The organism is Mobiluncus mulieris ATCC 35243 (assembly GCF_000160615.1).
GTDB classification, from domain to species: domain Bacteria; phylum Actinomycetota; class Actinomycetes; order Actinomycetales; family Actinomycetaceae; genus Mobiluncus; species Mobiluncus mulieris.
The window spans coordinates 1,009,572-1,066,654 of record NZ_GG668518.1; the positions used below are offsets into that span (position 1 = coordinate 1,009,572).

The 57,083-nt window shown below is 54.0% G+C and carries 52 protein-coding genes and 3 pseudogenes (1 of these 55 only partly in view); 23 read left to right on the plus strand and 32 right to left on the minus strand.

What is annotated here, in order from left to right; translation table 11 throughout:
• Positions 1 to 555 precede the first annotated feature (555 nt).
• The gene (locus HMPREF0577_RS04260; protein ID WP_004012460.1) at positions 556 to 774 is read left to right on the plus strand and encodes a hypothetical protein; all 219 of its coding nucleotides are present in this window, start codon (positions 556 to 558) and stop codon (positions 772 to 774) included.
• A complete protein-coding gene (locus tag HMPREF0577_RS04265; protein ID WP_004012461.1) occupies positions 774 to 1,736 on the plus strand; it encodes a hypothetical protein in 963 nt (320 codons plus the stop codon). Before HMPREF0577_RS04260 ends, HMPREF0577_RS04265 begins: the two co-directional genes overlap by 1 nt.
• 219 nt (positions 1,737 to 1,955) lie before the next feature.
• Here HMPREF0577_RS04265 and HMPREF0577_RS04270 read toward each other — a convergent pair whose 3' ends face one another.
• Positions 1,956 to 3,206 (minus strand): class I SAM-dependent RNA methyltransferase, encoded by a 1,251-nt coding sequence (locus HMPREF0577_RS04270; protein WP_004012462.1) that lies wholly within the window; start codon positions 3,204 to 3,206, stop codon positions 1,956 to 1,958.
• Entirely contained in the window at positions 3,203 to 5,041 is a 1,839-nt protein-coding gene (locus HMPREF0577_RS04275) for an APC family permease (RefSeq protein ID WP_004012463.1), read from the minus strand. Before HMPREF0577_RS04275 ends, HMPREF0577_RS04270 begins: the two co-directional genes overlap by 4 nt.
• Positions 5,042 to 5,139: 98 nt before the next feature.
• On the opposite strand from HMPREF0577_RS04275, the gene HMPREF0577_RS04280 reads away from it, so the two are divergent.
• Both HMPREF0577_RS04280 and HMPREF0577_RS10860 read left to right on the plus strand, forming a co-directional pair.
• A complete protein-coding gene (locus HMPREF0577_RS04280; RefSeq protein WP_004014951.1) occupies positions 5,140 to 5,802 on the plus strand; it encodes a potassium channel family protein in 663 nt (220 codons plus the stop codon).
• A gap of 2 nt (positions 5,803 to 5,804) precedes the next feature.
• On the plus strand, positions 5,805 to 6,614 hold the full coding sequence (locus HMPREF0577_RS10860; RefSeq protein ID WP_004012465.1) for a potassium channel family protein: 810 nt from the start codon (positions 5,805 to 5,807) through the stop codon (positions 6,612 to 6,614).
• Between the two features lie 12 nt (positions 6,615 to 6,626).
• On the opposite strand, the pseudogene HMPREF0577_RS04285 reads toward HMPREF0577_RS10860, so the two are convergent.
• From HMPREF0577_RS04285 to HMPREF0577_RS04300, 4 genes and pseudogenes are all read right to left on the minus strand, one after another.
• Positions 6,627 to 7,238 (minus strand): annotated as a pseudogene (locus tag HMPREF0577_RS04285) (DUF3159 domain-containing protein); the annotation flags it as partial.
• The gene (locus HMPREF0577_RS04290; RefSeq protein WP_004012467.1) at positions 7,235 to 7,489 is read right to left on the minus strand and encodes a single stranded DNA-binding domain-containing protein; all 255 of its coding nucleotides are present in this window, start codon (positions 7,487 to 7,489) and stop codon (positions 7,235 to 7,237) included. The gene HMPREF0577_RS04290 and the pseudogene HMPREF0577_RS04285, both read right to left, overlap by 4 nt.
• Positions 7,490 to 7,511: 22 nt before the next feature.
• The gene (locus HMPREF0577_RS04295; RefSeq protein ID WP_004012468.1) at positions 7,512 to 8,270 is read right to left on the minus strand and encodes a DUF3710 domain-containing protein; all 759 of its coding nucleotides are present in this window, start codon (positions 8,268 to 8,270) and stop codon (positions 7,512 to 7,514) included.
• Positions 8,271 to 8,326: 56 nt separating this feature from the next.
• Positions 8,327 to 8,626 (minus strand): DUF4193 domain-containing protein, encoded by a 300-nt coding sequence (locus HMPREF0577_RS04300; RefSeq protein ID WP_004012469.1) that lies wholly within the window; start codon positions 8,624 to 8,626, stop codon positions 8,327 to 8,329.
• 97 nt (positions 8,627 to 8,723) lie between these two features.
• Between HMPREF0577_RS04300 and sepH the strand changes: the two genes are divergently transcribed.
• Positions 8,724 to 9,974, plus strand: coding sequence for a septation protein SepH (sepH, locus tag HMPREF0577_RS04305; RefSeq protein WP_004012470.1), 1,251 nt, complete (start codon positions 8,724 to 8,726; stop codon positions 9,972 to 9,974).
• Between the two features lie 99 nt (positions 9,975 to 10,073).
• On the opposite strand, the gene HMPREF0577_RS04310 is transcribed toward sepH, so the two are convergent.
• A complete protein-coding gene (locus tag HMPREF0577_RS04310) occupies positions 10,074 to 11,318 on the minus strand; it encodes an alkaline phosphatase family protein (protein ID WP_004012471.1) in 1,245 nt (414 codons plus the stop codon).
• 18 nt (positions 11,319 to 11,336) lie between these two features.
• On the opposite strand from HMPREF0577_RS04310, the gene HMPREF0577_RS04315 reads away from it, so the two are divergent.
• The gene (locus tag HMPREF0577_RS04315) at positions 11,337 to 13,880 is read left to right on the plus strand and encodes a DNA gyrase/topoisomerase IV subunit A (protein ID WP_004012472.1); all 2,544 of its coding nucleotides are present in this window, start codon (positions 11,337 to 11,339) and stop codon (positions 13,878 to 13,880) included.
• Here the strand turns inward: HMPREF0577_RS04315 and HMPREF0577_RS04320 are convergent.
• Together HMPREF0577_RS04320 and HMPREF0577_RS04325 are read right to left on the minus strand one after the other, a co-directional pair.
• Positions 13,851 to 14,837, minus strand: a complete 987-nt coding sequence (locus HMPREF0577_RS04320; RefSeq protein ID WP_004012473.1) for a GNAT family N-acetyltransferase — start codon at positions 14,835 to 14,837, stop codon at positions 13,851 to 13,853. The genes HMPREF0577_RS04315 and HMPREF0577_RS04320 overlap by 30 nt on opposite strands.
• 109 nt (positions 14,838 to 14,946) lie before the next feature.
• Positions 14,947 to 17,067 (minus strand): DNA gyrase/topoisomerase IV subunit B, encoded by a 2,121-nt coding sequence (locus tag HMPREF0577_RS04325; RefSeq protein WP_036342451.1) that lies wholly within the window; start codon positions 17,065 to 17,067, stop codon positions 14,947 to 14,949.
• 401 nt (positions 17,068 to 17,468) lie between these two features.
• Between HMPREF0577_RS04325 and HMPREF0577_RS04330 the strand changes: the two genes are divergently transcribed.
• Positions 17,469 to 17,762, plus strand: a complete 294-nt coding sequence (locus tag HMPREF0577_RS04330; RefSeq protein ID WP_004012476.1) for a hypothetical protein — start codon at positions 17,469 to 17,471, stop codon at positions 17,760 to 17,762.
• Between the two features lie 35 nt (positions 17,763 to 17,797).
• Here HMPREF0577_RS04330 and HMPREF0577_RS04335 read toward each other — a convergent pair whose 3' ends face one another.
• From HMPREF0577_RS04335 to HMPREF0577_RS11550, 3 genes and pseudogenes are all read right to left on the minus strand, one after another.
• A complete protein-coding gene (locus HMPREF0577_RS04335) occupies positions 17,798 to 18,736 on the minus strand; it encodes a hypothetical protein (protein ID WP_004012477.1) in 939 nt (312 codons plus the stop codon).
• Positions 18,737 to 18,765: 29 nt separating this feature from the next.
• Positions 18,766 to 19,344, minus strand: a complete 579-nt coding sequence (locus HMPREF0577_RS04340) for a hypothetical protein (protein WP_004012478.1) — start codon at positions 19,342 to 19,344, stop codon at positions 18,766 to 18,768.
• Between the two features lie 521 nt (positions 19,345 to 19,865).
• Positions 19,866 to 20,180, minus strand: a pseudogene (locus HMPREF0577_RS11550) (prolyl oligopeptidase family serine peptidase); the annotation flags it as partial.
• Positions 20,181 to 20,242: 62 nt separating this feature from the next.
• On the opposite strand from HMPREF0577_RS11550, the gene HMPREF0577_RS11790 reads away from it, so the two are divergent.
• Together HMPREF0577_RS11790 and HMPREF0577_RS11795 are read left to right on the plus strand one after the other, a co-directional pair.
• Positions 20,243 to 20,467 carry a response regulator gene (locus tag HMPREF0577_RS11790; protein ID WP_004012481.1) on the plus strand — a complete coding sequence of 75 codons (225 nt, stop codon included), beginning with the start codon at positions 20,243 to 20,245 and terminating at the stop codon, positions 20,465 to 20,467.
• A complete protein-coding gene (locus HMPREF0577_RS11795; RefSeq protein WP_248613705.1) occupies positions 20,427 to 20,618 on the plus strand; it encodes a response regulator transcription factor in 192 nt (63 codons plus the stop codon). The genes HMPREF0577_RS11790 and HMPREF0577_RS11795 overlap by 41 nt, the downstream gene beginning before the upstream one ends.
• A gap of 118 nt (positions 20,619 to 20,736) precedes the next feature.
• Here HMPREF0577_RS11795 and HMPREF0577_RS04360 read toward each other — a convergent pair whose 3' ends face one another.
• Complete coding sequence (locus HMPREF0577_RS04360; RefSeq protein ID WP_004012482.1) at positions 20,737 to 22,581, minus strand: RNA polymerase sigma factor; 1,845 nt, start codon at positions 22,579 to 22,581, stop codon at positions 20,737 to 20,739.
• A 96-nt stretch (positions 22,582 to 22,677) separates the two neighbouring features.
• Here HMPREF0577_RS04360 and HMPREF0577_RS04365 point away from each other — a divergent pair, with 96 nt between their 5' ends.
• Positions 22,678 to 23,760: a polyprenyl synthetase family protein gene (locus HMPREF0577_RS04365; protein WP_004012483.1), complete on the plus strand. Its 1,083-nt coding sequence runs from the start codon at positions 22,678 to 22,680 to the stop codon at positions 23,758 to 23,760.
• A 31-nt stretch (positions 23,761 to 23,791) separates the two neighbouring features.
• Here the strand turns inward: HMPREF0577_RS04365 and HMPREF0577_RS04370 are convergent, their stop codons facing one another.
• On the minus strand, positions 23,792 to 24,154 hold the full coding sequence (locus tag HMPREF0577_RS04370) for an Rv2175c family DNA-binding protein (protein ID WP_004012484.1): 363 nt from the start codon (positions 24,152 to 24,154) through the stop codon (positions 23,792 to 23,794).
• An 80-nt stretch (positions 24,155 to 24,234) separates the two neighbouring features.
• Here HMPREF0577_RS04370 and pknB point away from each other — a divergent pair, with 80 nt between their 5' ends.
• Positions 24,235 to 26,394: a Stk1 family PASTA domain-containing Ser/Thr kinase gene (gene pknB / locus HMPREF0577_RS04375; protein WP_244854363.1), complete on the plus strand. Its 2,160-nt coding sequence runs from the start codon at positions 24,235 to 24,237 to the stop codon at positions 26,392 to 26,394.
• On the opposite strand, the gene HMPREF0577_RS04380 is transcribed toward pknB, so the two are convergent.
• The 3 genes and pseudogenes from HMPREF0577_RS04380 to HMPREF0577_RS04390 form a co-directional block, all read right to left on the minus strand.
• Positions 26,391 to 27,797, minus strand: a complete 1,407-nt coding sequence (locus HMPREF0577_RS04380) for a class II 3-deoxy-7-phosphoheptulonate synthase (RefSeq protein WP_004012486.1) — start codon at positions 27,795 to 27,797, stop codon at positions 26,391 to 26,393. The two genes, pknB and HMPREF0577_RS04380, sit on opposite strands and share 4 nt — an antisense overlap.
• A gap of 80 nt (positions 27,798 to 27,877) precedes the next feature.
• Positions 27,878 to 29,077, minus strand: a complete 1,200-nt coding sequence (locus HMPREF0577_RS04385; protein WP_036342295.1) for a pyrophosphate--fructose-6-phosphate 1-phosphotransferase — start codon at positions 29,075 to 29,077, stop codon at positions 27,878 to 27,880.
• A gap of 55 nt (positions 29,078 to 29,132) precedes the next feature.
• Positions 29,133 to 29,825 (minus strand): annotated as a pseudogene (locus HMPREF0577_RS04390) (lysophospholipid acyltransferase family protein); the annotation flags it as partial.
• A 49-nt stretch (positions 29,826 to 29,874) separates the two neighbouring features.
• Here HMPREF0577_RS04390 and HMPREF0577_RS04395 point away from each other — a divergent pair.
• Positions 29,875 to 30,207 (plus strand): hypothetical protein, encoded by a 333-nt coding sequence (locus tag HMPREF0577_RS04395; protein ID WP_004012489.1) that lies wholly within the window; start codon positions 29,875 to 29,877, stop codon positions 30,205 to 30,207.
• 16 nt (positions 30,208 to 30,223) lie between these two features.
• On the opposite strand, the gene HMPREF0577_RS04400 is transcribed toward HMPREF0577_RS04395, so the two are convergent.
• The 6 genes from HMPREF0577_RS04400 to HMPREF0577_RS04425 all read right to left on the minus strand — a co-directional run bounded on the left by HMPREF0577_RS04400 (position 30,224) and on the right by HMPREF0577_RS04425 (position 35,133).
• A complete protein-coding gene (locus tag HMPREF0577_RS04400) occupies positions 30,224 to 30,628 on the minus strand; it encodes a DNA-binding transcriptional response regulator (protein ID WP_004014933.1) in 405 nt (134 codons plus the stop codon).
• 70 nt (positions 30,629 to 30,698) lie between these two features.
• Positions 30,699 to 31,760 carry an FKBP-type peptidyl-prolyl cis-trans isomerase gene (locus HMPREF0577_RS04405; protein WP_004012491.1) on the minus strand — a complete coding sequence of 354 codons (1,062 nt, stop codon included), beginning with the start codon at positions 31,758 to 31,760 and terminating at the stop codon, positions 30,699 to 30,701.
• Between the two features lie 20 nt (positions 31,761 to 31,780).
• Positions 31,781 to 32,665, minus strand: a complete 885-nt coding sequence (locus HMPREF0577_RS04410) for an FKBP-type peptidyl-prolyl cis-trans isomerase (protein ID WP_004012492.1) — start codon at positions 32,663 to 32,665, stop codon at positions 31,781 to 31,783.
• A gap of 126 nt (positions 32,666 to 32,791) precedes the next feature.
• Positions 32,792 to 33,139: an iron-sulfur cluster insertion protein ErpA gene (erpA, locus tag HMPREF0577_RS04415; protein ID WP_036342453.1), complete on the minus strand. Its 348-nt coding sequence runs from the start codon at positions 33,137 to 33,139 to the stop codon at positions 32,792 to 32,794.
• 201 nt (positions 33,140 to 33,340) lie between these two features.
• Positions 33,341 to 33,772, minus strand: a complete 432-nt coding sequence (locus HMPREF0577_RS04420; protein WP_004012494.1) for a hypothetical protein — start codon at positions 33,770 to 33,772, stop codon at positions 33,341 to 33,343.
• Positions 33,769 to 35,133 (minus strand): M20/M25/M40 family metallo-hydrolase, encoded by a 1,365-nt coding sequence (locus HMPREF0577_RS04425; RefSeq protein WP_004012495.1) that lies wholly within the window; start codon positions 35,131 to 35,133, stop codon positions 33,769 to 33,771. Before HMPREF0577_RS04425 ends, HMPREF0577_RS04420 begins: the two co-directional genes overlap by 4 nt.
• Positions 35,134 to 35,199: 66 nt before the next feature.
• On the opposite strand from HMPREF0577_RS04425, the gene HMPREF0577_RS04430 reads away from it, so the two are divergent.
• Together HMPREF0577_RS04430 and HMPREF0577_RS04435 are read left to right on the plus strand one after the other, a co-directional pair.
• Positions 35,200 to 35,838 (plus strand): DUF3043 domain-containing protein, encoded by a 639-nt coding sequence (locus HMPREF0577_RS04430; RefSeq protein ID WP_004014928.1) that lies wholly within the window; start codon positions 35,200 to 35,202, stop codon positions 35,836 to 35,838.
• Between the two features lie 152 nt (positions 35,839 to 35,990).
• The gene (locus HMPREF0577_RS04435; protein WP_248613685.1) at positions 35,991 to 36,722 is read left to right on the plus strand and encodes a hypothetical protein; all 732 of its coding nucleotides are present in this window, start codon (positions 35,991 to 35,993) and stop codon (positions 36,720 to 36,722) included.
• A gap of 110 nt (positions 36,723 to 36,832) precedes the next feature.
• On the opposite strand, the gene HMPREF0577_RS04440 is transcribed toward HMPREF0577_RS04435, so the two are convergent.
• Entirely contained in the window at positions 36,833 to 37,468 is a 636-nt protein-coding gene (locus HMPREF0577_RS04440; RefSeq protein WP_004012498.1) for a hypothetical protein, read from the minus strand.
• Between the two features lie 446 nt (positions 37,469 to 37,914).
• Here HMPREF0577_RS04440 and HMPREF0577_RS04445 point away from each other — a divergent pair, with 446 nt between their 5' ends.
• Entirely contained in the window at positions 37,915 to 38,391 is a 477-nt protein-coding gene (locus tag HMPREF0577_RS04445; RefSeq protein ID WP_004012499.1) for a hypothetical protein, read from the plus strand.
• Here the strand turns inward: HMPREF0577_RS04445 and HMPREF0577_RS04450 are convergent.
• Entirely contained in the window at positions 38,381 to 38,566 is a 186-nt protein-coding gene (locus tag HMPREF0577_RS04450; RefSeq protein WP_004012500.1) for a hypothetical protein, read from the minus strand. The genes HMPREF0577_RS04445 and HMPREF0577_RS04450 overlap by 11 nt on opposite strands.
• Positions 38,567 to 39,737: 1,171 nt before the next feature.
• Between HMPREF0577_RS04450 and HMPREF0577_RS04455 the strand changes: the two genes are divergently transcribed.
• A complete protein-coding gene (locus HMPREF0577_RS04455; protein ID WP_004012502.1) occupies positions 39,738 to 40,310 on the plus strand; it encodes a hypothetical protein in 573 nt (190 codons plus the stop codon).
• 215 nt (positions 40,311 to 40,525) lie between these two features.
• Here the strand turns inward: HMPREF0577_RS04455 and HMPREF0577_RS04460 are convergent, their stop codons facing one another.
• Positions 40,526 to 41,230 carry a response regulator transcription factor gene (locus HMPREF0577_RS04460; protein WP_004012503.1) on the minus strand — a complete coding sequence of 235 codons (705 nt, stop codon included), beginning with the start codon at positions 41,228 to 41,230 and terminating at the stop codon, positions 40,526 to 40,528.
• 228 nt (positions 41,231 to 41,458) lie between these two features.
• Here HMPREF0577_RS04460 and HMPREF0577_RS04465 point away from each other — a divergent pair, with 228 nt between their 5' ends.
• On the plus strand, positions 41,459 to 42,487 hold the full coding sequence (locus HMPREF0577_RS04465) for a quinone-dependent dihydroorotate dehydrogenase (RefSeq protein ID WP_004012505.1): 1,029 nt from the start codon (positions 41,459 to 41,461) through the stop codon (positions 42,485 to 42,487).
• A gap of 69 nt (positions 42,488 to 42,556) precedes the next feature.
• Here the strand turns inward: HMPREF0577_RS04465 and HMPREF0577_RS04470 are convergent, their stop codons facing one another.
• The gene (locus tag HMPREF0577_RS04470; protein ID WP_248613687.1) at positions 42,557 to 43,213 is read right to left on the minus strand and encodes a hypothetical protein; all 657 of its coding nucleotides are present in this window, start codon (positions 43,211 to 43,213) and stop codon (positions 42,557 to 42,559) included.
• A gap of 107 nt (positions 43,214 to 43,320) precedes the next feature.
• Between HMPREF0577_RS04470 and HMPREF0577_RS04475 the strand changes: the two genes are divergently transcribed.
• From HMPREF0577_RS04475 to HMPREF0577_RS04485, 3 genes are all read left to right on the plus strand, one after another.
• Entirely contained in the window at positions 43,321 to 44,244 is a 924-nt protein-coding gene (locus HMPREF0577_RS04475; RefSeq protein WP_004012507.1) for a TrmH family RNA methyltransferase, read from the plus strand.
• A 238-nt stretch (positions 44,245 to 44,482) separates the two neighbouring features.
• Entirely contained in the window at positions 44,483 to 45,409 is a 927-nt protein-coding gene (locus tag HMPREF0577_RS04480; RefSeq protein WP_004012508.1) for a hypothetical protein, read from the plus strand.
• Positions 45,410 to 45,549: 140 nt separating this feature from the next.
• Entirely contained in the window at positions 45,550 to 45,804 is a 255-nt protein-coding gene (locus HMPREF0577_RS04485; RefSeq protein WP_004012509.1) for a DapH/DapD/GlmU-related protein, read from the plus strand.
• Positions 45,805 to 45,883: 79 nt separating this feature from the next.
• Here HMPREF0577_RS04485 and HMPREF0577_RS04490 read toward each other — a convergent pair whose 3' ends face one another.
• The 4 genes from HMPREF0577_RS04490 to uvrC form a co-directional block, all read right to left on the minus strand.
• Positions 45,884 to 46,663, minus strand: coding sequence for an HAD-IIB family hydrolase (locus HMPREF0577_RS04490; RefSeq protein WP_004012510.1), 780 nt, complete (start codon positions 46,661 to 46,663; stop codon positions 45,884 to 45,886).
• Between the two features lie 234 nt (positions 46,664 to 46,897).
• Complete coding sequence (locus tag HMPREF0577_RS04495) at positions 46,898 to 48,076, minus strand: methyl-accepting chemotaxis protein (RefSeq protein ID WP_004012512.1); 1,179 nt, start codon at positions 48,074 to 48,076, stop codon at positions 46,898 to 46,900.
• Positions 48,073 to 49,350 (minus strand): methyl-accepting chemotaxis protein, encoded by a 1,278-nt coding sequence (locus tag HMPREF0577_RS04500; protein ID WP_004012514.1) that lies wholly within the window; start codon positions 49,348 to 49,350, stop codon positions 48,073 to 48,075. The genes HMPREF0577_RS04495 and HMPREF0577_RS04500 overlap by 4 nt, the downstream gene beginning before the upstream one ends.
• Positions 49,351 to 49,353: 3 nt before the next feature.
• Complete coding sequence (gene uvrC, locus HMPREF0577_RS04505) at positions 49,354 to 51,462, minus strand: excinuclease ABC subunit UvrC (RefSeq protein WP_004012515.1); 2,109 nt, start codon at positions 51,460 to 51,462, stop codon at positions 49,354 to 49,356.
• 81 nt (positions 51,463 to 51,543) lie between these two features.
• On the opposite strand from uvrC, the gene HMPREF0577_RS04510 reads away from it, so the two are divergent.
• The 3 genes from HMPREF0577_RS04510 (at position 51,544) to HMPREF0577_RS10555 (ending at position 56,161) form a co-directional block, all read left to right on the plus strand.
• A complete protein-coding gene (locus tag HMPREF0577_RS04510; RefSeq protein ID WP_004012517.1) occupies positions 51,544 to 52,992 on the plus strand; it encodes a leucyl aminopeptidase in 1,449 nt (482 codons plus the stop codon).
• A 78-nt stretch (positions 52,993 to 53,070) separates the two neighbouring features.
• Positions 53,071 to 54,471 (plus strand): dihydrolipoyl dehydrogenase, encoded by a 1,401-nt coding sequence (gene lpdA / locus HMPREF0577_RS04515; protein ID WP_004012518.1) that lies wholly within the window; start codon positions 53,071 to 53,073, stop codon positions 54,469 to 54,471.
• A gap of 55 nt (positions 54,472 to 54,526) precedes the next feature.
• On the plus strand, positions 54,527 to 56,161 hold the full coding sequence (locus tag HMPREF0577_RS10555) for a biotin/lipoyl-containing protein (protein ID WP_050756878.1): 1,635 nt from the start codon (positions 54,527 to 54,529) through the stop codon (positions 56,159 to 56,161).
• Positions 56,162 to 56,199: 38 nt separating this feature from the next.
• On the opposite strand, the gene HMPREF0577_RS04525 is transcribed toward HMPREF0577_RS10555, so the two are convergent.
• On the minus strand, positions 56,200 to 57,083 hold the 3' portion of the coding sequence (locus HMPREF0577_RS04525; protein ID WP_248613689.1) for a protein kinase domain-containing protein. 790 nt of this gene lie beyond the right edge of the window; only the last 884 of its 1,674 coding nucleotides appear in the window; the start codon falls outside the window, past its right edge; its stop codon occupies positions 56,200 to 56,202.

Consider the following 57,083-nt stretch of genomic DNA (forward strand, 5'->3'; position numbering starts at 1 on the left):
TAATCCTTTTCTTCACTAATAACATCTGGCATATTCATAAAAAATAAAAATAGGGCAAAACAAAATAATAAAAGTACTTCTATTATATTGTTGTTCTTTTTAGAAAAAAGTAGCATAAATTAAAACCTTTCACTCACACCACCACTGAAACACAAAACATAAATCAATATCTTTTACACTCACCCTATAAGTTACAATCGGTTTCGTTTCATTTTGTTCTCTATCTGTAAATAAATCACTCTTCCAATAAAATGGTACAGAAGCAATCAATATTACACTCAACATAGCGCAGATTTTTTTCATTATTTTCCCTTTCAGCTAATCATAGCTAGGTCTAGGGCAATATATCAGACCCCTCCCGCAGCGTCTAGGGTAATTTTACTCTATTTTGCTAGATAGCTGGGTGTGCGATGCATTTTGTCACTCTGACCTGCATCGATACCATTTTAAAAATTATGGTAATTTTACTCTAGTGCCTCGACTCTTAACCCTGTACTATCGCAGTGTGGCCGATGACGACCATACCAATATAACCCCTAATAAAGGAGGAAAAACATGAAAAAGAAGATTCTAGGCGCTGCCATGACCTTGGCTGCCGCCGTGAGCATGTCCCTGCTAGCGATTCCCTCCGCCACTGCCGTTGACGATTCCCTGGATGACTCCCTCGCGGTGACCGCCGTCGAGGAAACCACCGACGATGCCACCCCCGAGGCGATTGGGAAAATCGAATTGGTTCCATTAAGTTTGACGACTGCAAGTAGATTGAGTAACTGATGCGAAAAAAACTTGCTTTTATGGCGTGTTCTTTGTTGTTGGTGTTGGCGGGCTGTGGCGCAGGTCACCCCGCCAACACCAACGCAGAAAATACCCAGAGAGATAATACCGCTGCATCATCGGTTTCCGGGATGGACATGACCGCCAAAGTGAATCCCGAAACCGCCACCGTGGAGTTACCTGGCGATAAATTCTTTTATGTTTCACACGCGGAAAGTGCTCGAATCGCTGATGCTTATGTGGTGGCGCGAGCGGTATGCGCTAAGAAACTCGGCATTCCCTTTCTAGCCTCGGGAGTCGGGGGCGGGGATGCGCCGGAATATGCCATGTTCAAAGAACTGGGTCCTTGGACAGAAGAAATGGCCAACAGGTTCGCCTATACTGGACCGGCCACTCTTGCCGACCAGGTAGCCAACGGCACCATTCCCCAGCCCAAAGACTTCAAATTCGAGGCTGAACCCCCTGAACTGACCAACGAGCAAAGCACTCTCCTCGAGAAAAAGTGCAACAATACCCCAGAAGTCAAGCACTTCGACGAAGGGAGACTCGATGACCTTCGCCCTCCAGCAGCGTTGGAACTAGATTTTTGGACAATTAAGCAAACCAAGCTACCCAAATCCAAAGAGTACCAGCAAGCCTTGAAAGAGTTAAATCAGTGCTACCAGGAAGTCGGTATCCGCCAAAAGAAGAAAAAGGACGGCAACAACACATACACTGTAATAGTTGGTGCCGACTTCACCAAAGTCAATGAGCAGCAGATTACCTTAGCCTTAAAAGATGTCCAGTGTAAGACCAAGGTGGACTTCGTTAACCGTGTCGCCCAGGAGGTCGCGAAAATCCAGGCTCCGATAATCGAGAAAAACATTAAGGAGTTCACTGCCTGGCGCAAGGAGGTTGACGAAACCGTCAAAAAAGCCGAGGCATACATCGCCGCCCACCAAGACGTCATCTGGAAAGGATAACCAACTAAATGGCCGACACGTCAGCGCTTTTGGGGCAATCATGGCTTGCGATTGGCTCCAAGGTGTAAACACACCCCATCGATGCTACAGTTAAAATATCCCGCTTGCGGACAAATCCACAGGCGGGATATTTCTACGATTTACGGTTAGCCCCTCGTACAAAAAGCGCGCCGTCAAATCAAAAAAAATTCATCGCTTGGCAACAAGTTGCGGAAATTCTTAACGTCCCAGCACTGACAAAACCTCGACATGTTGGGTGTAGGGGAACAGGTCGAAAACCCGGAAGGATTGCAGCCGGTATCCACCCCGACGCAAAGCTTCTAAATCACGGGCACAACTGACCGGGTCACAACTAATCAAAGCCACCAAATCCGGCTCTAGCCCACAAATCGCCCCCGCGACATCCCTACCCAGCCCGGAGCGAGGTGGATCGGCCACAACCAGGGTGCCCCTCATGAACCGCTGACCAAAATCCAACCCCCGCAAAAACCGCGCCGAAACCGCCGCCCGTTCCACCCGCGACCGCGTATCCTCAAAACCCGCGTGCTGCAAGTTATACCCCGCTGATTTCACCGCCACTCGGTCGCCTTCCACGGTCGTCAACCGGCCGGAATCACCAATAGCCTCGGCCAGAAACACCGAGAACAATCCCGAGCCCGCATACAACTCCAGCACTTCGAAACCGCTAATGTCCCCCACGCCCGCCAACAGCGCCTCTACCAGCACCGCCGGGGCGCGGTAGTCCGTTTGCCAAAAAGAACTGGCAAAAATCCGATACGTATGCTCCCACGCCCCCACCCGCACCACCTCGCGCACCCGAGGCGTGGTCGGGACAAAATCCGCATCGAAAACCTCGCTGCCCACCGCGAACACCGGGGCGGAAGCCGAAGGTGCCACGGCTTTCACCCGCGAACCCGGGGCAAAGGCCAATTTACGGTCAAAAAGCCGCAGCCCCTCCAGGTTCGCAACCAGCAATGGGAAACTAGAAATCCGGTGTTGGCGGTGAGTTCCCGCCTCGCTCATTACCGGAAATCCGGCAGAATCAAGTGCAAAACTTACGCGACTGCGTCCCGGACTGGCACCTAATGAAGCCACCGACCAATCGGGAGCCACCCGCGAAACCTCGGCCACCAAAGCCTCCGAACCATTGCGCCGCAAAGCCTCGGCCAGCACTTCACGTTTCCAACGCAACTGAGCGGGATACGCCACGTGACCAAGCTCCACCCCACCAAGACCAGCCGCTGCGCCTTCCGACCAAATATGCTCCACCCGATCCGGCGAAGCAGTCAATACCTCTACCACCTGGGCATACGCCACCTTGGAACGCTCGGAAGTAACCCGAACCCGAACCCGCTCCCCCGGCAAGGCGCCGCGAACCATAGCCACCTTGCCACCAGCCAACCGCCCGACACAAAACCCGCCGTGCGCCACCGATGTAATCTCTATGACCTCGATATTATTCTTGTTCATGGCCGCAATCCCACCCAAGTGATAGTTACCCGATTCATACGCCCCAGGCGATGCGCATAGGCACGCTGGGTCGAGTTATACATAAAACCAAACAACCGCCACCCTGTGATTTGACGGGGCAAATACACGGAAATCGTAGTCGCCTCGTCCGTATCCAACAGAGACTGTACAAAACGCGCCACTGGCCCGATATGATCCGAATCCTGGGCTTCCAGCAAGGTCAGCGGCACCCTCAAATCAAGCCCCGTCCAAACCTGGCGTAACGCGACAGCCGATTCCGCGTCATCCACCACCATCACCACCTCGACACGCGGATGATGTGCCGCCCAAGCATATCGAATCGTTTTCGTAGAACTGGCGCTGAAATCAGACACCAAAACCAACGCCGTGGAACGTTGCAAAGAATCAGAACTGCGCATAATCGCTGCTACTTTCTTGGTGGAAACCCGGTAACTTTGGTTCATAACTACGATGACTATACCCAAACCCAGCCACACCCCGAGACCCACCAGCAGCCACCCCGAGTTGAACCCCAAAGTCACCACCACCAAAATCCCCAGGCTGATGCCCACACTGAGCCAGGCTATCTGGATATTGCGCCGCGCGGCGTGTCGCTGGCGGAAAGTATCACCCGACCAAAATCGTTGCCGCCACATTTTCAGACGCGCCACTTGCCCCAGGAAAGTCGAGATAGCGACGAAAAAAACCCAAGATAGCGCCACGTAATCCATACGGGTGTGGGCGAACACAGCCAAAATCAAAGCGGACAACAGGAACACCACCACAGTGGCGGCACGCCATCGCTCCCGCCACCCCAGCGGTACCTGATGTACCCACAGATTACGTCGCCCCAATTCCGTGAGCAACACCGAAGCACTGGAAAGATAGATATAGGCCGCAACTAGGCTACCCACCGCCAGCAACACCACCAGGGGGAATATAAACAGACTATTTTCCGCCAATATTACCTCTAGCAGCAGCACCAGGTTCCCCGGCCCTTGCACCACCGCTTCCAGACGCATCCATTCGAAACCCTTCACAGTGAAAGACAGGTAGACAATCAAAGCAAAGAACACCGCTCCCGAAGCACCCAACAAGTGAAACGAACGGCTAGAAATCGGGCGATCGGGAGTTTCATTGCGATACATGGCCAACGGCGGACTGACTGGCACCAACAGCAAGGCAGCCACGGCGATTGCCTGCCACCCGGCCGAAAAATAGGAACTGGTCAAAGCATTTTTCGCCAAAGCAGAGCCGCTTAACAGCTGCCACAGGCCGGGGTGTGCCCCGGCGCTAAAATAATTCAGGTAGCCATATATCAACACCGCGCAAGCGGCCAGGAAAATCAGCAAAGTCACCAGCGGAACCAAACGTCGCACCAAATCCGCTTTCCACATCGCCAGGTGCAGCAGCCCGAAACCACCAATCACCAACACATAGCGCCACCAGTCCCCCAGTTCCAGCAAGGTCACCACAAAGGTGACCCCCGTTGACACCAATGCCGACACTGCAATCAGCAAGCTGAGGATGGAAGCCGCAGCCGTGAATGCCCCCAGCACCCGCCCCAACTGGGATTCCACCAAGGTTGCCAAGGTGTGATAGCGGTGGGTCGACCCCATCCGATATCCGTGTGCCAGGCTGATAATCAACCCGGCGGCCAATATCCCCGCCACAATCCACAAGGCCAGGGCGGAAAACACCACCCCCGAATACGCAATCAAGGAGGGAAACACGCCGGCTGCTATCAACGCGGGAAACCAGAACTTCAAGGCGAAAAAAGATACGTCGCCGAGAATGCTGCGCCACTGCGTGTGCTTTCCCGTGTTGTTTCGCATGAAGCAATCCTAGTTTATGTCCCACCTGGTTCCCTAAGTTAGAGAGGCATCGGAGTGAAAAAACCGAAAAATCCGGTCGCGCGGGTTATGTTTTAAGCGTGCATTTTGTGATTATGGGCTGCGGTCGTGTGGGAGCTACCTTAGCTAAGGGGGTCATCGCTCACGGACACAGTCTGGCGATGATTGACAACAACCCGGATTCTTTCCGGAAACTCCCCAAGGATTTCGAGGGGCAAAAAGTCACCGGCGAGGGCTACGACCGCGACACCCAACGTCAGGCCGGCATCGAAGATGCTTATGGCTTCGCGGCGGTGGCCGACGATGACAATGCCAATATTCTCGCGGCGCGGATTGCCCGCGAAATTTACGGGGTGAAAAAGGTTGTGGCGCGAATCGCGGATCCTCGTCGCGCCGAAGTCTATGAACGACTGGGAATTCCCACTGTGGGCACGGTGGATCGCACGGCGCAGAGTCTGTTGTCGCGGGTACTGCCCCTGGATTCCGAGGCGGTTTTCACCGAGGATACCGGCAAACTAGTCTTGTGTCGTGCCCTGTTAGAGACGTCCTGGGTGGGGCACACGGTGGCAGAGATTCAACAAGTGTTGGGGGTACGAGCCGCCTATGTGTCGCGATTTTCCCGGGTAGCGCTGGTGGGTGAGGACACGATATTGCAAGAAAATGATGAACTGTACTTTTTTGTCACTGCGTCCAAGCGCCCCGCCGTGGCTTCACGTTTGGCGCGTGTCTTCAAGGAGGATTGACGATGCAGGTTGTGATTGCTGGGGCTGGCTCGGTGGGGCGTTCGATTGCCCGGGAGCTTTTGGCGCGCGGCCACCAGGTCACCTTGTGTGACTCCAATCCCGAGGCGATGAAGGTTTCTTCAGTGGCGGAAGCGAATTGGATTCTAGGTGACGTGGCTTCCCCGGATGTGATGGAACGTGCCGGTACGAAAGAGGCCGAGGTTATCGTGGCCGCGACCGGTGATGACCGGGCGAATCTGGTGATTTCCCTGTTGGCCAAGACTCAGTTCGGGGTGCCCCGGGTGATTGCGCGGGTGAATAACCCGAAAAACGAGTGGATGTTTGATGAATCTTGGGGGGTGGATGTGCCGGTTTCCACGCCGCGAATGATGACTTCAGTGGTGGAAGAGGCCGTGAGCGTGGGGGTTTTGGTGCGGATTTTCCACTTCAACGCCGCACGCACATCCCTGTATTCAGTGATTTTGCCGCCGGATTGCCCCGTGCTGGGGTTGCCTTTGCTTGGGGTTTCTTGGCCGGAGGGGGTGCTGCTGGTAGCGGTGTTGCGTGATGGCCAGTCTTTGCCGGCTTCATTAGTCGCCAACTTGGAACCAGGCGACCAGCTGTTGTTCTTGCTTCCCGATAATCAACAGGGCGTCAGCCAAGACCTAGGCAATGTCTTGGCTGGTGTCGCTGTCGCGCACAACTGCGGAACCGGTGTCGGAGCTGGCGGAGAGAGCGCTATTTCCGGGACTCTCCCCGGGGATGCGGGTAAAGAAGTCACCGTGGGTACGCCGCAGGAACAGCCAACTCAAATAGGTAACCAAGGCAAATAACGGCACCCCCATTACCAAGTGCAGGGTGCCTAAAACCGGCACATTTCCGGCCAAGTACAGTGGCACTTTTACTACCAGGCGCAGAGCAAACATTACTATCCACAGCAAAGTCACCGCATAGTAGGCCTTCCGGTCGCTGCGCAGTTGCGGGTCACGACGCCACGCCACACCTTGCTGACGAAACCACCCCACTACCAGACCGATGAGTGGCCAGCGCACCACCAGTGATACCAGGAACACCCCCAGGTACACGGCATTGGTGATAATCCCCATAATAAAGAAGTTTTCGCCTTTGCCACTTTTCCAGGCCCATAACGCCCCGATAATCACCATCAGGGAGCCGGCGATTGCCTGACTCAAGCTTTGGCGACGCACCAGACGTATAATAATCAACACCACGGCAAAGCCCAGGGCAACGGCCGCTGCCATCCAAACTTCCAGTCCGGCCAGGAAGGCCACCAGGAACACCAGGGTTGGTCCAATGGATTCCAGGATACCGCGCCATCCCCCCACGGAGTCTTGCCACGAGAATTCGCTTTGATCGAGTTTTGCTCCGTATTGTCCTAGGCGCGAGGTCAGTTTCGCTACGGTTTCGGGGTCGATGTCGGGTTGTGGCGAGTTCATGATGTGCCCTTCATGAGTTGATAGTCCGGGTTTATCAGCGTTTCGCCGTCTTCCCCGGGAACAGGAATTCCACTTACTTTGAGGGTCACCCCCAAATCTATGCCGGGAACTTCTTGGCGCCCCAACCATTTCACCTGCATGATTCCCCACGCATCTTGCAGCCGCACTCCGTAGACGGGCGGCCGGTTCGGTGGCGAGAAAGTCTTGGAAAGTACTTTTCCGGTTCTAGTGATTACTTTGCGTGCTGGCATGTTGTCCTGGCTAAACCGGCGACTAGGCTTGCTGTTCTTGTTGGATTTGCGCCAACTGTTGGGTCAATTCGTCGGGAAGTACCACCGGGATAATCGAGCGTGGGGTCATAGGTCGCGCCCCACGCACCACTACCAGAGCTTTCACGGCTTTTTCAAGCATCTGCATATCAGAATCATCCTTAGACACGGCTCCGTTGAAAACCAGACGCACAAACCAGTTTGGGCCGTCTACCCCACAGTAACGCATCTGTACGTGTCCCCGCTGGCCATTAGAGGCCTGTACCGCCAGCTGCACTAGCAATTCTTCACCAAAACTTCCGTGGCGCTCCTCGCAGGTATTGCCCTGTTTGGCGGTGTCACCGCGAACTTCTTTACGCAAGTCTTCCCATAGCCTTTGGGATTTCGGTGCCGCCACGGCCAGCAGCTCCACTGCGGCTTTGCCAAATTGCATGGTCAAAGATCCGAAGCTTTTTTCATCCAACGGAGATTCGGGTTGTATCGCTAATCCCGCAATCTTCGGCACCAGAAACGCCCCAAAATCGGCATATTCCGCCATCTTGTCGTCGCTGATTTGGGATAAGTCCAAGGGGCCATTCGGCAAGCCTTTAGGCTGTTTAGCGGCCTCGCTGGTTTCCGCTTTGACTTTACCGCTCGACTCAGCCGATTTCACTGCTGCGGATTTTCCCGTCTCCGTTTGCGCGTCTGTAGCGCCTTCGGATTTTGGTGTCGCGGTCAAATCAGTTGAATCTTTTGCTTGGTTTTTCCTTGAGAACAGCCCCATGCCTCTTCTTCCCCTGTTGACGGTTTAATTCTTTCCTTGCTCTTCCCAGTGTATCCCTAGCCTGCGCATTCCACGCATACCGGCTTACCATCCTCTTCATAAGCTAGCTGCGAGGCGTGATGCACCATGAAGCATTGGGAGCACACGAATTCGTCGTCCTGTTTGGGAACCACCCGTACCGAAAGTTCCTCGTTGGAAAGATCCGCTCCGGGCAGTTCGAATGAATCAGCTGCTTCGCCTTCGTCTTCGTCGACAGCCGCATCCCCCGGATCTTTACGCCGAGATTTCAGCTCTTCAAGCGACTCCTCTGGGGTTTCCTCGTCGCGCTTTCTAGGGGCATCGTAATCAGTTGCCATAACTAATCCTTTTGACGGTTGATTTACTCTAGCTTGGAGATATTAGCATCAACTCTCTAAAAAAACGATTTGGAACGCCTTTATCGGCGGGTTGCCCATGAAAATCGGGCATTTTGTGGCAATCTTGAGCCAGGAGGAATACATGGAAGCTCTTTCACTGCTCGGAATTCACACGGATGGGGAACACCTGGTTCTCGTTGCTAATTCAGGGGAACGCTATCTTCTGCCTATCGAGGAAGAGTTGCGTTCCGTGGTGCGTCAGCATCGCCGCAAGGTGGCTACCGCACTAGAGGTCAAGAATCCCGGTTCGATTCGCCCCCGTGAAATCCAATCTATGATTCGAGCTGGAGCCACCGCCGAAGAAGTCTCCTCTGCTGCTGGGGTCGACTTGGAACACGTGAAACGTTACGAAGATCCGGTACTGTCTGAAAGAATTTGGGCTTGGCAACAGGCCGGCGAAACACGAGTTTCCCCCGACGCCGATGCCCCTGAGCTGCGCGATTTAGTGGTGGATAGATTGGCAACGCGTGGGGTGAATCCGGCTTCGCTGCACTGGGATGCGACCCGTCAACCGGGAGAAGAATGGGTGGTACACCTCGAATTCGTCCAAGATGCCAAGAATTACGAAGCCAACTGGGAATTCGACATGGACAACCGAGTCTTGACTGCCCTGGACGAACAATCACGTTGGTTGACAGAAACCGCCACCCCGGCTGGTTCCGAATCCCTGTTGCGTCATAGTATTTTTCCCAGTAACGCCGATGCGGACTCTTCCGGCGCATCGGGTGGTGCTGCGGGTTCCGGGGTCACGAGGAGCCATCCGGAAAACACCCCAGATTCCCAGGTGCTATCTTCCCTAGATACCAAGGCCGAAGCCCTCTTAGACGAACTGAATGCCGCTCGGGGTACCCGACTGACGGTGGTCTCTGGCGAGGAAGACGACGATATTTCCGCGATGCAGGCCGCTATCGCCTCGGGTTTCCGCGAAGACTCTGCCGCCCCCGGCGCAAACACTGGAACCCCGACAGGTGCGGCGGTAACTTCGCTCATATCCCACCAGGGCACAACCCGGAATTCCAGCAAATCCGCCACTGAGGCTAAGTCCGAGAGCCAGCCCGCAACTCATGAACCCGAAAAAAACCCAGCGAAAACCGCTATCAAAACAACCAACGAACCGGCACCCCTCCCGGTAGTTGCCGAACAAACCCCACCAGGCGCGGCGATTTTACCCGGAATGGAACAGGTCGCGGCGACCGAGTCCAAGTCAAACCAGCCAAAACGATCCCGGGCAGGACGTGCCCAGATGCCTTCTTGGGATGAAATCATGTTCGGCTCCAAAGGGGAATAACTAGCGACTTAGCGCACCGGTGAGCCACATCCCCCCGGGACGCCACCAGAACCTAACAACCGGCAAATGCGTGTGGCTCAAGGCTCGAGGCAAGATAATCTAACATATGTAGCGCAACTGCGGTATGCGCATTTCCACCTCGGTCAAGCTGCCGTGAATCCCTTTCATCGCGAAGGTTTGCGGCTGAAAGAAGCGCGAATCCAGCACCTGGGAGCACCCGCCAGAGACTATCACCACGTCGCCCAGCAACTCCGGACGCACCACCCCCACCCCGTTGTATTGCGCGAATAAAGCCATCGTCTGTTCCCGGGTCAACACGAGTGTATCCGGCGAATACGGCGCCAGAATCTCGGACAGTGACTCTTGCACCCGCGAAATCTGTCCCGGGGTGACCCGCAAATGCAGGACACGCCCTTCGCCGGAAACCTGGGTCAGGCAGTCGGCCAGCGGGAATGTCGCCAAATCATAGGTCAATTCGGCGCAGGTGTTCAGCATTCCGTGGTCAGCGGTAATCAGCACTTCGGTATCGGCGTGCAGTTCCTCGAGCAAAACCCCCACCGCCCGGTCGATGATTTCCACGGCTCCCAGCCATGGTTCGCTTCCCACCCCGTGGCTGTGTCCGGCGTGGTCGACCTCCGCCATGTACAGGTACGTCATAGTACCCTGCGCGCCACACAGCGCGGCTCGGCGGGCACGTTCTTCGAGGGCATCCACCGCCACGTATTCGGCTCCGCGCAGCGCCGCGCGGGTCAGTCCCCCGCCGATAAACCGTTTCGGTCCCAAAGCGAAAGTTTTGGCGCCCCGCGCGGTGAGCTGTTCAAACCAGGTGGGGTGGTTTTGGAAATCTTCGACTTTGCCGGGATAGCCTTCGAAGTTAATCAGGTTGAAACGTTGGTCTACTTTAGGGTCAAAGACCTGGTAGGACAACATATTGTGAGCGCCGGGAGCCGCTCCGGTCAACAGCGAGGTGATGGCGGCGGCAGTGGTGGCGGGAAAGACACTGCGAGCGGTATTGCTGGCAAACAACTTGGTGGGGGTCGATTGGCTTGCGTGGGGGTGCGGCTGGATGGCTGGGTCGGGTTGGGCGGTTGGCTTGGGTTTTTTCCCGGATTCATGAGGGGCAAGCCGAATCAGGCTGCGTAAGTTCGGGGCGTGACCCAGATATTCTTGGAGGTTCCACCATCCCAAACCGTCGATAACTACCAGCACCAGGTGCTTCGAGACTCCGGTGGCGTCCAAAGCATCGGTGTCAAAGGTCTCGGCGAGTATCCCCGCCAAACTGGTATCCGAGCCTGGAGTCTGGGGAGGTTGTATAAAGGCGTACTGGGAATCTGTTGGCTTCACCCCTTTATTGTGTCACTGATGTCTGGCTTGGCGGACTGTTTCGAGGACTATCGGCGCGGGATTCGCGAAATCAGTCGGGTTTGCTTCATGATAATACCTATGTCCAATTCCTCTGAAACAACTGTTGACCACATCGAAGACATTGACGTAATCGAGGAAATGGAAAATTCTTTCCTTGAATACGCTCTGTCGGTAATCCATTCCCGAGCTCTTCCCGATGCGAAGGATGGCTTGAAACCGGTACAGCGTCGCATCTTGTTCCAAATGAAACAGATGGGGTTAACTCCAGACAAAGGACATGTGAAGTCTTCGCGCGTGGTGGGCGAGGTGATGGGTAAGTTGCACCCCCACGGGGATGCCGCGATTTACGATGCTCTGGTTCACTTGGCGCAACCGTTTAATCTGCGGGTGCCGCTGGTGGATGGGCACGGGAACTTTGGTTCCCCCGATGACGGTCCGGCAGCCGCCCGTTATACCGAGGCGCGTTTAGCGCAGGCGTCCTTGTACCTGGTAGAAGGTCTGGACGAAGACACCGTGGATTTTGTTCCGAACTATGACAACCAGTTCCAACAACCCGCCGTTTTACCCGCAGCTTTTCCGAATCTGCTGGTGAACGGGGTGAACGGCATCGCAGTGGGGGTCGCTACTAATATTCCCCCGCATAACGTGGGGGAAACCATTGCTGGCGCGATTCATCTGCTGGATCATCCCGATGCTAGCCTGGAAGATTTGATGCGGTTTTGTCCCGGACCGGATTTGCCCGGTGGCGGGGTGATTGTAGGTACTGCAGGCATCAGGGAAGCCTACGAGACGGGTCGCGGAGTGTTTGTCACCAGGGCGCGCGCCACTATTGAACAGGTAACGGCCCGAAAACGCGGCATTGTGGTAACAGAACTGCCATATATGGTGGGCCCGGAAAAAGTGGCCGAAAAGCTCAAGGACGCGGTGAGTTCCGGGAAAATCAAGGGGGTATCGGGGTGGCAAGACCTGTCCGACCGAAAAAACGGACTGCGCTTGGTGATAGAGGTTAAAACCGGTTTCCACCCCGAGGCTGTCCTGGCTTCACTCTATAAGCACACTCCGCTACAGGAATCCTTTGGGATTAACACGGTGGCCTTGGTTGATGGGGAAGTCAAAACCCTGGGGTTGCGAGCTGCGTTACAGGTTTTTGTTGACCATCGCATCGAGGTAACCCGGCGACGCAGCGAATTCCGTTTGCGTAAAAAACGGGAACGGCTCCACCTGGTAGATGGGCTACTGATAGCTGTTTTGAATCTTGACGAGGTAATCGAGGTAATTCGTTCTTCGGATGATTCGGCGGCGGCACGGGCGCGCCTGATTTCGGTTTTTGACCTGTCTGAGCCGCAAGCCGAGTACATTTTGGAGTTAAAACTGCGTCGCCTCACCAAGTTTTCCCGCCTGGAGCTGGAGGCAGAGGCTGACGAGTTGCGCGCGGCCATCGCGGAACTAGAGGCGGTTTTGGCTTCCACCGAGAAACTGCACGGTGTGGTGCGCCGCGAGCTCCAGGACACGGCGACGGCACTGTCTAGCCCCCGCCGGACATTGCTGCTGGAGGAGGACGGCACAGCGGTGGCGGCTGCTGAGGATGACCTCGCCCCGGCAGTGGGAGTGACCTTGACTAGCGAAGTTCCTTTGGAAGTTACCGACGAACCCTGTCGGATTGTGTGGTCTGCCACCGGCGAGGCAGCGCGGATAGATGCCTCCGTGTCTTTCGAACGCCCCGCCGGAATACCGATTGCAGGCAGCTGTGAAACCCGAACCCGGGGGGTGTTCGGGGTGGTTACTTCCAGTGGTTTCGTGGTGCGGCTCGACACATTGACTTTGCCACCTGCCAAGACTGTGGCGGACGGCGAGGATATGACTTGGTCTTTCGAAGGCGCTCCCCCGCTGGCGGCGGCCGCGAATCTGGAAGAAGGTGAAACCGTGGTTGGAATTTTGTCCTTGGACGAGGACGAAATTGTGGGTATCATCACCGAATCTGGGGTGATTAAGCGTATGCGCCCTGATTATCCCAGTACCCAGAATCGATTCCCAATTATCAATCTTGATGATACTGACCAGGTGGTTTATGCGGGGGCAGCTGGCGATGATGCCCAGTTCGTACTGGTTTCTACGGATGCCCAGTTGCTGCGTACCCCGGCGAGTGCGGTTCGCCCCCAAGGACGCAATGCGGGGGGTGTCGCCGGGATGAGTCTGCGTCCTAACACGAAAGTGCTGGCCGGGGCGATTCTGCCGGAACTAGAGGTGGCATCAACCGTGGTGGCAACTGTGGCCACCGTAATGGACGCGATGCCGGGCGCGAATCAAAGTTCTGTGAAACTCACGCCGCTGGATCGTTATCCCATAAAGGGTCGAGGTGGCCAGGGCGTGCGCGCCCAGCGCTTCTTGAAGGGCGAATACGCCCTAGGTAAGGCTTTTGTGGGGCAAGATCCCGTGGTGGCATTGGGTGACCGCAGCGAATCGGTGGCTTTGCCACCTTTAGACGAACGCCGCGATGCTTCCGGTAGTGCTTTAAAGTCTCAGATTGTGGTTTTTGGCTGATGGGTTAGGCGCGACTTCAGCCACCCAAATGGTGGATTCGCCGGTGGTTTCAAACCCGAACTTGGTATAGAGTTTAGCGATTTCCGTGGGGTTTTCTTCGGCCAAACCGACCGCCGCATAATCCATGCCGTCATCTTGGTAAGCGCGCAACGCGTTGGTAAGCAGGGCGGGAGCCACTTGGGTTTCGGCGTATTCCGGTAGTACCCCCAGCATTTCAATGTAGCCTTCCTTCCAGCCACGTGCCTCCCAGTCTTGCCTATAGCAAGCCGAAAGCAGATATCCCGCCACCTGGGCAATATCATGGGATTTATCCAGGGCGATAAATGACCACTGCGGGGCAAAAAAAGGCCGATTCGAAGTCCAAGACACCATGTCCTGGGCGGGGGTGTCGGTCGTCAGGCGCATCAGCTCGTTGTGGGCGCGGCGAACCTTGTCGTCAAAGCTCTCTTGCCAGGCAACGATTTCGAGGTACTTTCCCGGGGTGACCTCGACTACCGGGACTTGTAGATTCCGGCGTAACTCCTGGAAAGAATGAGCTTTTTCGAAGCCGAAGGTTCGCATCCAGGTGGTGGCACTGCTGCCAACCTTGTCCAGGAGACACACAATTTGAGCTGTTCGAGCCAAGCCGGTCAGCATCAGGCGCGCCACTTCTACTTGCCACGACAAGATTTCGGTTCCCACCCCGCGTTTGCGCCACCCCGCTGCTACTCCACCGGAGCAGATGGCTTGCACGCCAGTGGTTTCCACGACTCGGACAATAGCGTAGGCCACCAGCCGGGAGTCTTGATTCCACCCTCCCAGTCCCGCAAAATCCGTGGCTAGAATCTGGTCTACTTCCGTGGGGGAAGTACGGTAGGGTGGATTGTCGATACGTTCCATCTCAGCAATCAGCCCCACCAGCTCATCACGGTTTTCCACGGTCAGTGGTTTCCATACTAAGTCTGGTGTCTGTGGCATGGATACGGACGAAATATCGACCAAACTCCCTCCTCTAGCTCTAAAATGATGCCTGGTAAGTATTATGGCAACATCCGCTAAAGCTCGCTAATTTTTGCTAGAACAGAGTTTAGGCATCAATCAATTCCGTGTCCAGTCTGGCGGCTCCCTGCACGATAAAGTCCCGGCGAGGCGGCACCGCCGAACCCATCAGTACCTCGAACACATCCTCGGCGGTGTGCAACGGTTGTTCATCGACTAGACGGATACGACGCAACGTACGATGCTGGGGATCCATAGTGGTTTCCGCCAACTGGTCGGCATCCATCTCGCCTAGACCTTTGTAGCGTTGGATGGGTTCCTTATAGCTGCGCCCGTTTCGTGCCAGATACGCCAGTTCACGATGCAGCTGGTCTTCAGAATAGGTATAGCGAAATTCCCCTGGGGTTTTACCCTTCGCATTGACTTGAATCCGATGCAGGGGCGGCACTGCCGCATAGACCCGCCCCGCTGCAATCAAGGGTCGCATATAGCGGAAGAATAGGGTCAACAAAAGGGTACGGATGTGAGCTCCGTCCACATCCGCGTCGGTCATCATAATGACTTTCCCATACCGAGCCTGGTCGAGGTCAAAAGTACGCCCCGAGCCGGCTCCGATTACCTGGATAATAGCCGCGCATTCTGCGTTGCCCAGCATCTGGGCGGTGCCGGTTTTTTGGACATTGAGGATTTTGCCACGAATTGGGAACAAGGCTTGAAATTCCGAGTTACGCGCAGATTTCGCGGTTCCCAAGGCGGAGTCGCCCTCCACAATAAACAACTCGGATTTCTCGACATCATTGCTGCGACAATCCACCAGTTTGGTGGGCAAGGTCGAGGTTTCCAGGGCATTTTTGCGTCGGGTGATTTCCTTGGACAACCGGGCGGAGAGCCGCGAACGCATTTCAGCCACGATTTTTTCCAACAACGCTGAAACCTGAGTTTTATCATCGCGTTTCTTGGAGTGCAGGAATGCTTTGAGCCTTTCGGTAACTACCTGGCTAACGATGGGTTTCACTGCCGCCGAACCAAGGGCTTCCTTGGTTTGACCTTCAAACTCAGGTTCCGGCAGACGCACAGTTATTACTGCGGTCATTCCCGCCAAAATATCTTCTTTTTCGATTTTATTGTCTTTAGAGCCAAGCTTGAGTTTGCGGGAATTGGCTTGGATTTCGGTGCGCAGGGTTTTCACCAAAGCCGTCTCAAAGCCTTGTACGTGTGTTCCTCCCACCGGGGTTTCGATGATATTGACATAGGACTGCTCTACAGTGTCATAGCCCACGCCCCAACGCAGCGCAATGTCTACCTCGCAGGTTCGCTCTAGTTCTTGGGGTTCGAGATGCCCGGTTTTCGGGTTCAGCACTTGCACGGTCTCTTGGAAAGTGCCCGAACCCACCAGCTGCCAAGTACCAGTGATCCCTTTGTCAGGGGCAAGGAACTCCACGTAGTCCACAGTGCCGCCCTTGTGCAGATAAGTCTCGCTTTGGGGTTCTTCGCCACGCGAGTCAGTAACCGTAATCCGCAGCCCGGGTACCAGGAAGGAAGTTTTGCGGGCGCGTTCCTTCAGGCTTTCAAAATCAAAGGCGGTGGATTTAGGGAAGATTTGGAAATCCGCCCAGAAACGTACCCGGGTTCCGGTACGGCTTTTGGATACTTTGCCCAGTTTTGTCAGTTTTGATTCGTCCTCGAAAGCGGCGAAAGGGTTGTTTGGGCTTAGCGCCTCATGATCCGTAAACACCCCCGGTTCGCCGCGACGAAACTGCAGCTGGTGGATGTCTCCCCCACGGTCAACTTGCACATCCATGCGCGCCGACAGGGCGTTTACCACCGAGGCACCCACCCCGTGCAGACCGCCAGCGACCTTGTACAGTCCGGAGTCGAACTTCCCTCCGGCATGCAGTTTCGTATAGACGACCTCCACCCCGGAAAGACCCGTGCCCGGCACGGTATCAACTGGCACCCCGCGCCCGTTGTCGCGGACTTCCGCCGAATAATCGGGATAAAGGAACACCTCGATGTGATCACAAAACCCGGCCAGCGCCTCGTCGACGGAGTTGTCGATAATCTCCCACAGGCAGTGCATCAGCCCGCGCTGGTCGGTCGACCCGATGTACATGGCGGGGCGTTTGCGCACAGCCTCGAGCCCTTCGAGCACCGAGAGGTGATGGGCAGAGTAATCTTGCACGTCTTTCGTTGTAACCACGGCTACCATCCTAATGAAAATCCCTACCGCGCGCGCCACCCCACCCCGAGCTACCACAGAAACGCCCTCTACCGGCCGCGCCGTCACCCCCTGCGGCAACTATTTCAGGCCACTATGTACATGGACAACACTAGACATCCGTGGGTTGCTATGCCAGACTGGTTTGGTGGAAATACTGGAATCGGCGCTCAAACACGGCATAAAGCCAGATGATTCAGTGTTCGTGGTTGAGCATCCTTAGCAGCGTTTCTTAATGCGGGAAGAACCCCGAAAAATTTTGTATCTGGGTTTTTCTTCGAGCGGACAACCCTTGGAAGTCATAGTTGCGCGAACCACGCGCTATGGCGAAGCGATTATACATGCGATGCCAATGCGTAAAAAATACCGGAATTTGATGGAAGGAGGACGCAATGAGTGGCTACACTATCAGGAAGATTGGTGACCTGCCCCCGGAGGAAGCGGCCTTGATTCGCCAGGATGTGACGGAAGCGGAGCGCGGCTATTCTTTGGAGGAGCTGGAAGAAGGCGCAAAACGGATGCGAGAAAGTTCTTTTGGAGTCGGCGACGTTCCCGAAATAAAGATTATTCCGGTTCAAATCGACTCGGCTCGCGAAGCGAAACTCAACCGTTACATGAGCCTGCATCGCGTCTCTCAAAGCACTGCAGTTCGTGATCTGCTTGACCGGGCTTTGTCCGAAATCTAGCACCGCCAATCGCTACATTCCGCCCCTGACGGCGGTTATTTCACGTCATACACGTGAATCGTCTGACTGTCCGGGGTGTTGTCATCATGCACCCAGGTTGAGAGGAAAAAGTAGTCGTCCCCGTAGCCGGACAGCGCCTTACTGCCCCAATCGCGCATGTTGGCGAAAGCCTCGCCGGGAGCGTTGGAGTTCGCCGGGTATTGGCAGTCCCCCGGCTCGGTGAATTCCACCGCACCGTTAGAGCGCAAATCTACCGCCGAGGCTCGGCATTGATGATCGGCCTGGGTCACCTGCTCGCGGACGAATATCTTCCCCAAGAAATGACCGTAGCCAAGCACGGTTTCCCCGACGGTGCGCTTAATCTTTTCCCCAGTCAAGTTCACGTAGCGCACCACGTCGCTGGGTGCCTCTACGGGATAATTCTTCATCCCGGGGAATTCGATGTAATCTTGCCAAATAATCCGGTCGCCCACCGCCGCGTCGATGATGTATCCGTTTAGCGCCTGGCCTTCGAAAATCTTCACGGCTTGCCATTTTTTGCTGGGGTCGAAGCCCCAGGCGGTCGGGTTACCGTGTTTTTCCATGTACATCCATTCGACTTCGTTATTGTTGGTGAAAGCCAGGGGCACCCCTTTCGAGGTGAATCCCACGAAAATCCGGGAATGCGAGGTGAAAAGCTGGCGGGGTGTCCCCGGGTGTTTCAGGTTCAAAACATGGGCTTGGCTGGGGTATTCCAGTTTACCGCCGTTGAATCCGCCGAGTTGTCTCCCGGTGGTGTAGAGCAGCACATCTTGGTGGATGGCCAGGTTGTCGCCCGGCCCGTTGGTTTGCCCGGTTTCGTCGCTGTCGAGCGGGGTGGGTTTACAGGTTTTTTGTAGGAATTCGGTTTTGGCACAGCGCATGAGTCGCCACGGATAGGGCTCTACCATTTTGTCGGTGCCCACAGCGGCCTTGTCGGGGGATTCTTCCCACACTATCCATTCCGCGCTGTTGGTGAGCCCAGTTACCCGTCATCTTTTGAGGCTGCGATACATTTCGGTGACTTTTTGGCTTTGAGGTCTATCTGGTGAATGGCGGTGCCGGATGCAAAGGGGCGTTCCTTATGCTTTTCACATTCCGTGTCGCAGCCGATTCGATAGGCCTTGTAATCTGGGGAATATCTGGTTCCCGGCAGGAATTCGATGTCACTTGGGAGTTCGAAAGTTCCGGCTGGGCTAATCTGTAGATTGGTTTTGACCGGGTCATATTGTGTGTCGAGGTTTTTGGCGCGGAATCGGGTTGGTGAGATATCGGGCAGGTATTCGATTTTGTTGGGGCGCGCCTCGGTGGTACCGGTTCCGTTTTCACTCAGTTTCATGAGGTACGTGGAGATTTCCTGGGCTTTCTGCGAGGAATATATCCCGCTATCTTTCGAGGTGGCGGGGTTGTTAGCGTTCTGGGATGCGCCAGTTTGGGTGTCGTCGATTTTGCGCAGCCCCGGCTTGGCTCGGGCGCATCCTGTAAGCGACACAGCAGCCAGTACTAATGCGGCGCTACCTGCGATTATGGCGTTAATTCGTTTTGAAAGCGGCACAGTATTCATGGCGTTCCCCTTTGCAAAATCCCCGCTAGGAACAACATCACTCTAGCTGGATACTAGAGAGGCAGCTTCTAAGGCTTCCTTTTGGTTCTGTTGGTATTTCCTCGCCTTACTGCTAAGCAGGGATAAGGGGATAATGATAATGAACTGGCCGATTAAGCATCCCCAGAGCAGCGGATTAAGTTTAGCCTGAGCTGACGAATCGTCTTGAAATATTAATACCAGACACAACCATATAGCCCAAATACCCATCAAGAATCCAAAAACAAACCAACGGAAAGCGTTTAGTCTATTCATGATAATTCCCTTCCTTAAGTCTGATGAAATCCTGGGTTTCCCAGACTCGCCACCACCTCGCCACCTTGCGCTTTAGCCTAACGACCCGACGAAACCCAGCGGTAGCTCTCATTATACCAAAGGGAACCCCTCCCTGACTAGACCTAAATCAGGCAAATTTTCAAACCGCTCGCTTCCGCCTATCGTTCCCGCAGGTCAGAGGATCTCTAGGCCTTAACAATTTCCGGCTACCCGACACCATCAATTGCCGTGTGCCGGTGATAATAAGTGGCGATACCAGAAGGCGTATTCAAACTCGGGATGCGTGGTTCCGTGACCGACATTTGCACAATAGAGCACAGACATTCGGTTTGGGTGGTGTTATATTCCCGAATTTTATTAATCCATTCAATGGCATCGCGATTGCTAATTCTTGTATCATTTTCGCCGAGCACAACAGCTAAAGAAGGATATTCCTGACATTTAACTTTTTGCACAGGAGAATATGACTTTATGAAGCGTTTAACCTCAGAATCTTCAAGAGGGTTCCCGAATTCACTCCAGTCTGTAGTGGTGAGTGGTAATTCCGGATTCTGAAGTGCTTCATAGGGATTGACAAAAGGTTGTGGAAGGAGTCGGTTTTGACGGCCACCACGTCCTCGATTTAGTACAGAAACACCATCCCGACGTAGTCCTAATGGACGTAGAAATGCCGAAAATGGACGGCATCGAAGCCACCAGGCAAATCAAGGAACGTTTCCCCAATCTAGGTGTCATCATGCTGACGAACTTCCGCCGGGAAACAAGCCCTGACACCCGCAGAACGCGACGTCTGGCAAGAAGTCCTTAAAGGCAAAGGCAACGCCCAAATCGCCAAAACCCTACACAGCCAAGAAAGCACCATCAAAACCCACATGACCTCCATCATGCAAAAATTCCAAGTCCGCTCCCGCGCCGAACTCCTAGTATTCAGCGCCAAAAACGGCGCCATCCACGAATAACCGCGCTTGTCGCGATGTGAAACTTACGCCAAGTTTCCCGACTAGCACCTCATGAACCTGCCGCAACGCAAGCAGACCACGGCAGTAGTCATAGCGAATCTAAAGAACCCAGACAGGGCTAGTTCAGGTAGTCGCGCAGGGACTGGGAGCGCGCGGGGTGGCGCAACTTCGACATGGTCTTGGACTCGATTTGGCGAATCCGCTCGCGGGTCACCCCGTAGCGATGCCCAATATCGTCCAGAGTCTTCGGCACCCCATCGTTGAGTCCGTAGCGCATGGCGATAACCCCCGCCTCGCGCTCACTCAAGGTATCCAATACGCGCTGCAACTGTTCCTGAAGCATTACGAAAGACACCGCGTCAGCCGGAACCACAGCCTCGGAATCCTCAATCAAATCCCCGAACTCGGAATCCCCGTCCTCACCCAGCGGGGTGTGCAGAGAAATCGGTTCACGCCCGTATTTCTGTACTTCCACGACCTTTTCTGGGGTCATATCCAGCTCGCGAGCCAGTTCATCCGGGGTGGGTTCGCGCCCTAAATCCTGCAGCATCTGGCGCTGCACCCGCGCCAGTTTATTGATAACCTCTACCATGTGCACCGGCACGCGGATGGTGCGCGCCTGGTCGGCCATAGCGCGGGTAATGGCCTGGCGAATCCACCAAGTAGCATAGGTCGAAAACTTGTATCCCTTGGAATAATCAAATTTCTCGACCGCGCGAATCAAGCCCAGGTTGCCTTCCTGGATTAAATCCAAGAACAGCATCCCGCGCCCGGTATAGCGCTTTGCCAAGGACACCACCAGACGCAGGTTCGCCTCCAACAGGTGATTCTTGGCATTCACCCCGTCTTGCACCACCCAGTGCAGTTCCCGGGCGTGCTTCGGGGTCATCGAATCTTGTTCGGTTTTCAACAGGTGCTCGGCATAGAGCCCCGCCTCGATACGCTTGGCCAGATTGACTTCTTGTTCAGCGTTCAACAGGGCGACTTTACCGATTTGCTTCAAATAATCCTTAACCGGATCCGAAGTCGCCCCTGCCACCGTGACTTTCTGGGCAGGTTCGTCGGTTTCGTCTTTTTCCGAAATCACGAATTCGGCGGTTTTGGAGCCCTTCTTGTGCTTAGAGTCCCCTGAATAATCTGCCGTGTCGTCCTCGATATCGTGGTCTTGTTCGCCATCGGTGTCGTCGTCAAGGTCGTCTTCGTCACCTTCCTCGAAGTCATCCAGGTCGGCTTCTTCGATGTCTTCCTCGTCCAGTTCGACATCATCAGGTTCGCTATCCTCGTTTAATTCTTCTTCCTCGTCCAGAGGCAAATCTTTAGGAATCTCGGTATCCGCGTCCTTAGGCTTATGTCCGCGCCGCGTCGCTGTGGTCTTTCGCGCTGTAGTGCCCTTTTTAGAGGATGAGGCACCAGTTTTAGTGGTATCAGCCTGTTTCTTTCCCGCAGCGGTTTTCTTAGCTGCTGCCCCACTGGTTTTGGGGGACTTGCTGCCAGTTTCCTTAGCAGCAGAAGCTTTAGTGCCAGCCGCCTTGGCGGTTTTAGCACCGGAATTTTTCGTGGTTTTAGTACCAGCAGTCTTAGCGCTAGCGGCCTTGTTACCTGCCGCTTTGGTGGTCTTACTACCGGACGCTGCCACTTTTTGGGCTGAAGTTCCGGATTTTGCGGTGGCGGTTTTAGTGCTACCGGTCTTGGAACTGGCGGTTTTGGGTGCCGTAGTCTTGGCGTTTGCTTTACTTTTCACTGCTTTCGCAGCAGCAGATTTCGTCGCCGTGGTCTTGGCGACAGAGGTTTTCTTGGCAGCAACTTTACTTGCGGTCTTAGCTGCGGTTTTCGCGGCTTCACCACTCGCGGTTATTGCAGTGGTGCCGGTGGTTTTGCTGGCAGTTTTCCTTGTTGTGGTGACCCTCTTTTTCTGGGTAGTTTCGCTTTGAACTTCGTCAGATTTTTGCTTTGTCGTAGACACCCCGAACCTTTCTCACGCTAAGTCATCTTCAACGTCCGAGGTTCAATTATAATTTTATGCTACCAGATTTTCATCTTACATGGTAAAATTTGCCACATGATTGAGGAAATTCCACTTGCCGACGAGATTCGTACTGGCGTAGGCCACCGACTCAACCACCCCTGGCAGCATTGCACTAGCGCAGCGCTGAGTGAAAAACAGCTCGATGATTTTTCCGATTCCACCATAGGTTTACTGTTACGCGGCAAGCGTTTTCGCGCTATCGGAGCCTATATCGGATGGATTGCGTCCGGCGGCACGGTCAGCCCTCAGATTCCCGGTTGCCTGTTGGATTTGGGGACTTGTCTGGAGCTGTTCCAGGCCTCTGCCATTGTCCACGATGACATTATTGATGAAGCCCGGATTCGTCGCGGTTTACCATCAGCTCAGATTGCTTTCATGACTTCCTCGCCGGCGGGCGGCCCGAAGTTTGGGGAATCGGCAGCAATTCTGTGGGGGGATTTACTCTTCGCGGCGGCAAACTCTTATTTCGCCAGCGCGGTGAAAGGCCTGGATTCCGCAAGACTCCAGGCACTGGGACAGCTCTACGTGACAATGCAAGCTGAGGTAGCCTACGGCCAGTACCTGGATCTTTTCGCGGAAAGTCGGGATTTAACTGCTGATGTTCCGCCTTCTAAGGAAAGCGCTATGGAGGTGATTCGCCACAAAACGGCACGTTATTCCGTGGTGATTCCAATTCTGATTGGAGCAGCCTTGGCTGGTGCCACCCCCGATTTACTGGCTAAACTAGAGGACTTTTCGACGCCGTTGGGGATTGCCTACCAGTTGCGTGACGATGACTTGGGGATTTTCGGCAGCCAGGAGTTAACTGGCAAGCCCAGTGGGGACGATATTTGCGCCGGTAAACGCACAGTGCAACTAGCGGTAGCCTGGGAAATGACTGATGACGAGGGTCGCGAATACTTGCAACGCTACTGGGGGGCTCCGGATTTGACCCCGCCGATTTTATCTAATATCCAAGCGATTATTACCGGTTCGGGGGCACGGGCGGCGGTAGCGAAGCTTATGAATCAGCATCTGAATCAGTCCCAGTTGATTCTCGATGCTCTCGATGTTCCGTTGGAGATTAAACAGCAGCTCTGTGCTTTTGGCTCGGCTTTGGTTAATCGCGAAAACTAGGGTTTTCCGTCGGGTTCATGAGGTGCCATCTTCACAGCGCCAATGCGCCCGCGATTCGTCTCACCGCTTTCTTTTTCCCAGTCAGCAGAGCTTGTAGCGGGGTCTCCCCCAGTGTCTCCTCGATCGAAAACAGCCAGCCTACTATCTCTGTATCTGTTAATCCGCAATCACGAAGCAAAGTAATAGTGCCTTTCAAAGTTTCGAGTGGCCCGACGTAATCTTCCCTTTTAACCAGGAATCCCCGGGGAATCAGGTGTTTACCGTCAGTGGGGTTTTCTAAGGCTACCAGGGAGCCGTCTTTTGTCCAGGTGCGTATCTGTTTAGGTTCCACTTCTAGGAAAGCGGCGGCTTCCTTAGGTGTGAGCCATTCCAATTCCGTCCAAATATCATTCATGAAACAAAACTACGCTGAAAAGTGTTACTTCTCGGGGAGGGACACAGAAATCTGAGCATTTTTATCATAGACTTACCGGCGTGACGGAATCTCATGAACCCAGGTCTGCAGACCTCCCAACATCCTCCCGGAACGGCGATAGTGCCGATAAGCCCACTAGTCAGGACGGAAATGCTGCTACCACGAAGATTCCAGCACCCGTTGTGCGGCCAAATCGCAACGGTAAACACCTGGCAGAAGATGATCCCGACGCGTTACCACCATTGACTGTTCCTCACCCGGGTTCCGTCGTGCCGGTTGGCGGCCAAGCCCAACCGGACAGTCTGGTGGGAACCACGGTTGATTCCCGCTACGTTATCGAGGCGCGAATTGCGCGTGGCGGTATGGCCACGGTTTATCGAGCCAAAGACACACGCCTCGATCGTCCGGTGGCTTTGAAAATCATGTACCCCCACTTAGCTGAATCACAGGATTTCGTGGCGCGGTTTCGCCGCGAAGCTCGTGCTGCTGCTCGTTTGACCCACCCGGGAGTGGTCGCAGTCTATGATCAAGGCACCACCGAGGGCTCAAGCTATCTAGTGATGGAACTGGTGCAAGGCCCCAATCTGCGTACCTATTTGCGTTCCCAAGGCTGTTTGCCCCTAGGGGAAGCCCTTAGAATCACCACGGAAATTTTTGATGCCCTGGCCGCCGCGCACCGTAGTGGATTTGTGCACCGCGATGTCAAACCAGAAAACGTGCTTATCCCCAAGTCCGGTCCGGTAAAAGTGGCTGATTTCGGCCTAGCACGTGCAGCTTCCGAAGCTACCGCTGCCACTACGGGTTCTATTTTGGGAACAGTAGCCTATCTAGCTCCTGAAACCGTCTCGGGCGAGACTGCTGACGGACGCGTAGATGTGTATGCTACCGGAATCATGCTTTATGAACTGTTGGCAGGGGTACCGCCTTTCACTGGGGATTCCCCTATCCAGGTCGCCTATGCGCATGTACACAACGATTTGCCTCACATTCGCCAAACTGAACCGTGGGTTCCCGAAGCGGTGGACGAACTGATTACGAAGCTCACGGAAAGGGATCCGGCACACCGCCCGGTGGATGCGGCGGCAGGCAAGGCTTTGGTAGAAGATGTTCTGGCCGAGCTTAACCCCGAGGAACTGACTCTGCGAGGTTCGGCAAAACCAACGCTGGAAGATTCCGAGCCTATGGATGCGGTTATGGCAACCCCGACTTTAAACCAGGTGCCGTTAGCCATGACAGGAACCCAGAAAAAAAGATGGTTTGGTCGTAAGGCTAAGGGTACAACCCCGTTGGCACCTCATGAACCCGCCACCCCCACGAACCACCCCACGCAAGCCCACAGACGAGGCCGACTTATAGCACTCATAAGCGTTTTAGTGGTAATGCTGTGCGCTCTGGGTGCGGCATGGTTTTTCCTGTGGGGACCGGGATCGTATCGCCCCATGGTGGATTTGACTAACCAGCAGTGGTCGGGAGCTTCTAAGGCACTACAAGACAACGATATAGCTTTCCAGCGACAAGACGTTTTTGATGACGAGGTACCCGCTGGCAATGTAGTTCGCACCCAACCGGCCGCTAACCAGCCCTTGGGACGCTTCCAAAAAGCCACGATTTATGTGTCCAAAGGCATTGAGATGCTGCGAATGCCTGACTTGTCTGGGAAAACCGCGCCGCAAGCAACCGAGTTGGTAACCAAAGCACGTTTTACCGCCCCGCAAATCAGCGAAGACTACTCGGATACGGTGCCTCAAGGCACGGTGATTAGTCAAGACCCAGCTCCAGGCACCACCATCCCGCACAACACAGTGGTGAAGGCTGTTATCTCGAAGGGACGTGAACCGGTTACTGTACCACACCTGGTCGGGAAGACTCGGGATGAGGCCAATGCTTTACTAGCGCAATCCGGCTTGAGTTCCAATATTAGCGAGGATTACTCCGACACGGTAGCTAAAGGCTTAGTTATCAGCCAAAATACTAAGGGCGGTTCCACCGTTTATCGGCACGACGAGATTTCCTTCGTGGTGTCTAAAGGACCGCGAACCGTGGCGGTTCCCAATGTGCAACGTAAATCTCAAGCGGATGCCACCGCGATTTTACAAGGCCTAGGTCTGAAAGTCCGTGTTGAGCGAGTGTTCAATGTGGCGGGTATTGTTGCTGATACTAACCCCAGAGCTGGGACGGTAATCCCGGTGGGGTCAACTGTCACAATACGGATGATTTAGAAACCCATTTCAGGGAAATCCACCAGGTCAGTGTTTTGCAATCCGGGACGCAGTTTCGCCAGCATTTCCGCCACCATAAAAGCCAGCTCCAAGGATTGCTGGTGATTTAGGCGCGGATCTACCAGAGTCTCGTAGCGTTTCGCCAAGGCGGCTTCATCCACGGTTTCAGTACCACCCACGATTTCGGTAACATCATCGCCGGTCAACTCTACGTGAATGCCACCGGGAATCATCCCTTCGGCTTCGTGAACCTCGAAAAATGCGCGCACCTCGTCCAGAACCGTTTCAAAGTGACGAGTCTTATAGCCACTCGCAGTTTTCACCGTGTTACCATGCATCGGGTCACACATCCACACAATGGGTTTGCCCGTGGCTTTACCGGCACGCAATAAACCGGGCAGAATCTCGCGCACCGAAGCATTCCCCAGACGGGAAATCAGGGTGAGTCGTCCGGGGATACCCTCCGGGTTGAGTCGCTCTGCCAGGTGTGTTACGTCTTCTGCGGTGGCAGAAGGCCCCAGTTTCACTCCAATCGGATTTTTCACCCGCGAAAGCATTTCCAGATGTGCACCATCAAGTTGCCGAGTACGTTCCCCAATCCACACAAAGTGCGCTGAAGTATCGTACAAGTCCTCGGAAATAGAATCGACACGAGTCAAAGCGTTTTCATATTCCAAGAGAAGCGCCTCATGAGCCGAATAGAAATCCACTGTACGCATCGCATCGGCAGGCACCCCAGTTGCTTTCATGAACTGCATCGCCGCATCGATGGATTGAGCCAGGGCATCGAAACGGGCATAGGCTGGATTGTTCACAAACCCCTTGTTCCATTCGTGAACCCGGCGCATATCGGCATATCCACCCTGAGTAAAGGCTCGAATCAGGTTCAGCGTAGCGGCCGAATATTGGTAGGTTTCCAGCAGACGCTTGGGATTTGGGGTGCGAGATTCCCGGGTAAACTCGTGACCATTGACCGCGTCCCCACGATAAGATTCCAGGGTCACGCCATTACGAGTCTCGGTGTCAGCCGAACGCGGCTTGGCGTATTGCCCGGCCATCCGACCCATCTTGACCACCGGTAACCCTGCCCCGTAAGTCAAGACCACCGCCATTTGCAAAATCGTCTGAACCTTCAGTTTCAAGTGGTCGGCGGTGGATTCCGCGAAAGTTTCCGCGCAATCCCCGCCGGTCAGCACGAAAGCCTCGCCCTTGGCAGCCTTACCCATAAGTTCGCGCAGTTCATTGACTTCCCCAGCGAAAACCAGGGGTGGACGGCGTTTGAGTTCCACGCAGACTCGCTGGACTTCGACCACATCGGGATAAGCCGGCTGTTGGACGGCGGGACAGGCACGCCACGCCGCTTCGAAGTCTTGCAGATGAAGTTGTTCTAGGCTGTGTTCCACGCTGATTATTGTCCTTGTACCCCAGTTGTAACTTGGTCCAGGCTACCATTGGTGGCCTGGACCAAGATTATCAGCAATCTCTAGATTTGGCCGATTTCAGACAGCAAGGTTTGGAACCATGGTGTGGTCACATCGAAAGGCTTGCCACCTTTAATCCGTTTGAAATCAATGCAGCTAAGAACATCGTGGTTTTCTTCGTCATGCCCAATAACCCCAGATTTGCCAGCAAAAGCGCTCTGTACCGCCAAGTCCACCATGCCCTTTATCAGCAACAAATCCTGTTGATTAGACGGAGCAGAGCGTGCGAAGTATCCGGATTTTTGCACCAAAACCTTTTCGGCTTGCAAATCCGTGGCGAAATGCTTGGCGAAATACTGACCCGGGTTGATTTCATCAAGGCGCACATGCCCGAAAGCGTCGCGGTTAACCGTCTGTCCAGCCGCTTCCATCTCAGCCACAATATCCATCACACCCGCACCCTCGGACAGGAAAATATTGACATTTCCTACCCGATTCATAATCTCTTTGAGCCGTTTGGCTTCCGCTTTGATATCCATCTTCATTTCTGGGACATATACCCCGTGAATCTCCCAGTGGGAGCGATCCAAACCTACGCTGGGGACGAATTGCTGTTGATCCAACCACTCCCGGTAGAGCTTTGCGGAATAGGCGGTTAGCCAGCCACAATTTCGACCCATCACCTCATGAACGATGAGCATCCGGGGCGACACGCGCGACTCAGAAATAATGTGCGAGGCGTAAAGCGCAGTGTTTTCCGCTGCGGTATACGCACCCAGCGACTGGCGAATCGGTACCACATCGTTGTCAATAGTCTTAGGCAAACCCACCACGGTCAGGTGATAGTTATTGGTCTCCAGGTATGCAGCCAAGTCGGCGGCGGTAGTATTCGTGTCATCACCACCAATGGTGTGCAGCACATCAACCCCGTCCTTAACCAGACGATTGGCAGCAACCTGTAAAGCATCCTCCCCTTCCTTGATGAGGCCACGCTTGACTAAATCAGCGGTGTTGGTAAGCTTTACGCGAGAATTACCAATCGGGGAACCGCCGTAGTTCTGCAGGCGAACGGCATGGGCGCGAGCCTCGGCATCTATTACGAAATACTTGCCGGTCAACAGGCCGTGATAGCCGTGCTCGTAGGCAATAATCTCGACATTCGGGTCGGACTCCGTGTATCTCTCAATTAGCATTCCCACTGCCGTAGACAAGCAGGGCGCGAAGCCTCCTGCGGTCAGTAGCGCTACTCGTTTTAAACTCACTGTGTCACCTTTCTTTCTAGTGTTTTTCGGGTTTTCAAGCCTATTTTTAAGAGGCATCCTTGGAAGCCTTTTTGGCTTCTTCAAGCTTTTTCTTTACGTTCGCGGCGTATTCATCAACGTATTCCTGTCCTGACAGCAACATCAGCGCATACATGACCTCATCAGTGATGGAACGCAATGCGAAACGATCATTCTCCATCCCAATATAGCGGGAAAAATCCAGGGGTTTACCAACAATAACCCCGATTCGTTCCGGACGTGGCAGACGCTTGCCAATGGGCTGAGATTTATTCGTCCCCACCATCGCCACCGGAATAATTGGTGCCCCAGATTCCAAGGCCAGCCGGGCAATCCCAGTTTTACCACGATAGAGTCGTCCATCCGGGGAGCGGGTTCCCTCGGGATAGATTCCAAATAAATCTCCCCGCTTAAGTACCTCCAGGCCTTTATCCAGGGCGGCCTGGGAGGCTCGTCCCCCCGAACGATCCATAGGAATCACTCCCACGGATTGCATGAAGTGTTTCACCATCCAGCCTTTGAAGCCGGTACCGGTGAAATAATCAGATTTACCGACGAAGGTAATCTCACGTTTGGTCATGAGTGGCAAGAAAATGGAGTCTATAACGGCTAGATGGTTGGACGCGAGAATAGCCGGCCCCTCGTCCGGGATGTTTTCCCCACCGCGAATCCACGGTTGAAACAGTAAATGCAGCAACGGGCCCGCTACAAACTTTGCAAACCTGTACATTTTGAACCTCCGCTTGCCTGATTAGTAATTTCTGTATAGCTTGGGCATTATGTCTTTGTTTAAGAAAGGCCACCGGGATGATGTTCCCGACGATGATGAAATTGAACGCCGGTTCGAGGAACTAGCCTTGGCAACCCCGGAACTCGGTGGCGTGGGACCTCGCGACTGGTCTCCGGCAGAAGATACCGAGGGTTTCGTTCAGCCTGATCCCCCTCTGCCCCATTTACGTCCCTCCACAGTGAGAGGATGGGTTCTGCTGGTCATCAGCCTAATGGGTCTGTGCGTACTGGGCTTTGCACGCCCCGCTTTTTCTGCTGTCATAGCCTGTGTGTGTCTCCTGATTTTGTTATGGAGCTTGTACCTCCTGATTATCAAGAAATAGTTCGCACAATCTTCCATTAGTGCGCGGGTGCAAGCACTTTCTGGATGGCATCAACTACAGTGTCGGCGTGGAACGGCGCCTGAATACACTGCGCTGCTCCCGACCAGCGAGCTAGCCACTCGTCTTGGGGTCGCGCCACCAGCATAATAACCGGAGGAACTTTATCATGATGGTCATGTAACCAGCGAGACAGAGATTCCCCGCCTTCCTGGGTGGTCTCCGCATCCAAGACCAACGCCGCGAAACGGTTTTCTTCGAAGCTCAACTTCGCGGCCTTCGCGGTGGCTACTTCTAGCCAGTTAATCGGCGGCAAGCCAAAGGCTCCACTGATTCCGGCTGCGTCCATAATAGTTTCACGCGTGTGCAAATCACTGCTGAAAAGCATAATTTCGGCCGCATCGGGTTTAGTCTTCGCATCCATAGGCAACTCCTTCATATTGCTAAATTCATTCTAGCCTGGCCTGTCTTAGGAGCAAAAACCCCACCCTAGGTTATTTCGCGGGCGTGTTGCCTTTCTCCGAGAGGCTAATTGCATCGACAATATCAACAATCTGAACCACGCCGCGTTTAGCCGCTTCGTTTGGTGGTCCAACCAAAACCACACGGGAGCCTACTTTCTTGCCCACAGCCTTGGCATCTTCAGCTTTTACCCAAGTCACCGAACTGCCATTCGTCCAGGTGGATTGGGGGGCATCACCCCATGACCCATAGACCAGCACGTATCCTACTTGATCACCGGCTTCGATGGTGCGCCCCTGTCCTTCCATTGTCCACACAGTAACAGGCTGGGAGGGAATCTTGGCTCCCTCGACATATGCAGGTTGAGGTTCCTCACCAGGTTGGCAGTAAATCTTAAGGCCATCGGGCAATTTCGCGTCAGTAGGTTTAGACTTCGAAAGTACCTGGGTGTAGGCCGCCAACTGGGGTTCGTTCAAAACTGGTGGAGAGAACACAATATCAACTACAAAAACCAAGGTGTCACCGGCCAGCTTGGGCTTGCCAGCAATCCCCTTGCCCGCTGCCTTCTGGGCTTGTTCCTCAGGGGTGAGTTCCCCGTAGCCAAGCTTGGGAGGAATAACCAGCTCGACCCGATCGCCCACATGCGCTCCCGCTAATCCCCAACGCCAACCTTGCACCACTTCACGCAGGTTGAAAGTAGCGGTTTTGCCACGCTTCCAGGAACTGTCAAAGACTTTCCCGTCCCAAGTTTGCCCCACGTAGTTCACCACCACATCCGCATTGGCAGATACCTCGGAACCACTGCCTTTAATCAGGATACTGCGAATAAAATCATTGGACGGTGCCCCACTACCCGGGGCTATGGTCGGTTCCTGGCCAAAATCTTTGCCGGCCGTTGCCTCCGGGACGGGAGCATTTTCGGCGGGTTTGACTTCAGGGACTTCCCCGGATGAAGCCGGGGTAATTGTCTTGACGCAAGCCTTAGGCTTTGCCAACGGAGCATTAGATTCTTTATCGGCCTTAGAACACGCACTCACCCCTGCAATCAAAGGAATCAGCGCCAATACTGCCAGGAATTTCTTTGAGACTCGCATAAAATCCACTCCCTAAATCTTTAGCGTTTGGTGTCATATGAAGCCAAAATCTGCAGCAATGCCGCCCGCGGCTCGCTGGAAGAAGTAGCCGGATACACGACCAAAATCATACTTCCCAAGGGCAAGCCTTCGGCTTTGATGGAACCTGCCTCGATAGCGTACATCTTTGCGTTGCCCCAATCCCCAGGAGCGGTAGCCTTGCCCCAGTCCGCGCTGATTTGTTTCACTACCACGGACTGTCCCGGTTTGACGTTTTCACCGTTTCCTTGAGCATAGACGGTAGCATTTTGTTTCGTGGGGTATTCCCCCGCAGCGCTGGCATCTACCCCGAAATCGCCGTTTTCTGAAGCGTTCACGCTGACTCCTTGCGGCAAGGCTTCATTAGTCGGGGTAACTTGGAACTGACTGCCCGCATCCGGGGACACTGCAAGGCGAATATCAGCCACGTAGGTCAAAGTGTCGCCCTTCTTTACCCCAATAGATTCACTACCAAGATCACCATAGGCATCAGTGGGAGGCATTATCAGCATGAGCCGCTGTCCCACTTTCGCTCCACGCAAGGCCATCCATCCCTTAATCGGTGGGTCAGTCAGCGAGAAACCTCGTGGTTCGCCAGAACCCGCGATAGTCGAGTCAGGTAGCTGCGCTCCACCCCACACTTTGCCATAGTAATCCACCAAGACAAAGTCAGAATCCCCAACAGTTTGACCTTTACCGTCACCTTCGTCCAAAACCTTGGTCAAGATGGATTGAGGTGGCTTGTTACTGGGGAAATTTATCTCCGGGACGGTACCAAAGTTTGGGGAAGACACCGTAGGAAGACCATCTCCAGTTGCCTTTCCACAAGCGGAAAGCGTGAAAACAATGGTAGCGGAAGCCAACAGAACTGCGATTTTTCGAAACACGATACTCCCTAAATTGTTGCAACTCTTAAAATCTTTTCCATTCTACAGGGTAACTCTCAAGAAGTACCGCAATTTCGGCGCAGCTCGCCCTAGCTTTTCTTCCCTGAGTTACTTCCAAGATAGCTCTTAGTGAAAAGACCCTCCACAAGAACAGGTATTAGCCGCATTCGGATTGTCAATCACAAAGCCCTGCTGCGCCAAAGTATCCTGGAAATCAATCGAGGCTCCGGCGAGGTACGGAACGCTCATCCGGTCTACCACCAGTTTCACCCCATCAAAATCCCGCACCGCATCGTCTTCCTCAATGACATCGTCGAACTCGAGCTGGTAAATCAGCCCGGAACAGCCCCCCGGTGCCACTCCAATACGCAGGTTCAGGTCATCGCGGCCTTCCTGTTCCAGCAGTGCCCGGATTTTTGCCACCGCCGCTTCGGTCAGGTTAACTTCGTGGGTCAAGGTTGCGGTTTCGCTCATAAATTTCCCTTCATTCAGATTCACTTCAGTTTTCAGTTTAGCCTGGTTTGGTTTGCCTTGCATTACCCGCAAGTGTTTTGTTCGCCGCCGGCACAGTCTAAAGCCGAAATAAAACCTGTAAACTGGCTGAATTCGGCTCGAAAGCAACCGGTTCCCCGAGTTTAGTTGAAAGCCGCTCTGCCTTTCAAAACTAGGGTACATTCAGTCATGATGCCAGGTTTGTCCCAGAATTTTACCCCAATCTTCGAGGCTACGATTGGGCTGTTCTGCTAACAAATACACGCCAGATAATCCGGATTCAGCCAGTTGCCGACGCGACAGTGGCGTGTCCATGGCAAGAGCCACCACCGGTTGAATTCCGTGACGCCAGACTTTCGAAACTACTAGGCTGGTCAAATCCCCCACCCCAGGTTCACCGGTAATTTCGGGAGTGAAAACCACGACCTGCTCAGCTCCAGAATCAAGTTTCAGGTGTCGCGGGGGTAAGACTGGTACGCCGGGTACGGCAACGCTGCCAGGCACGGCTATGGTTTGCATGGTTAGGATGTCATGAGGCGCTGATTTCAGCCAGCCCCTCATGAACCCGTCAAACCACGAGGCCACCGCTGGCACGGCGAAAACCTGAATTATCAACGCAAACCCGCCGCCGCCAGCCGCCCCAAAAATAGCGTCTCGGCTAAGGCTGCAGCCTGAAGTGCCGCCAAATCCTGGGACTCATTCTCAGAATGCGCCTGTGACAACGGGTCTTCCACCCCCGTAACCAAAATCTGGGCATGAGGGAACAGCTCCTGGAAAGTGGCGATGAACGGAATCGAGCCCCCCACTCCGATGTGTACTGCCGACTGGTCAAAAGCGTCAGTAAGCGCTCCTTGCATCAGTTTCATCGCGGGCGCTTCCAAATCAGCGGCGTAAGCCGGCCCGTATTCCCGCACGTTAACTGTAACTTCCGCCCCGAAAGGCACGTGAGCCTGGAGATAATCCGTCAGCGCCGCCCCAGCTTGTTGCGGATTTTCTCCCGGAGCTATCCGCATCGAAATCCTGGCGGTAGCCTCGGGCAACAAGACATTCCCAGAATGTTCCACGTCAGGACAATCGATCCCAATTACTGTTACCGTGGGTTGCGTCCACAGGCGGGCAGTCAAATCGCCCTCGCCAATCAGCTTCAACCCGTCGACCGCGCCGAGTTGCTCACGCAAATCCGCCTCGGGGTAATCCACATCAGCCGATAAGTCGCGCACCAATCCAGGCACCGCCACCACCCCGGTATCGGTGTGCAAAGTCGCTATCAGGCGACACAAGGATGTCAAAGCATCCAAGACGACCCCTCCGAACTGGCCAGAATGCACCGCGTGGGTCAAAGTGCGCACCGTCACATCCACAATTAGCACCCCCCGCAAGCCAGTAGTTAAGGCTGGGGTCTGGGCATCCCAGTTCGAAGAATCCGTCACTATAATCACGTCAGATTCCATGAAATCCCGGTGCTTTTCAAGGAAAGCGTGGAAGGTCGGGGAACCGACTTCCTCTTCCCCCTCTATGAACAATTTCACCGTCACCGGCAGGTTTTCACCCCAAGCTCGCAAGGTCGCCAGATGAACCGCGATTCCCGCCCCATCGTCGCTGGCACCACGCCCATAGAGTCGCCCGTCCTTTTCCACTGGCACGAAAGGACTGGTGTTCCACCCGGATTGGCCATCGGCCGGCATCACGTCGTGGTGGGCATAGAGCAGCACGGTTGGTGCCCCCGCCGGCCCGGGTTTCTCGCCAATAATCGCGGGGCGAGAAGTGCGCCCGGTTTTGGGGTCTTGCACCGTGGTGATTTTGGCTTCAAATCCGGCTTTCGCCAGTCTCCCAACGATGAATTCGGCACTTTTCACCATGTCCGCCTCGTGTTGCGGCAAGGCAGAGATTGCCGGGATTGTCACCAGTTCCTTTAGGAAATCCACGATTTTCGGGAAATCAGCGTTGATTTTATCTCGCAATGTTTTTTCGTCCATGTGGCTGAGCCTCCTTTGGGGAAAGGGTTTCAGGCCTCTCCCAAGTTGTGGAATAATCGAGTTATCATGAGTCTATTCAAAAAGAAGCCAGCAAGCGAAGCCGACCCCGCCAGTTCCAAGTCGACGGCGGGCGGTGGGGTGCCGAAAGTTTCCCGCCAAAAGAAAGGTCCGACTCCGTCGCGTAAAGCCCAGGAGGCCAGGAATTACCGCCCGATTGTGGGTGGGGACAAAAAGGCCGCCAAGGAACGTGCCCGCGAGGAATCCCGTCGCCGTATGGCGTTGGAAGAGGAAGGCATGCGTACCGGGCGGGAGGATTTACTGCCCTTGATGCACCGCGGTGCCGCCAGGCGTTTCGTGCGCGACTATGTGGATGGGCGTTACACCTTTTCCGAGTGGATGATGTTTGCGGTGCTGTTGGCCATGTTCGGTGGAATTATTGCCGTGTCGATTTTGACCCAAAACAAGATGCAGGCACTGGCTTTCCAGGTGAATACCTGGTCGATGATTGCGTCCTATGCGTTCTTGATTGTGGGTTGTGGCGAGGGAATTGTCCTTGCCCGTCGGGCGCGTACTTTGGCGGCGGCTAAGTTGGGCGAGGAAAAGATTCCCCGGGGCTTGCGTTGGTATGCCTTCTCACGTTTGGTGATGCCGCGTCGCTGGCGCCAGCCCCGCCCCCAGGTGACACGTTGCCGGCGCAAATCATGAGGTGCCATCTTCAAATCTGTGTGATATGTCGAGACAGAGATGACGCTAGAAAACTTAATTTTGCTGTTGCCAGCATGCTTGCAGATGTCTGATTTTTGGGACATTTTCATAGCTTTAGTTATCTCCTAGAGTGAAGCTGACGGTAGTTTTCTATGAGTGAAACACGTATGCTAAAAATCGGAGATTTCTCTAACTCTGTTGGAGCGAAAACAGGCGAAGTCCAGCTGTTACGTTCAAAGGGATTTACCCAAGAAAAGCTAATTCAGCAGTTTTCAAGCAAAGTAGATTTAGATAAAAAACAAGAGGCGCAACTCGGGCGTAAAGTATCAATAGATTACATGTACCAAAAGTTGCAGGAACGTAACATAATAACAGAGGAAGAGACCAAGAAGCTGAGAGAGACAGTACGTTCTAAAAAAGAACTAGCTGAGGAGATATACCTGAAATACGGACCAGGTGACGAATCTGCGAGTGCTAGTAATATGGCAGAAGGGGTATTGCTTAGCAATGGCATTATAGTAGATCCTGATGATAAGGAGGGCATTAGAAAGCTATCTAAGCTATCTAGGAAGGATGTTTCCGCTGTAGAAAGAATTCTTGGTTGCGACTACTCCTCGGGGTGTGGAACCTTTCACCTCAGACACTTGGCTAAGTGCAGGGAATCTGGCATAATTCAAGGCGAGCTAAGCCTTAAACATTTTTCGGTGATGAAATTTATTCTCAATTTAAATTCACAAGACGGATCAGAAGAACCAACGCTCATGAAGGAAAGGATTAAACGATTATATGAGGTGCTAAATTTGAACGAAATACATGATACTTCTTCCATTTGGCAACCAAATATGAGCGAAAAGAATGAAGGTTTAGCTTCGATTAAATTCTAAGAATTTATCTGAGAATTTAATCGCTCTAATATAACATGCAAGGTTCAATGGTTGTGGGGTGCAGGAAGTTTCCTGCACCCCACAACCATTGACTAGGAATGCTGGTAATTTTACTTGAGCTGATTTTGCGCAACGCACGAATATCCCGAGTTAAGAAATTCCCTTGCGGGGGCAGTGTTTCCCGCTTGCAGCGGAGTAACGTTATCTTCCAGGAATCGGTCATAGTCAGGAAACATTTTTATGTCCTTGCTTTCTTTGAATCCCAGGAGTATCTGGATAGCTTTCTGCACTTCATCAGATTTTCCTGCTTCTTGGTTTTGAACCGCGCTCTTAAGCCAGGCACATTGCCATTGCACCAGCGCATCGGATTTAAAGTATCCAGGTTCATACCAAACTTCTTGTACCTCAAACTTGTTCTGGTTCGCAGTACGCTCTGTTTTCTGGGCTTGAACTTGTTGAAGCTGATCTTGAAGTTCTTTGAACGAATGCTTTGCTTCAAAAGTTCCTTCTGGTGGAAGAGTATATTCACGCTTTATTTCCTCCAGTTCCTGCTTCATTTGAAGCTTAGCTTTGCGAAGAGATTCATTCAAAGTTTCCTCAGCCTTTGCAAGAACTTGCAAGTTCTGAGAATCAACTGTTGGCACATCACGTGGAGATGCATTAAAATACGCTGCCGTACATAACCCTATTATACAAGTCGCTATGGATATGGCACCAGCTACCTTATAAGACGAAACATTCTTCATAGCCTCACTCCTCTCTAGCTATGGTTGGTGGCATAACTAATTTTACACAGAGTTCTATAGCTGCTATAATGAATATTTTCTTCTTGCTCATATTGTAGCTCCTTTTCGTTACCTTGGTTTGGCACATCTCGGAAGATGCAATTCCGTAACTCACATTATTACCGATTCCTCACGTTACATCCGTGCTTATTGCATCTACTTTGTTGCCAGTGGTTGTCTAGCCACCAGTATCTATCATAGAGGGGCATGAAGAACCTGTAAATATCCCAAAAATAGGGCATCAACAAGTGTTTAGCGATGACTGACTGTGAAGCACTCGTCGACTATAACTGCTTCCTGCTCTAACCCAATTCGAGAAATCCGCTCTAGCTCTCGCAACCCGAATAACTTGACAAAGCATAATCCTAAAGTAAAATTAGCTTATACTGAGAGAATCGGGTGGAAGCATGGAATCTGATAACAAGCTTGAACGCAAAATTAAACGTATTGATGGTGTTGTACGAAGCTTTGAACACGCCGGAGTTTTTGGTCTGGTTCTGCTGATTTCCATGTTGTTCATGCTGTTATTAATATATAGGGGTGCGGGAATCTTTGCTTTCTTGCTGTTTTTTCCACTATTTCTTATCGTTCCTGCGATTGTTCTTTTCGTATTACGCAAACAGCGACCAGTTCAGTTCGTTTTTGCAGTCACGTTACTGCCTGCACTTTGCTATCTAGTGATATCAGCCAACCAAATTATAGCTCCTTGGATTTTTTTTGGTTCTTTAGAATCTGCGTTCTCAGAATTTAGATTCAATATTTTCACTGAATACCCATTCTTAGGTATTCATGCTGCTATATTTTGGTTGGGCTACATGCTTAAGTTTATAAAACGAAAGCACGTAGCCCAACCAGAACAAGATGCGGCAGCTACTAGTAAATGAAAGCAGCCAACTCTCCACAAGCAGCTTCGATAATCTCTTCCGGCACATTTCCAGAGAGAACTGGTCGAATAATACCTCCTGGCAGGTTAGTCATGATGGTATGGAATTTCTGCGCAGCATCATTCTTGTTCTTTGCTCCTATGCTTTCCGCGATTCGTCTGAATCTACCACTCATTAGGGTAGAATTATTGTAGTATTCACGCAGGGTTTGTGAGAGTAGGTGTGGGTTGTTATCTGCGCCGTTTTCGAGTGTCTGCCCGATTAAGATGGCATCTCCGTCGCAGCACAAATCATCGCGGTTACAGCTATTACCTACGGATTCCCAGTTTCCTTCGTCGTTTTTCTTGTCAAGGGTTAATCCTTTTAGCCCAGACTGGTTGCTGCTAGGTGTGCCAGGTCAACGGCTTCACCCGTCTTGTCAGTCATAGACTGCCGCCACGCTCCGATATAGCGGTCTAGCGCTGAAAATCTTCGAAGCGACAGGGTCATACACCAAGCACACCGCAACACCTAGCACGTTTCTGAGAAATGTCAAGAATAGTCACGATTTAAGCTAAAAAAGCTAACCAACCCCGACTTTACGTTGCGATACCAACCGAAAACCCCAAAATAAGACACATAATTCGGTTATTAACCCGTAATTAGTCCTGAAATTGTCATGCTATAGGAGAAGGAGGTGTAGAGCAGGTACATGTCGGCTGCGTCCAATTTTTGGGGTATTTACACACTCTGTTGTACCGCCTAGCGTTGTAGTTGTGGTCAGGGCGGCCACGAACTAAACCGAAAGAGGTATCAACGACGAAAAGAATCGCAGAAATCATCTCTGGAGCCGCTGCTGCAGTACTACTGCTCGTCTCAGGAGGGATTGCAAGCTCTTGGGCAGCGGGAGACGGTGCCTGGATGGACGAAGTAACTGGTGGCCCGAGCATTTACCGAACACAGCAATACTACGACTCAAAACAGCTAACCCCATGGACAACAAACTTGACAGGAAAAATTACACGAATAAATGTCCGCGCAACCATAACTAATCCACCTAGGGTTGGACAAGGCCTTGCGGCTGGCCTATGCCCTGTTGGGTATTCGGAGTACCACTGTGCCGATATAACAAATATAGTGTACGGAGCGAGCGCAAACGGAGACGTTTACGATTTTGCTGGCTACCCAGCAGCAACTTCCTTCTACTTCAAGTGGGGTATTCCTGACAGTCGAAACCAACCGGTGTTTCCCGTAACCATAATTTCAAAACAGTCCATTAATGTGTTCTACGAATAAAGGAGGTCTATGTGATACGAGTAGACTCATTTCACTCAACCACGACGGGCATTACGCCTAGTCTAAAATCTATGCAACAGTATGGATTTGAGAGTGTAAACAGCAACACAAACACTGCCAAGAAGTTTGCAATCCCAGGGAAAAAGGTTGATGTAACCTACATGCTAAAGAAGCTGGAGGAACGCGGCTTAATTTCTACCGAAGAACGCAAACATCTAGAAAGAGATGTTCGTAATCGTAATCAGATTGTAGACAAAATATCTGATTTAAAAGGGCCTGGCTTAGCTCTTAATGCAGCGTACAAAATGAGAGACGGCGTTTTACTTCCAAATGGAATATTAACGTTAACGGACGATCCTCGCAAGGTACAAAGATTATCTCAGCTAACAGCAAATGAGGTTAAAATCATTGAAACAGCTGAAGGGTCAGATATGGGAATAGGCCAGGTAGGGATGCTTGCAACTACAGTGTCGATTTCAAAAGAACAGGGTATAATCAGTGGCGAATTGGGATTGAAAGATTTCAGCATGCTCAAATCCTGGTTTGAACACAATGGCAAGCCCGGTACAACTGAATTAATTGAAAGTCAGCAGATGCTAAAGAGACTCTACGATGAGTTATCGGACAGAAGCAGGGATATTTAGCTTTCAATAATTGGGTTGGTTCGTATTTTCTTAAATGCGAACCAACCCAGACTTTTATTCCAAAAAGAACAGCTAATCGACAGCTGTAGCCGCCTACTAGGAGCCGGTGACTTCAGAAACCAACTACACCCTTAAAAGCGAAGAGCCCGTTAACTGGAATTAATAAATAAACGGTCATAATTATTCCACCACAGATTAGTAATACAATCGGCAACTTAATTCATTCCTGTTTCACTATCTTGCTGAGATGCTGTGTTATTCATACCGAGGCGAATCATCTCTAAAGTGAGCTGGCCACGACGTATATTAAGTTTCTTCAAAATTCTTTTTATATAAGTAGTAACGGTGTGAAGAGAAAGACCAGTAGCCTTGGCTATTTCTTTGTTACTGCGAGCCTCACCTATCAAATTAACGATAATACGCAAATGCTCCGGGAGAGCCTCAATTTTAGCCTTCAATTCCTGGTCACCGTTCTCAGGATTAGCGGAAACAAAGTAATCCATAACTAGAGATAGCGGTTTTTCGTCTAATATTTTACCACCCCGAAAAACCCGCTGGATGGCCGCTCCAATCTCGCGGAAATCAGTTTCTTTAGTCAGAAAGCCTCTAGCCCCAGCTGCCAAGGACTGTCTAAGCATGTCAGGTCTTTCAAAGGCTGTCAGCATCAGGATTTTCTCATCCGGATTGAGCTCTAGGGCAGACTTCGTAACCTCGATACCCCCCATACTCGGCATAGTTACATCCAACAGCACTACATCGTGGTCAATGGTTTCAATTAGACGCATGGCCTCGTCACCATCGCTAGCTTGTCCCACGATTTCAATGTTTTTCAGCCGATTCAACAAATCCGTCATTCCACGCAGATAGACAGCGTCGTCATCGGCGAAAATCACGCGAATCACACAGTCCTGGTCGCCCATGATATTTCCTCGAGTTTAATGGCATTTCAACGCGCGGCATCACAGGTCAAAAGAGAACTCATTTAGTTCTGCTTCCCGACCGTGTTCTGCTACGTTACGTATAAATTTAACATAATCTCTAGGTCAAAATAGTTTCAAAACGTATCCCAAAAGTAGGGTATTCACAAACTCCCTGGTCGGATGCACCTTGATGCTCAATCTCACGGTTTCAGTTGGTAAGGTAGAGGCGTGTACAAGTTCTTTTTCCGCCATGTCCTGGTGCACCTCGATCCGGAGTGGGTACACCTGCGTGCCATTGATTGTTTAGAGCTAGCCGGGAAGTTTCCCGCAGTGCGCCGTTTCGTCTCGCACCTCATGAAACGACCCGAAAAACACTTCACCTGGCCACTAGACTCTAGCGGGCGGAAAACTTTCGGGCCACTCGGCCTGGCCGCCGGGATGGACAAGGAAGCCCGCGCCGTACCCATGTGGGATGCCCTCGGTTTCGGTTTCGTCGAAATCGGCACCATCACTCCCCTGGCGCAACCCGGCAATGAGCGTCCCCGCCTGTGGCGGATGCCCGCCGAGCGCGCCTTGCGCAATGCGATGGGCTTCAATAATGAAGGTGCCCGCGAGGCCGCGCGACGACTGCGCCGGTTGCGTGCCCATTACGGCGATTCCCTGATTATCGGGGCAAACATTGGGAAAAACAAAGTCACCCCACCCGAGAAAGCCCCCAGCGACTATCGCAAAGTCACCCGTAGCCTGGCCAAGCTGGTGGATTTCTTGGTAATCAACGTGTCCTCGCCGAACACACCGGGGTTGCGTGACCTTCAAGCCGTGTCCTCGCTAGAGCCGATTATCCAAGCCGTGCAGACTGAACTGACTGAACAAAATCTGGCGCAGTTGCCGGTGTTCGTGAAAATCGCCCCAGATTTAGCCAACGACGATATCGTGGCGGTCGCGAAACTCGCCGAACAGAGCAATCTCGCGGGGGTGGTCGCCACGAACACCACCATCCAGCACGACTTGGGACGGGGCGGAGTTTCCGGGGAACCCCTACGTGAGCGCGCCTTGGAAGTCGTGACTTTGCTGCGCAAGCACCTGTCCCCAAAGAAGACCATTATCGGGGTGGGGGGTATCACTACCGCCGCCGATGCCCAGGCGATGCTAGACGCGGGGGCGAATCTGGTCGAAGGGCTTTCCGCTTTCATCTATGAAGGACCAGGGTGGGCGGCGCGGTTAAACCGACAGCTCGCTTCTGCGGCTCATTCATGAGGTGCTAGCCTCATTTTTGGCATACCCGGAACCGTCCCAACCCCGTCCGGCGCATAGCGCCAGTCGCAATCAGTCCCACCAGAAACGCCAGTAGGTCTGGTCACTGTAATACGGGGAAATCTCGTCCGGAGCCTCCAGGGCATCCAGATTCAAGTTATCCAACGCCTTATAGACAGCGGCTTCGTCCGGGTTTTCCCCATCCAATCCCAAGACTTTCGGGGTGACATAAATCGCGTCACTGCTGATTCTTTCGTCGAAACGCTGCGGGCCAATCAGGTAGCCACCAAAAAGGACTTCACCGGAATGTTCAGCCGTAAGCCTCAAAACATAGTCCAGACTCGGCCCGTAGTTTTGCCGGTCAGCCAAGGCCGTCTCCGGCAGACGTGCCAGCAGTTTTGCAGCCAACCAGGCATCGCCACCGTCATAGGGCAGATAGTCAATCATTTGCTCCGGTTTCACTCCTGGGAATTCCGTCACCATATCCATCCAGCCCCAGTCGGAGTACTGCAAAGTCAGCGAAGCCACGCCGCTGAGCACCGACCAGCCACGTGAACCATAGATGCCGTCTTCGTGGTGCTCCAGGCCAATCAACTCGCCCAAGTTATTCAATACGATCGTGCGCGCCATCAGGCAACGCTCACAATCACAAGTAACTTCATGATGCAAAGGTGCCTCGAAACGGTGTTTCTTCAAGCCTTCCAAGGCCTCTAATACTGGTGTGGTCATCGGTTTTCCTTTCTGAACTAAAATCATCCCAACTGCTTTCCATTGTTTTCTAAACCCCGCCACCAGGCACCCGACAGATTTTTACCCTGTGAATAAGCCGTCTTTTCATGTCCCTGTGGAAAACCCACAAAACTCCGGGCGACCTTGCACAACTTGGCAAATCCCGAAATTTTAACGACAATTTAACCGTGCTGATTCCCCTCGAAAACCTCTCGGAATACCCCGAACTCCTGGGCGACTATACGAACCTCAAGGACGTGAATCTGCGCCGCAGCTTCGAGGCGGAACATGGCCTGTTTTTGGCGGAATCAAACGAGGTCATTATGCGGGTGTTGCGCGCGGGATACCGGCCACGATCCCTGTTAGTGACCCCGCATTGGTTGGAAATCTTGGCTCCGGTTTTGGCTAGCACCTCATGCACCCACGGCGACCCGGAGGGCGGGCCGATACCGGTGTTTGTCGCCACGGAAGCCGTGTTGGAACAACTCGTGGGGTTCCAGCTGCATCGCGGGGCGATTGCTTCGATGGAGCGCCCGGCACTGCCCGACCCCGCAGCGATTCTGGCGCAGTCGCGGCGGGTCTTGGTGCTAGAGGACCTGGTGGATCACACGAATGTGGGAGCGGCAGTGCGTTCGGCGGCAGCCTGTAACTACGACGCGATTCTGGTCACGCCTTCGTGTGCCGATCCGTTGTATCGCCGGGCGGTGCGGGTGTCTATGGGGACGATTTTTCAAGTGCCGTGGACGCGGCTGAAACGCTGGCCGGATGCGGATTTGTTTCACGCGGCGGGATTCGAGCTTGCGGCCTTGGCCTTGCGCGACGATGCCGTTGACCTGCGTGATTATGCCCGGAAACTGGCCGGTGATTCGACCCGAAAGGTCGCGTTGGTGGCCGGGGCGGAACGGGACGGGTTGAAACGTTCCACTGTGGCTAAGGCTGATTACGTGGTGCGCATTGAGATGGCTCACGGGGTGGATTCCCTGAACGTTGCGGGTGCGTGTGCGGTGGCCTGTTGGGCGACTGCACAGTAATCCCTGGTGTTCATGAGGCGCTGACTCCTCAAAATCCACCCACCAGATTTCCAGGCACTTCCAGATCATTGCCACTGCCCAAACGCAATCAAAGAGTGGAATACAACTGCGAACGCGCGAGTTTCAAACGGCGAGCCGCCTGAAACCTTAGCTGAAAATCCCGGATGACACCTCATGAACCTGACGAAACCAATACGCAACGAAGCCACCCCTAACGCACTACACATAGAATTGCACAGTGGAACAGACACAACCCTTCGATTCAATCGCGGAAGCCGGGGCAGCAGCGAGTGCGGTAACGGCAACAGGCAAGGCAGCATCCGGTGAAACTGAGGCCAGTGAGACTGAGACAATAGGCGGCACCGGAAAGGCTCCTAGCGGGTGGCAAGCAAAGCGGATTGGCTGGTTTAACGTTCGGGGGATTTTTTGGATTTCCCCGATAGCAGCGGGGGTGCTATGGGGACTGGCCGTGTTAGCCATGACCCAGGTGCAGGTGATAGTCCCCCAGTCCGCTGGGTTCAATTGGCGGGTTCATGATGGCTTGCTGCTGGTGATTTTGGGGTTGCCACTGCTGGCGCTGCTGGGAATAGTTATAACGGCGTTTCACCTCGCCGTGAGATTTCGCCGCGTATGGCTGAAAATTATTTCTGTTCTGGCTGGAGTGACACTGCTGGTATTTTTGTGCCTGGCCGCGTTCGCGGCGTTAATCGAATACGCTTTCCACGCTAGAGAACCCCAGGCCGCCGATATTTGCCCGACAGGGCACGTTTGCGAGTACACCAGCCCCTGGGATCCCAACGATGGCTTCGTACGGGTGTACCGCGAGAGCCTGCTATTGCGTTATTACGTAGACCGGCTCGACCCCTTCGGGAACCTGCTGACAGCAACCAACCATGAGCTAAAGGTCGCGGACTATCCACCGGCCTGCACCATAGAAAACACCAACTATGCGGTAGTAGTTATCGACAAGGCCGGACCAGCTAATCACAACATTCTGGCTCGCCCCCAAGACGGAATCTGGCAACAGGTCGCTGACCTACCAAACGGCGGCTACTGCGTAGCCTGTCGTTTCGATGCTACCTCTCGCACCCTGGTTCTCACCTTCCAAGACACCAATGGAAACCACACCGTCCAGACTATCCCTTATCCCGAACAGACCCCTTAGCTTCCAGATTGCCGGAATGCTCGCCAGCTAAGAACGCTGCGGATTGTGGGCAAGTTCACATTCCGGGAACAGCGGTGGCCATCCCGGATGGCACCTCATGAAAACGCGGTGAGGCGACGCAACGAAGCACCGCCGAGCACATGACGCATTACAATACGCGAGGTGCTGCCCCCCTGAAAGCCACACCCCGCCGCGAAGGCTGGGAAGGCGGTACCCCCATCACTATTGGCAACAAGGTGCGGCTGGGCGCGAATGTCCTGGTGCTACCCGGCGTGACGATTGGAGATAACACTGTCGTCGGGGCAGGTTCGGTGGTAACGCGCAACCTGCCGGCCAATGTAATTGCGGTGGGTAACCCGGCGCGAGTTTATCGCGACCTACCCACGGACACATAAGCGCTTTTTAAGGTAATGCGCCAGGTAAAGTCGCAGTTCACGGGCTTACTCCAGGGCGACTTGTCAAGCGTTCTTGACACTATGTGTCCATTAACAGATTCTCAATCCAGGACAAAGTTTCTTCCCATCCCGCGACCACCTGGCAGGCCACCCCGGTGGACACCACGGGATAGTCATTGCCTTCCGGTACCAGCTGATCGCCCACAAACAGTGCCTGGGAAGCCTGCAATCCCGTCTGCGCCAGTAACGCGCGCATCCCATAGGCCTTGTCAACCCCCTGGGCAGTCACATCCACCGAAGTTGTTCCTCCGACTTGCACCGACAAATCCGGCAACTGCCGCTGCACCAAAACCGCCAAAGCGCGTTTCTTGGATCCATCCGGATCCCAAGCCGTCTTTGCTTCCAAGGGGGCACGTTGACCCAAGGCCGAGAAAGTAATCTGGGTTCCTCGGTCTTCGATGATTTCCCCCCAAGGATTCGCTTCCCATAACCTCAGTTCCCGGGCGGCCGCCTCCAAGGTGCGAACAGCCGCCGCCCGCTGGGCATCACTGAGGGCTTCGACATACAGCGCCTGAGGTTGCCCATCATTATCCAGGCGATAGTACTGGGTGCCACAAGTCGGCAACAGGTGCAAATTCCCGGCGACCTCCCCCAATTTCAGGCCAGACAACAACTGTGTTTGAAACTGGGACAGCAGCCCGCCACTCATGACCCCCACCGAAAAACGCGACAAGAGACGTTCCAAAGACCGCGCCATCGCCGGAACTATCGGGGACTTAGAAGGCGCCAGGGTACCATCCAAATCGAAGGCCACCAGGCGTAGCTGTGACACATCCACCGACCCGAAACTACATTCCATCACTCCAGTTTAGCCCATGCCCCGGGAATCTTTTCACCCGGCTTCATCCCAGGTTTGGCAAATTACTGTCCCCGCCCGGAGGCAAATACGGGAGGCGGGTCGCGCCCAAGATTTCGCGGGCAAAAGCTATAAGCCCGAGGATTAATATGAGACAAGCGGGAATCAGCGAGGAATCAGCGAGGAATCAACCGAGGAAAATAACAGCGGGAGGAAACTTCAAGGGGCAGACAGAGATCAGACCGTAAACTGTGCCACCCGGGCGTTCAAAGCCGCCACATCCCCAGCCAAAAGGGACATGCGCTCTTGGAAACGCGAGGATTCCGCGTGGGATTCCTCTACCAACGCAGATAAATCACTGGCCTGTGCCGCGACCTCCGCCGCCACATCCCGCACCGTCGAGATCCCCTCGTCACTGCGCCCCAAGGATTCTTCTTGGGAGGACAATGCCGCGCTCGCCTCTGACTGCCCCGAACTTAACGTTTGCATCTGGGTGTTCAATTCGGCGATTTTTAACACGCTTTCACCGGCTTGTTTTTGCAAATCCGCGACCTGAGTCAGAACTTCCTCGGTGGTTTCCGCCGTCTGGGAAGCCAAGTCTTTGGCCTGGTCAGCCACCACTTTAAAGCCTTTAACCGCCGACCCGGAACGTGCGGCTTCAATCGTGGCATTCAAAGCCAGCATATTAGTTTCCCCAGAGATCAATCTAATGCCTTCCATCAGATTGTAAATCTTGTCCACCGCGTCCTTCAGTTCCGCAACCGCTGTGTTCAAATCCCCCGCCGCCGTTAGACCTTCCGCACGCAACTGGGCGTTGCCCGCCGCAATTCCCGAAAGCTTCGCGATGTCTCCCGCGACAGCGGTACCGTTTTCAGTCAGGGACTCCGTCATTGAATTCAGGTTCACACTCGTAGCTGACAAAGTCCGAGTGGACTCAAAGACACTCTCGTTTTCGGCCTGAATAATGGTGGTTTCTCGATTGGCTTGGTGGGCAAAATCCTCGATGTGCCCCACCCCGTCGCGCAACTGCCCCACCAGATATTGCAAGGCATCCATCGCCTCGTTGACGGACTGAGACAGCGACCCGATTTCGTCGTAAGAAAACACCTTGGCTCTTTGAGTCAAAACCCCGGCCGCCGAGGCTTCGAGAACCCGAGACACCGCCGCCACCGCACGTTGAATGCGAGCGCGCATCACGAAACCGATAACAGTGCCGACGACAGCTAAAACCACCATCACTGCCACTTGTTCCCACAGTTGGTTGACAATCGCTTGTTTTTGCGCCTCGGGATCGGTAACGGATCCCAATCCTGCCAAGCCAAGCAGCAATAAGACAATCATCAACACCGAAAACCCATAGCTAAGATAGGCCGTGAGCTTGAACTGTCCAGTGATACCGAGTTTCAGGCTTTTCATGGCTCAATCCCCCGGTATCCGGTAGCGTCTTCGGTAATGCCCGGCGTTGCCGACATGATACCCGACTGCAAGCACAGCGTATCAATCAGGGTGTGAACCGCTTCGATGTCCTGGTTCATATCCGTAACCTCGTCGGTGAGGTTTTTCAGGCTGGCTGCAATGGATTGGGACGCCGCTGTGATACTAGTGATTTCGCCAGCCAAGGTTTCTGATTCGGAAAAAGCCTGGGCACAAGACTGTTCCATCGCGCACACTATCGCAGCTTGGTCGGTGATAGCCTGGCTGGATTCATCTTGGGAAGAGTTAATAATCGACAACTTTTCGTTGACGGTCTGGGTAGCCCCCACCGCGTGGTCGCATCGTGTCTGAATCTCGGCGGAAGCCTCGGTGACAGCAGTCGCCGAGACACTGGTTTGCACCGCCAGTTCCTTGATTTTCCCGGCCACCACCGCGAATCCGGCACCAGTTTCCCCCGCTTTGGCCGATTCAATAGTAGCGTTGAGAGCCAGCAAACTGGTACGTTCCGCGATATCCGCAATCTTTTCAACGGCCTGGACGATTTCCCCGGATTCGCGCTGAAATTCGGTAATCATCGCCGAGATTATTTCCACTTCCATAATTTCGCCGCGCCCAACCTCTAAGGCCTTATTGGCATAAGCCGCAATGTCACGCCGAGATTGCGAAATATCCCCCGCGACCTCGGTAAGCCGTTTCGTGACGCGGCTGAGCTCTTGGGAGTGTTGGTTTACCTGGGTAGCTTTGGCATTGACTTGTTCCCCGGCAACGCTGAGCTTTTCCAGGGATTCACGCAGTTTTATTTCTTTGGCCGAGACTTCTCGGTAAACCTGGCTGGTGTCGGTCAATAGCGCACTCAAGGCTTGGCGGGTCTGGTTCATCTCAGCGGCAAGGTCGGCCAGTTCGTCATTCGTTACTCCATGAGCCGCCACCGTGAAATCACCTTGCGCCATCATTCGCGCCGATTGCGCTACCGAGGCCGCCGCTGCGGTGATAGAGCGGGAAATAAAGCGAATCAGCCACCAAGATGTCACGCCACCCACAACCACCGCAGCTACCAGGCTAAGTATCACGGCTGTCCAGTTGACATCCAGGGTGGTTCCCCTATCGACCCGGGAGTACAGGCTCCACAAGACAGTTAAAGACACCAAGAACACCAATCCGGGAGTGAGCAGCACTCCAACCCCGCTGACAAGATTCTTGGCCAGCAGGTTAAACCGCAAGTTGTTTAAGCGCAGCTTTCCGGAAGTGTTTGACATAATTTAATTCTTACCAGGTTCCAGGTTTTCTTGCAGATATTTTACTACTTGTGTTGCTAAAATTCGGCCGAAACCGGGGACTTTACTGATATCTTCGGCGCTAGCGCGACGGATTTGACGCAAAGAGCCAAAGTGTTTCAACAAGGCTTTTTGTTTGACCGACCCCAATCCGGGAATCCCATCCAAAACCGAGCGAGTCATGGCTTGGCCGCGTTTCTTGCGATGCGCGGTAATGGCGAAGCGGTGTGATTCATCACGCAAATACTGCAGCAGGTACAGGGCGGTAGAGGTACGCGGGAAAATCACCGGGAAATCGGAGTCCACTGTCCAGACTTCCTCCAGGCGTTTCGCCAGTCCCACCACCGGGATATCCCAGACTCCCGCCGCATCCATCGCGGCACGCGCGGCATGAACTTGGGGCAGAGCCCCGTCCACCACCACCAGGTCAGGTCGATAGGAAAACCGCTTGGGTTCGCGGATTTCCCCGGAGGGGTCGCCGCTCAAGCCCTCGCCGGGATTGGGGTTGGCACCTCGTGAAGCCGCGTCACCAACGTCCCCCGCGACAGACGATTCCCCGACGTACCGCGCCGCCGGGTCGCCTCGATCGGTTACGGCGGGTTCGACTTCATGAGGTGCTGGCGTTTCTTCCTGGATAAGTCGCTCAAAACGCCGCCGCAATACTTCGTTCATGGCCTCGGTGTCATCGGCCGCCCCCTGACCCTGCGAACCTCGCACCGTGAATTTACGGTAAGCATTCTTGCGGGGGGCTCCGTCTTCGAACACCACCATCGAGCCAACCTGAAAAGTGCCCTGAGTATGCGAAATATCATAACACTCCACGCGTAGGGGCGGATCAATCCCCAAAGCCCTCCCCAGCTCGTTCAAAGCCAGGTTACGTTGCGTCAAATCACTGGCTCGTCGAGTCTTGTACAGCCGTAACCCGTCTACCGCGTTCAGTTCCACCCGCTCTACGGCCTCACGTTTCATCCCACGTTGGGGGCGACGAATCGTGACCTTAGACCCACGCAAACCCGACAACCACGCTTCCAGCGAGGCCGGGTCGGCGGGAATAACAGAAACCAGGATTTGTTTGGGGATATAGGTCGTGTCGAAATGCGCCACATCCGTCGCAGAGCTCGGTTCGCGCAACTGCGCTCCCCCACTTTGAGCCAGTTTCGCTGCAACTTGCCCATAGATTTGTTCCAAAGCGAAGCTCATCAGCTCCGAGGTATCCACGTCTTCTTCAATAGTGGAAATCCAGCCACGCTGACCGCGAATCCGTCCGGCTCGCACATAGAACACTTGCACCGAAACTTGCAGTTCATCGGCAGCCAGGGCGAATAAATCCGCATCCGTGTCCGTGTCCATCACCACCGCGTTCTTCTCTAAAACCTTGCGCAAAGCTTCGAGCTGGTCGCGTTTTTTGGCGGCTTCTTCGAAACGGAATGCCTTGGATTCCGCCCACATCTGGTTTTCGAGGTCACGCAGCAAGCCTGCTTCATGACCCGACATAAAGTCACAAACCCGATTAGCCAACTCGCGGTGTTCGGCGGCACTGATTCGCCCGATACACGGCGCGCTGCACCGGCCAATATAGCCTTTTAGGCACGCCCGCCCCGCCGCGCGTGCCCGCGCGAACACTCCGTCAGTACAGGTACGCACCGGAAACACGGTTTCCAACAAATCCGAGGTTTGGCGAATCGCCCACACGGCCGTGTAGGGGCCGAAATACCGCACTCCCCGTTGATGCGCCGAACGTAGCACTCCCATCCGGGGGAATTCCTGGTTCAGGGTAACCGCAAAATACGGATAGGACTTGTCGTCCTTGAACATAACGTTGAATTTGGGGTCGTATTCTTTAATCCAGGTATATTCCAGGGTCAAAGCCTCAACTTCGGAACCGACCACTACCCAGGAAACCGATTCGGCGGTGGCGACCATTTTTGCGGTACGCGGATGCAGTTTTGCAGGGTCAACAAAATACGAGGTCAAGCGGTTACGCAGATTTTTTGCCTTGCCAACATAGATAACCCGCCCGTGGGCATCACGCCAGCGGTACACCCCGGGTGCGGTGGGGATTTCGGCGGGTTTCGGGAAGTTTTCGGGGCGCATCAGCCGATACCCCGTTTCAAGCTATCAAAAAGCGCCGGGCGAGGCGCTGCAAATACTTGGATTTCCAAGTAAGCTTCGAGCATGAGCATTATTGACACTTATTCCGGTTCCCTGTCCGACTGTACTTCCCCCCTCATTCTAGGGGTTAGCGTGGATAAGGACGGCCACATAGCTGTTCCTACCTGTCCCGCCTTGCAGGATTTTGCCCGCTCTGCCGGAGTGAAAGGCAAGGCTGGCGAGGCCTGGCGCACCCCCACCCCGCATAATTTCCAGGCTCCTTTCGTGATTTTTGCTGGCCTGGGCGATTTATACGCCGATTGCGGCGCCACCGAGGTGCTGCGCGAAGCCGCAGGGGCAGCCACTCGCTTAGCCGAAGCCAAAGAAGTTGTTTTGTCACTGCCCGCCCGGAGCCGCGAAGAAACTGCCGCGATAGCCGAGGGTGCCTTGTTGGGCGGATATCGTTTCGATAAGTACTTGACCAAAAAGCCCCAGCGTCTGGAACGGATTTTGCTGCCTAGTGAAGCCCCCGCGCTAGATGCTTATACTCGCAATCGGGTAGAGGTTATCGCCAAGACCGTGGCCGATATTCGTGATTTGGTCAACACCTCTCCCTCCGCGCTCTATCCCGAGACACTGGCGAAGTGGATGGAAAGCGCCGCCAAAAACCTGCCGGTAAAGGTGAAAATCTGGAATTATGCGGCTTTGAAAGCCGAAGGTTTCGGCGGGATTGTCGCGGTGGGACGCGGCTCGAAGCGCAAACCAGTTTTGGTCAAAATGACCTATGAACCCGCCGAATACCGGGCACACATTGCTTTGGTGGGCAAGGGAATTACCTTTGATTCCGGTGGATACGCTTTGAAACCCCCCAGTTCCATGGTAACTATGAAGGCGGATATGACCGGGGCTGCCACCATGGGTAACACGGTTTTGGCGGCAGCGCGGCTGCAGCTGCCAGTGAAGGTCACGGCCTGGTTGACTTGTGCGGAAAATATGGTCAGCGGGGGTGCGACCCGTAATGATGACATTATCATTATGAAAGATGGCACCAGTGTTGAGGTTAACAATACTGATGCCGAAGGCCGCTTGGTTATGGCCGACGGCATCGCGATGGCACTGGCACAGAAACCGGATTTGCTGGTGGATATGGCGACCTTGACCGGAGCGCAGGTAGTGGCTTTAGGGTCGCGAACTGCCGGGGTGATGGGTTCCGCCAAGGATGAGTACTTCGCTGCCGCGAAGCGTGTTGGCGAGTTGGCGTGGCCGTGCCCCTTGCCGGAGCATCTGGCCGAGGATTTGAAGTCCGAGGTGGCGGATATGCGTAACTCAGGGACTAAACGCGAAGGCGGGATGCCTTTGGCCGGTTTGTTCTTGCGGCATTTCACCAAGGATGCCTACTGGGCGCATGTGGATATTGCGGGTCCTGGTTTCAACAGCGGTTCGGCCTGGGGATGCACCCCGAAAGGCGGCACCGGCTACGGGCTTCGCACCTTGGTGGATTTGTTGGAGAATTTCCGCAAGCCCTCTGCCTAGAGTTTCGGTGCATCACCCCACCCAGCTATGTCATAATATTGTTGAGGTAATCCCCTCGGCTACGTTTCGGTGGGGTTCATGAGGTGCCATCTAAAAACATGGGAGTTTACTTTGAGTGAAGATTTGTTTGACATTGTTGTTCTAGGCGGCGGTAACGGCGGATATGCTTGCGCTTTACGCGCCGCTAACCTGGGGATGGCCGTGGCCTTGGTAGAAGCCGATAAGCTCGGTGGCACCTGTCTGCACCGGGGATGTATCCCCACTAAAGCGCTGCTGCGAGCGGCGGAAGTAGCCGATACGGTTCGGGAAAGTACCGCATGGGGGGTAACCGCCACTTTTTCGGGTGTCGACATGCTGAAAGTTAAGGAGTTTCAGTCCGAGGTAATCGACAAGATGTACCGGGGTTTACAAGGCCTGGTTAAAGCCCGCCATGTCGAGCTGGTTTCGGGGCGCGGATACTTGACCAGTCCAGATACCATTACCGTAGGGGATCGGGTACTGCGCGGGAAACATATAGTGTTGGCTTCGGGTTCTTTCACCAAGAATCTGGGGATGCACTTGGGGACGCGGATTATTGGCTCGGAACATGCCTTGTTCCTCGACTATGTTCCTGGCTCCGTAGTTATTCTGGGCGGTGGAGTTATTGGGGTGGAGTTTGCCTCGCTATGGAAATCTTTCGGGGCAGATGTCACGATTATCGAGGCACTCCCCCACCTGGTTCCTAACGAAGACACGGATGTGTCCAAGGGCTTAGAAAAAGCCTTTAAATCACGCGGGATTAAGATTTTAACCAATACCCGTTTTGCGGCTGCCACGGAAGATGCCTCGGGCGTGAATGTCAGTACCGAGGATGGCCAGCAACTTCGAGCCGATTACCTGCTGGTGGCGATTGGACGCGCCCCCAACACTGCCGATATGGGATACGAGTCTCAAGGTATCTCCTTGAATCGCGGCTTCGTGACCACTAATGAACGGCTGCACACGGGAGTAGGCAACATTTATGCGGTAGGAGACATTGTGTCCGGCCCGCAACTAGCGCATCGAGCCATGATGCAGGGAATTTTCGTAGCCGAAGAAATCGCCGGCCTGCACCCCCAGGTTGTACCAGCTGATAATATCCCCCGGGTCACCTTCTGTGAACCAGAAATCGCCTCGGTAGGGCTCACAGAAGAAAAGGCCAAAGAAATTTACGGAGCCGAGAATATTGAAACCGCCAAATCTAACATGCTCGGCAATGCGAAGTCTCAAATGCTGCGTGCCACCGGTTTTGTGAAACTGGTGCAAGTAAAGGGCGGGTCGATTGTGGGATTCCACGCCTTGGGGCAGCGCATGGGTGAACAGATTGGCGAGGGACAGTTGATGGTGAACTGGGAAGCCGAGGCCACTGATTTGGCCTTCCTGACCCACGCCCACCCCACTCAAAACGAGATGATTGGCGAAGCTGCAATGGCTCTGGCCGGAAAACCGCTGCACGGCTAAGCCTGGCAAGGTATCTTAGAAATTAGAAAACCGATTCCAAAAGAGGGAAACCTAGATGTCTGAAATTGTTGCAATGCCGGTTTTAGGTGAATCTGTAACCGAAGGTACCGTTACTACCTGGTTAAAACAGGTTGGCGAAGTTGTCGCCCTCGATGAGCCTTTGTTGGAAGTTTCCACCGACAAAGTCGACACCGAGGTTCCCTCGCCGGTAGCCGGAGTGTTGTTGAAAATCCTGGTATCCGAAGACGAAACCGTAGACGTGGGCACCCCCTTGGCGGTGGTGGGCTCTGCCCTGGAGCTCGAAGCGGAACCTAGTGAACCAGCGGCTCCCGTCCCGGCTCCCACCGTCCCGAATCCCGAAATTCCTTCCACTGTCACCATAACCCCCGAAGGCAAGGCTTCGGTGGAGTGGTCTTATCCAAGTGTGCCACCGATACCTTCCAAAGCTGCGGAATCTCCGGTCGTATCGCCAGAAACCACCTCCCAGCCGGTGCAACCGGTGCTATCGCCGATACCACCGGTTACACCGGAACGTAGCACCACCCCCACCGACGCGACAGCACCGTCCACCCCGCCGGCTCCCCCAGTAGCTCCAGCCGTGGAACCGCCCCGCGATGCTAGCATCACCGGCGGGTATATCACCCCCATTGTGCGGAAACTCGCCGCCGAAAAAGGCGTGGATTTGAGCCAGGTTACCGGCACCGGCGTGGGGGGACGGATTCGTAAACAGGATGTCTTGGATGCGGCAGGCGTGTTCCCGCAGGATTCGACCAGACCAGCAACACCGCCCTTGACTCCCCCACCATTGCCGACTCCTCCGGTGATGACAGCGCCAGTTTTGCCCGCTGTGCCAGCAATTCCGCCAACATCTCATGAAGCCGCATCCCCATCGACACCGACGCCTCCGGTACCAACGATGTCCCCTGCAGTCTCGACACCACCCACGCCACCGGTGCCATCTACACCGTTGTTGCCGGCATCCCCGGCGACTCCGGTGGTTCCAGTGATTCCGACAGCTGCACCCCGCACCGCCACCGGAGAGCTTGATGTCGCCCGACTAGCACAACTCTTTGCGGAGGTCGCGGCCGCCTTCGACCAAAACAAAACCACTGTAGAACCAACCGAGACTCCTGTACCAGCGCCGATTCCTGCGGCAACCAAATCGGGCTCAGATTTCCCCTCCGCACAGCCGGTGTCGCACGCGGCTCCGCCGGCACCACCAGTGCCACCAATGCCTCCCGTGCCGCCGGCACCACCAGTACCGCCAATGCCACCCGTGCCACCAATGCCACCCGTGCCACCAATGCCACCGGCCGTGTCAACCACCCCGGCACCGCCCGCCGCGCCGCTGGCACCTACCGCGCCCCCGGCAGCTCCAGTCGTCCCGTTTGCCCCACCGGCAAGCTCGGCGGCTCCCACCCCGATAGAGCCGCCGAATGTCTCCGCGCCAAACGGGGAAGAAAATCCGATTGTGATGCCAGCTTTGGGTGAATCCGTTACCGAAGGCACCGTAACCACCTGGCTGAAACAAGTGGGCGACGCGGTGACAGTGGATGAACCCCTCTTGGAGGTCTCTACCGACAAGGTGGACACGGAAGTGCCCTCCCCTATCTCTGGAGTAATCAGCCAGATTTTGGTGAAAGAAGACGAAACAGTGGAAGTCGGTGCGATTTTGGCCTATGTTCGGTAACCGCTAGCCATCCTGGCTTAGCCACTTAGTGGCACGACTCACCGCAGTCGCACCACGCTAGAAATTCTCCACGGATGCTTCATGAGGAGCATCTCTTGTTGAGCATCGGGAATCGCCGCAACCTGGTGTTGATTCCCAATTCGGTCAGTTTGAGTATAAGCGCCTTGAGCCAAAGTTACCCGCAGCCGCACTTGGGTTTTATCCGCACTGATTATTTCGGCGCTTTTAACCACTGTGGCCAACCCGTTAATCCTTGTTTGACTGGATTTCAGACGGGACAATAAATCCGCATCTGCCTTTTGAACCACCGAAGCGGGTACCGTCAGATTCGCCAGCTCTCGGGCATCCCCGGATGCTAGCGCTTTGTCCCGCAGGGATAGCAACTCTTGGAGCACCGCAGCGGCTTCGGTGTTATCAGTAATCTTGCCGGTTTTCAACAAATCCCCCGTAGCAGAAGTTTCGGGTCCGGCCGGAGGCAACAGGTTTTCCGGTGCCGAGGGTGTCTGGGGTAAAGGTGTCGAATCTTGGGGGGGATTGTTCCCGGATTTGTCTTCCGCCTCGGACTCTGTTTCAGAGTTCGTTTCAAACTTCGCCCCAGATTCGGTATTACGTTCCGGCTCGGGCGTGGTTTCGGACTCAAGTTCTTGGGCGGATTCACCTTTATCCCCTCCCCCCGAATTCGAAGTCAAAATTTCCCCAGGACGTGGTAAGGCTGTGGTGTTGGATGCACCAGTTGCTGTCAATTCTTTAGTCTCTGGCAAAGCATCCGCTGCTGGCAGCAAACGTGAAACCAACAGCACCGCCGACAAGATTGCCGCCGCTCCTCCCAACGCCGGAATCGCGATTTTCAACAGCTTATGGCCGTGTGCAGTATAGTTGTCCGCGCCCTGATTGCGTCGGTTGCCCCGATAATCACGGGTTT

Coding starts and splice junctions, on each gene's coding strand:
- HMPREF0577_RS04290 (WP_004012467.1), bottom strand. CDS start 7,489: ATGCCAGCACGCAAAGTAATCACTAGAACCGGAAAAGTACTTTCCAAG.
- HMPREF0577_RS04320 (WP_004012473.1), bottom strand. CDS start 14,837: ATGCCACAGACACCAGACTTAGTATGGAAACCACTGACCGTGGAAAAC.
- lpdA (WP_004012518.1), top strand. CDS start 53,071: ATGAGGTGCCATCTAAAAACATGGGAGTTTACTTTGAGTGAAGATTTG.
- HMPREF0577_RS04295 (WP_004012468.1), bottom strand. CDS start 8,270: ATGGGGCTGTTCTCAAGGAAAAACCAAGCAAAAGATTCAACTGATTTG.
- HMPREF0577_RS04450 (WP_004012500.1), bottom strand. CDS start 38,566: ATGAGTGGTAGATTCAGACGAATCGCGGAAAGCATAGGAGCAAAGAAC.
- uvrC (WP_004012515.1), bottom strand. CDS start 51,462: ATGCGCCCCGAAAACTTCCCGAAACCCGCCGAAATCCCCACCGCACCC.
- HMPREF0577_RS04325 (WP_036342451.1), bottom strand. CDS start 17,067: ATGGTAGCCGTGGTTACAACGAAAGACGTGCAAGATTACTCTGCCCAT.
- HMPREF0577_RS04395 (WP_004012489.1), top strand. CDS start 29,875: ATGTCTTTGTTTAAGAAAGGCCACCGGGATGATGTTCCCGACGATGAT.
- HMPREF0577_RS04260 (WP_004012460.1), top strand. CDS start 556: ATGAAAAAGAAGATTCTAGGCGCTGCCATGACCTTGGCTGCCGCCGTG.
- HMPREF0577_RS04275 (WP_004012463.1), bottom strand. CDS start 5,041: ATGCGAAACAACACGGGAAAGCACACGCAGTGGCGCAGCATTCTCGGC.
- HMPREF0577_RS04315 (WP_004012472.1), top strand. CDS start 11,337: ATGTCTGGCTTGGCGGACTGTTTCGAGGACTATCGGCGCGGGATTCGC.
- HMPREF0577_RS04495 (WP_004012512.1), bottom strand. CDS start 48,076: ATGAAAAGCCTGAAACTCGGTATCACTGGACAGTTCAAGCTCACGGCC.
- HMPREF0577_RS04270 (WP_004012462.1), bottom strand. CDS start 3,206: ATGAACAAGAATAATATCGAGGTCATAGAGATTACATCGGTGGCGCAC.
- HMPREF0577_RS04365 (WP_004012483.1), top strand. CDS start 22,678: ATGATTGAGGAAATTCCACTTGCCGACGAGATTCGTACTGGCGTAGGC.
- HMPREF0577_RS04405 (WP_004012491.1), bottom strand. CDS start 31,760: ATGCGAGTCTCAAAGAAATTCCTGGCAGTATTGGCGCTGATTCCTTTG.
- HMPREF0577_RS04330 (WP_004012476.1), top strand. CDS start 17,469: ATGAGTGGCTACACTATCAGGAAGATTGGTGACCTGCCCCCGGAGGAA.
- HMPREF0577_RS04425 (WP_004012495.1), bottom strand. CDS start 35,133: ATGGACGAAAAAACATTGCGAGATAAAATCAACGCTGATTTCCCGAAA.
- HMPREF0577_RS04430 (WP_004014928.1), top strand. CDS start 35,200: ATGAGTCTATTCAAAAAGAAGCCAGCAAGCGAAGCCGACCCCGCCAGT.
- HMPREF0577_RS04500 (WP_004012514.1), bottom strand. CDS start 49,350: ATGTCAAACACTTCCGGAAAGCTGCGCTTAAACAACTTGCGGTTTAAC.
- HMPREF0577_RS04460 (WP_004012503.1), bottom strand. CDS start 41,230: ATGGGCGACCAGGACTGTGTGATTCGCGTGATTTTCGCCGATGACGAC.
- HMPREF0577_RS04445 (WP_004012499.1), top strand. CDS start 37,915: ATGGAATCTGATAACAAGCTTGAACGCAAAATTAAACGTATTGATGGT.
- HMPREF0577_RS04300 (WP_004012469.1), bottom strand. CDS start 8,626: ATGGCAACTGATTACGATGCCCCTAGAAAGCGCGACGAGGAAACCCCA.
- HMPREF0577_RS04265 (WP_004012461.1), top strand. CDS start 774: ATGCGAAAAAAACTTGCTTTTATGGCGTGTTCTTTGTTGTTGGTGTTG.
- HMPREF0577_RS04455 (WP_004012502.1), top strand. CDS start 39,738: ATGCAACAGTATGGATTTGAGAGTGTAAACAGCAACACAAACACTGCC.
- HMPREF0577_RS04470 (WP_248613687.1), bottom strand. CDS start 43,213: ATGACCACACCAGTATTAGAGGCCTTGGAAGGCTTGAAGAAACACCGT.
- HMPREF0577_RS10555 (WP_050756878.1), top strand. CDS start 54,527: ATGTCTGAAATTGTTGCAATGCCGGTTTTAGGTGAATCTGTAACCGAA.
- HMPREF0577_RS04435 (WP_248613685.1), top strand. CDS start 35,991: ATGAGTGAAACACGTATGCTAAAAATCGGAGATTTCTCTAACTCTGTT.
- HMPREF0577_RS04440 (WP_004012498.1), bottom strand. CDS start 37,468: ATGAAGAATGTTTCGTCTTATAAGGTAGCTGGTGCCATATCCATAGCG.
- sepH (WP_004012470.1), top strand. CDS start 8,724: ATGAAAATCGGGCATTTTGTGGCAATCTTGAGCCAGGAGGAATACATG.
- HMPREF0577_RS04475 (WP_004012507.1), top strand. CDS start 43,321: ATGTCCCTGTGGAAAACCCACAAAACTCCGGGCGACCTTGCACAACTT.
- HMPREF0577_RS04510 (WP_004012517.1), top strand. CDS start 51,544: ATGAGCATTATTGACACTTATTCCGGTTCCCTGTCCGACTGTACTTCC.
- HMPREF0577_RS04490 (WP_004012510.1), bottom strand. CDS start 46,663: ATGGAATGTAGTTTCGGGTCGGTGGATGTGTCACAGCTACGCCTGGTG.
- erpA (WP_036342453.1), bottom strand. CDS start 33,139: ATGAGCGAAACCGCAACCTTGACCCACGAAGTTAACCTGACCGAAGCG.
- HMPREF0577_RS04340 (WP_004012478.1), bottom strand. CDS start 19,344: ATGAATACTGTGCCGCTTTCAAAACGAATTAACGCCATAATCGCAGGT.
- HMPREF0577_RS04485 (WP_004012509.1), top strand. CDS start 45,550: ATGACGCATTACAATACGCGAGGTGCTGCCCCCCTGAAAGCCACACCC.
- HMPREF0577_RS04370 (WP_004012484.1), bottom strand. CDS start 24,154: ATGAATGATATTTGGACGGAATTGGAATGGCTCACACCTAAGGAAGCC.
- HMPREF0577_RS10860 (WP_004012465.1), top strand. CDS start 5,805: ATGCAGGTTGTGATTGCTGGGGCTGGCTCGGTGGGGCGTTCGATTGCC.
- HMPREF0577_RS04400 (WP_004014933.1), bottom strand. CDS start 30,628: ATGGATGCGAAGACTAAACCCGATGCGGCCGAAATTATGCTTTTCAGC.